General features: G+C 65.4%; 44 protein-coding genes (2 of these 44 cut by a window edge). 26 read left to right on the forward strand and 18 right to left on the reverse strand.

The annotated features are described in order from the left end of the window. On the forward strand, positions 1–402 hold the 3' portion of the coding sequence (gene bfr / locus G7Z99_RS05350) for a bacterioferritin (RefSeq protein WP_181092547.1). The gene continues 72 nt to the left of window position 1, outside the view; only the last 402 of its 474 coding nucleotides appear in the window; its start codon lies off the left edge, out of view; it ends in the stop codon at positions 400–402. Between the two features lie 191 nt (positions 403–593). Here the strand turns inward: bfr and grxD are convergent, their stop codons facing one another. Next, entirely contained in the window at positions 594–929 is a 336-nt protein-coding gene (gene grxD / locus G7Z99_RS05355) for a Grx4 family monothiol glutaredoxin (RefSeq protein WP_181092548.1), read from the reverse strand. 403 nt (positions 930–1332) lie between these two features. Here grxD and argF point away from each other — a divergent pair, with 403 nt between their 5' ends. Both argF and G7Z99_RS05365 read left to right on the forward strand, forming a co-directional pair. Further along, on the forward strand, positions 1333–2253 hold the full coding sequence (gene argF, locus G7Z99_RS05360; protein WP_181092549.1) for an ornithine carbamoyltransferase: 921 nt from the start codon (positions 1333–1335) through the stop codon (positions 2251–2253). Continuing rightward, positions 2250–3359: an ABC transporter ATP-binding protein gene (locus tag G7Z99_RS05365; protein ID WP_181092550.1), complete on the forward strand. Its 1110-nt coding sequence runs from the start codon at positions 2250–2252 to the stop codon at positions 3357–3359. The genes argF and G7Z99_RS05365 overlap by 4 nt, the downstream gene beginning before the upstream one ends. A gap of 33 nt (positions 3360–3392) precedes the next feature. Here the strand turns inward: G7Z99_RS05365 and ybaK are convergent, their stop codons facing one another. Next, positions 3393–3863: a Cys-tRNA(Pro) deacylase gene (ybaK, locus tag G7Z99_RS05370; protein WP_181092551.1), complete on the reverse strand. Its 471-nt coding sequence runs from the start codon at positions 3861–3863 to the stop codon at positions 3393–3395. A gap of 302 nt (positions 3864–4165) precedes the next feature. On the opposite strand from ybaK, the gene G7Z99_RS05375 reads away from it, so the two are divergent. The 14 genes from G7Z99_RS05375 to G7Z99_RS05440 all read left to right on the forward strand — a co-directional run bounded on the left by G7Z99_RS05375 (position 4166) and on the right by G7Z99_RS05440 (position 27932). After that, the gene (locus G7Z99_RS05375) at positions 4166–5008 is read left to right on the forward strand and encodes an MIP/aquaporin family protein (protein ID WP_181092552.1); all 843 of its coding nucleotides are present in this window, start codon (positions 4166–4168) and stop codon (positions 5006–5008) included. 62 nt (positions 5009–5070) lie between these two features. Next, positions 5071–6561 (forward strand): glycerol kinase GlpK, encoded by a 1491-nt coding sequence (gene glpK / locus G7Z99_RS05380; protein WP_181092553.1) that lies wholly within the window; start codon positions 5071–5073, stop codon positions 6559–6561. Positions 6562–6823: 262 nt separating this feature from the next. Then, on the forward strand, positions 6824–7579 hold the full coding sequence (locus G7Z99_RS05385) for a DeoR/GlpR family transcriptional regulator (protein ID WP_181092554.1): 756 nt from the start codon (positions 6824–6826) through the stop codon (positions 7577–7579). 569 nt (positions 7580–8148) lie between these two features. Next, positions 8149–9675, forward strand: coding sequence for a glycerol-3-phosphate dehydrogenase (glpD, locus tag G7Z99_RS05390; RefSeq protein ID WP_181092555.1), 1527 nt, complete (start codon positions 8149–8151; stop codon positions 9673–9675). Positions 9676–10011: 336 nt separating this feature from the next. Then, the gene (locus G7Z99_RS05395) at positions 10012–10932 is read left to right on the forward strand and encodes a glutamate/aspartate ABC transporter substrate-binding protein (RefSeq protein ID WP_181092556.1); all 921 of its coding nucleotides are present in this window, start codon (positions 10012–10014) and stop codon (positions 10930–10932) included. Between the two features lie 141 nt (positions 10933–11073). After that, positions 11074–11820 carry an amino acid ABC transporter permease gene (locus tag G7Z99_RS05400; RefSeq protein WP_181092557.1) on the forward strand — a complete coding sequence of 249 codons (747 nt, stop codon included), beginning with the start codon at positions 11074–11076 and terminating at the stop codon, positions 11818–11820. Then, positions 11821–12492, forward strand: coding sequence for an amino acid ABC transporter permease (locus G7Z99_RS05405; RefSeq protein WP_181092558.1), 672 nt, complete (start codon positions 11821–11823; stop codon positions 12490–12492). Next, entirely contained in the window at positions 12489–13223 is a 735-nt protein-coding gene (locus tag G7Z99_RS05410) for an amino acid ABC transporter ATP-binding protein (protein WP_181092559.1), read from the forward strand. The genes G7Z99_RS05405 and G7Z99_RS05410 overlap by 4 nt, the downstream gene beginning before the upstream one ends. A gap of 64 nt (positions 13224–13287) precedes the next feature. After that, positions 13288–15201, forward strand: coding sequence for a sensor histidine kinase (locus tag G7Z99_RS05415; RefSeq protein WP_181092560.1), 1914 nt, complete (start codon positions 13288–13290; stop codon positions 15199–15201). Then, positions 15198–16523, forward strand: a complete 1326-nt coding sequence (locus G7Z99_RS05420; RefSeq protein ID WP_181092561.1) for a sigma-54-dependent transcriptional regulator — start codon at positions 15198–15200, stop codon at positions 16521–16523. Before G7Z99_RS05415 ends, G7Z99_RS05420 begins: the two co-directional genes overlap by 4 nt. A 35-nt stretch (positions 16524–16558) precedes the next feature. Beyond that, positions 16559–16885, forward strand: a complete 327-nt coding sequence (locus G7Z99_RS05425) for a GlpM family protein (RefSeq protein WP_181092687.1) — start codon at positions 16559–16561, stop codon at positions 16883–16885. Positions 16886–17017: 132 nt separating this feature from the next. After that, entirely contained in the window at positions 17018–22387 is a 5370-nt protein-coding gene (locus G7Z99_RS05430; RefSeq protein ID WP_181092562.1) for a dermonecrotic toxin domain-containing protein, read from the forward strand. 120 nt (positions 22388–22507) lie between these two features. Further along, positions 22508–23425 (forward strand): transcriptional regulator MetR, encoded by a 918-nt coding sequence (gene metR / locus G7Z99_RS05435; RefSeq protein ID WP_181092563.1) that lies wholly within the window; start codon positions 22508–22510, stop codon positions 23423–23425. Between the two features lie 211 nt (positions 23426–23636). After that, positions 23637–27932: a DEAD/DEAH box helicase gene (locus G7Z99_RS05440; RefSeq protein WP_181092564.1), complete on the forward strand. Its 4296-nt coding sequence runs from the start codon at positions 23637–23639 to the stop codon at positions 27930–27932. 59 nt (positions 27933–27991) lie between these two features. Here the strand turns inward: G7Z99_RS05440 and G7Z99_RS05445 are convergent, their stop codons facing one another. After that, a complete protein-coding gene (locus G7Z99_RS05445) occupies positions 27992–28261 on the reverse strand; it encodes a type B 50S ribosomal protein L31 (protein ID WP_181092565.1) in 270 nt (89 codons plus the stop codon). 249 nt (positions 28262–28510) lie between these two features. Here G7Z99_RS05445 and G7Z99_RS05450 point away from each other — a divergent pair, with 249 nt between their 5' ends. Continuing rightward, entirely contained in the window at positions 28511–31660 is a 3150-nt protein-coding gene (locus G7Z99_RS05450) for a transglycosylase domain-containing protein (RefSeq protein ID WP_181092566.1), read from the forward strand. On the opposite strand, the gene G7Z99_RS05455 is transcribed toward G7Z99_RS05450, so the two are convergent. Together G7Z99_RS05455 and G7Z99_RS05460 are read right to left on the reverse strand one after the other, a co-directional pair. Further along, positions 31643–32293 (reverse strand): Pr6Pr family membrane protein, encoded by a 651-nt coding sequence (locus G7Z99_RS05455; protein WP_181092567.1) that lies wholly within the window; start codon positions 32291–32293, stop codon positions 31643–31645. The two genes, G7Z99_RS05450 and G7Z99_RS05455, sit on opposite strands and share 18 nt — an antisense overlap. Continuing rightward, complete coding sequence (locus G7Z99_RS05460) at positions 32293–32514, reverse strand: VF530 family protein (protein WP_181092568.1); 222 nt, start codon at positions 32512–32514, stop codon at positions 32293–32295. The genes G7Z99_RS05455 and G7Z99_RS05460 overlap by 1 nt, the downstream gene beginning before the upstream one ends. Before the next feature lie 184 nt (positions 32515–32698). On the opposite strand from G7Z99_RS05460, the gene G7Z99_RS05465 reads away from it, so the two are divergent. The 5 genes from G7Z99_RS05465 (at position 32699) to cmoB (ending at position 42020) form a co-directional block, all read left to right on the forward strand. After that, complete coding sequence (locus G7Z99_RS05465; RefSeq protein ID WP_181092569.1) at positions 32699–34705, forward strand: TonB-dependent receptor; 2007 nt, start codon at positions 32699–32701, stop codon at positions 34703–34705. Positions 34706–34917: 212 nt separating this feature from the next. Further along, entirely contained in the window at positions 34918–37323 is a 2406-nt protein-coding gene (locus G7Z99_RS05470) for a glucose/quinate/shikimate family membrane-bound PQQ-dependent dehydrogenase (RefSeq protein ID WP_181092570.1), read from the forward strand. Between the two features lie 447 nt (positions 37324–37770). Beyond that, complete coding sequence (lon, locus tag G7Z99_RS05475) at positions 37771–40191, forward strand: endopeptidase La (protein WP_181092571.1); 2421 nt, start codon at positions 37771–37773, stop codon at positions 40189–40191. A 132-nt stretch (positions 40192–40323) separates the two neighbouring features. Further along, a complete protein-coding gene (gene cmoA, locus G7Z99_RS05480) occupies positions 40324–41067 on the forward strand; it encodes a carboxy-S-adenosyl-L-methionine synthase CmoA (RefSeq protein ID WP_181092572.1) in 744 nt (247 codons plus the stop codon). Beyond that, positions 41064–42020: a tRNA 5-methoxyuridine(34)/uridine 5-oxyacetic acid(34) synthase CmoB gene (cmoB, locus tag G7Z99_RS05485; protein ID WP_181092573.1), complete on the forward strand. Its 957-nt coding sequence runs from the start codon at positions 41064–41066 to the stop codon at positions 42018–42020. The genes cmoA and cmoB overlap by 4 nt, the downstream gene beginning before the upstream one ends. A gap of 16 nt (positions 42021–42036) precedes the next feature. Here cmoB and pdxJ read toward each other — a convergent pair whose 3' ends face one another. The 10 genes from pdxJ to rpoE form a co-directional block, all read right to left on the reverse strand. Then, positions 42037–42777, reverse strand: coding sequence for a pyridoxine 5'-phosphate synthase (gene pdxJ, locus G7Z99_RS05490; RefSeq protein ID WP_181092574.1), 741 nt, complete (start codon positions 42775–42777; stop codon positions 42037–42039). Positions 42778–42820: 43 nt separating this feature from the next. Next, entirely contained in the window at positions 42821–43504 is a 684-nt protein-coding gene (recO, locus tag G7Z99_RS05495) for a DNA repair protein RecO (RefSeq protein ID WP_181092575.1), read from the reverse strand. Between the two features lie 51 nt (positions 43505–43555). Continuing rightward, positions 43556–44458, reverse strand: a complete 903-nt coding sequence (gene era / locus G7Z99_RS05500) for a GTPase Era (protein ID WP_181092576.1) — start codon at positions 44456–44458, stop codon at positions 43556–43558. Next, positions 44451–45140, reverse strand: a complete 690-nt coding sequence (gene rnc / locus G7Z99_RS05505; protein ID WP_181092577.1) for a ribonuclease III — start codon at positions 45138–45140, stop codon at positions 44451–44453. The genes era and rnc overlap by 8 nt, the downstream gene beginning before the upstream one ends. A gap of 208 nt (positions 45141–45348) precedes the next feature. Further along, the gene (gene lepB, locus G7Z99_RS05510) at positions 45349–46203 is read right to left on the reverse strand and encodes a signal peptidase I (RefSeq protein ID WP_181092578.1); all 855 of its coding nucleotides are present in this window, start codon (positions 46201–46203) and stop codon (positions 45349–45351) included. Positions 46204–46208: 5 nt separating this feature from the next. After that, positions 46209–48008, reverse strand: coding sequence for a translation elongation factor 4 (gene lepA / locus G7Z99_RS05515; protein WP_181092579.1), 1800 nt, complete (start codon positions 48006–48008; stop codon positions 46209–46211). A 282-nt stretch (positions 48009–48290) separates the two neighbouring features. Next, complete coding sequence (locus G7Z99_RS05520; RefSeq protein WP_258196969.1) at positions 48291–49691, reverse strand: DegQ family serine endoprotease; 1401 nt, start codon at positions 49689–49691, stop codon at positions 48291–48293. A gap of 187 nt (positions 49692–49878) precedes the next feature. After that, positions 49879–50841, reverse strand: a complete 963-nt coding sequence (locus G7Z99_RS05525) for a MucB/RseB C-terminal domain-containing protein (RefSeq protein ID WP_181092581.1) — start codon at positions 50839–50841, stop codon at positions 49879–49881. A gap of 21 nt (positions 50842–50862) precedes the next feature. Next, a complete protein-coding gene (locus tag G7Z99_RS05530) occupies positions 50863–51453 on the reverse strand; it encodes a sigma-E factor negative regulatory protein (RefSeq protein WP_181092582.1) in 591 nt (196 codons plus the stop codon). 31 nt (positions 51454–51484) lie between these two features. Continuing rightward, positions 51485–52066 carry an RNA polymerase sigma factor RpoE gene (gene rpoE / locus G7Z99_RS05535; protein WP_060394795.1) on the reverse strand — a complete coding sequence of 194 codons (582 nt, stop codon included), beginning with the start codon at positions 52064–52066 and terminating at the stop codon, positions 51485–51487. 428 nt (positions 52067–52494) lie between these two features. On the opposite strand from rpoE, the gene nadB reads away from it, so the two are divergent. Further along, positions 52495–54111 carry an L-aspartate oxidase gene (gene nadB / locus G7Z99_RS05540; RefSeq protein ID WP_181092583.1) on the forward strand — a complete coding sequence of 539 codons (1617 nt, stop codon included), beginning with the start codon at positions 52495–52497 and terminating at the stop codon, positions 54109–54111. On the opposite strand, the gene G7Z99_RS05545 is transcribed toward nadB, so the two are convergent. Both G7Z99_RS05545 and G7Z99_RS05550 read right to left on the reverse strand, forming a co-directional pair. Further along, positions 54080–54532: a protein YgfX gene (locus G7Z99_RS05545; protein WP_181092584.1), complete on the reverse strand. Its 453-nt coding sequence runs from the start codon at positions 54530–54532 to the stop codon at positions 54080–54082. The genes nadB and G7Z99_RS05545 overlap by 32 nt on opposite strands. Next, positions 54516–54770: an FAD assembly factor SdhE gene (locus G7Z99_RS05550; RefSeq protein WP_181092585.1), complete on the reverse strand. Its 255-nt coding sequence runs from the start codon at positions 54768–54770 to the stop codon at positions 54516–54518. Before G7Z99_RS05550 ends, G7Z99_RS05545 begins: the two co-directional genes overlap by 17 nt. A 177-nt stretch (positions 54771–54947) precedes the next feature. Between G7Z99_RS05550 and ygfZ the strand changes: the two genes are divergently transcribed. Next, entirely contained in the window at positions 54948–55892 is a 945-nt protein-coding gene (ygfZ, locus tag G7Z99_RS05555; RefSeq protein ID WP_181092586.1) for a CAF17-like 4Fe-4S cluster assembly/insertion protein YgfZ, read from the forward strand. Between the two features lie 52 nt (positions 55893–55944). Continuing rightward, positions 55945–56751: an HDOD domain-containing protein gene (locus G7Z99_RS05560; RefSeq protein ID WP_181092587.1), complete on the forward strand. Its 807-nt coding sequence runs from the start codon at positions 55945–55947 to the stop codon at positions 56749–56751. Positions 56752–56754: 3 nt separating this feature from the next. On the opposite strand, the gene G7Z99_RS05565 is transcribed toward G7Z99_RS05560, so the two are convergent. Then, on the reverse strand, positions 56755–57671 hold the 3' portion of the coding sequence (locus G7Z99_RS05565; protein ID WP_181092588.1) for a sensor histidine kinase. The gene runs 463 nt beyond the window's last position; only the last 917 of its 1380 coding nucleotides appear in the window; its start codon lies beyond the right edge, outside the window; the stop codon is at positions 56755–56757.

Raw genomic sequence — 57671 nt, forward strand, 5'->3', positions numbered from 1 at the left:
TACTTCCTGCATGCGCGCATGTACGAAGACTGGGGCCTGCATGCGATTGGCAAGCACGAGTACAAGGCTTCGATCCATGCGATGAAATACGCGGACACGCTGATCAAGCGCATCCTGTTCCTCGAAGGCATCCCCAACGTGCAGGACCTGGGCAAGCTGCTGATCGGCGAGCATACCCGCGAGATGATCGAATGCGACCTGCGCATCGAACACAAGGGCCTGCTCGACCTCAAGGCCGCCATTGCCCACTGCGAGACGGCGGGCGACTTCGGCAGCCGTGATCACCTCGAAGACATTCTCGAAGGCAAGGAAGAACAGATCGACTGGCTGGAAACCCAACTGGGGCTGATCGACAAGATCAGTATCGAGAACTACATGCAGTCGCAGATGGGCGAAGAGTAAGCGCGCCCGCGGCTTCACGCCTCTGCCTGCGTGAAGCCCGTAGCACCTTCGCGCCGGGCTGGCTTCACAGGGGAACCGTCCCATGTGCACGCCAGCACCCGCGCGATGTGCATGGAGCGGTCATCGACGAAGCCTTGCGCCCGTCGTGACCTTCACCGACGCGCCGCCCCGCAGGGCGACGCTCGGGTGCATCAGGCTTCGGAAGCCTTGGCCTTGGCCGCCGCGTCCTTGATCAAGGTCTGCAGCTCACCTTTCTCGTACATTTCCAGCAGGATGTCGCTACCGCCGACCAGCTCGCCGCCGACCCACAGCTGCGGGAACGTCGGCCAGTTGGCGTACTTGGGCAGGTTGGCGCGGATTTCAGGATTCTGCAGGATATCGACATAGGCGAACTTCTCGCCGCATCCCATCACTGCCTGCGACGCGCGAGCGGAAAAACCACACTGCGGCGCGTTCGGCGAGCCTTTCATGTAAAGCAGAACGGTATTGTTGGCAATCTGCTCTTTGATTGTTTCGATGATATCCATGGAGCACCTCGGCTTAACTTTCCGACACGATCGCCGGCACGGTAGCGCAGTGTAACGGAAAGCCCAGGGACTTGTCCGGTCGGCTGGCGCGCTGGGCGCCTCTGGCGTCGCGCTCGTCGGTCGAAGGACGACGGCCGACGCTCCGTGGGCGACAGGGGTTTGCCAAGCCCGTCAGGGACCGTGTACAAACGGGTCTGGCCTGGACGTCGCAGGAGGCGCACTTGGCTGGACACGCCTTGTGACAGCCTTGCATCATGCCCTCTTGGTTTCAGGCGACATTTAATTATAGTATTGCGCCCTTCCCATTCTCGTCGCTTGGTGCGGCATACGCCGCAGGTCACACCCGTTGTCGTTCGAAAACGCCGGAACTGACCTGCATTCGTTGCAGATAAGGTAGTCACTCATGAACGCTAGGCACTTCCTCTCCCTGATGGACCTCACCGCTGACGAACTGCTCGGCGTGATCCGTCGTGGCATCGAGCTGAAGGCCCTGCGCCAGCGCGGCGTGGTGTTCGAACCGTTGAAGAACCGCGTGCTGGGCATGATCTTCGAGAAATCGTCCACGCGCACGCGGGTGTCGTTCGAAGCCGGCATGATCCAGCTCGGCGGCCAGGCCATCTTCCTCTCGCCGCGTGACACGCAGCTGGGCCGTGGCGAGCCGATCGCCGACAGCGCCATCGTCATGTCGAGCATGCTCGACGCCGTGATGATCCGGACCTTCGCCCATGCCACCCTGACCGAGTTCGCCGCCCACTCCCGCGTACCGGTCATCAACGGCCTGTCCGACGACCTGCACCCTTGCCAGTTGCTGGCCGACATGCAGACGTTCGTCGAACACCGCGGCTCGATCCAGGGCAAGACGGTGGCCTGGATCGGCGATGGCAACAACATGTGCAACAGCTACGTGGAGGCGGCCCGGCAGTTCGACTTCCAGCTGCGCATCGCCTGCCCCGAAGGCTACGAGCCCGACCCGCGCTTCCTGACCGAGGCGGGCGATCGGGTACAGGTCCTGCGCGACCCGCGCGAGGCCGTGGAGGGCGCACACCTGGTCAGCACCGATGTCTGGACTTCCATGGGGCAGGAGGAGGAAACTGCACGGCGCCTGGCGCACTTCGCGCCTTACCAAGTCAACAAGGCGTTACTCGACCTGGCGGCACCCGATGCCCTGTTCATGCATTGCCTGCCTGCCCACCGTGGCGAGGAAATCAGCCTGGACCTGCTCGACGACCCCCGTTCGGTCGCCTGGGCACAGGCCGAAAACCGCTTGCATGCACAGAAGGCGCTCCTCGAATTCCTGGTAGAACCGGCATATCACCACGCATGAGCCCTTCCCTACTGCTGTCGTTGCGCGATCTCGCCTGCGGCTACGGCGACCAGCGCGTCGTCCAGAACCTCAACCTGCACCTCAACGCAGGCGACATCGGTTGCCTGCTCGGGTCCTCGGGCTGCGGCAAGACCACCACCCTGCGCGCGATCGCAGGCTTCGAGCCGGTGCATGCCGGCGAGATTCGCCTGGCGGGCGAGGTCATCTCCCGGGCCGGGTTCACCCTCGCTCCCGAGAAGCGTCGCATCGGCATGGTGTTCCAGGACTATGCGCTGTTTCCGCACCTGACCGTGGCGCAGAACATCGCCTTCGGCATCGGCAAGCACCCGCAACAGCGTCGCGTGATCGACGAGATGCTCGAACTGGTCAAGCTCGACGGCCTGGGCGAGCGCTACCCGCACGAGCTGTCCGGCGGGCAGCAGCAGCGTGTGGCACTGGCGCGCGCGCTGGCGCCGGAGCCTCAGCTGCTCCTGCTCGACGAGCCGTTCTCCAACCTCGACGTCGAGCTGCGCCGACGCCTGAGCCATGAAGTGCGCGACATCCTGAAGAGCCGTGGCACCAGCGCCATCCTGGTGACCCACGATCAGGAGGAAGCCTTCGCGGTCAGCGACCACGTCGGTGTGTTCAAGGCCGGTCGCCTGGAACAGTGGGACACGCCCTACAACCTCTACCACGAGCCGCAGACGCCGTTCGTGGCCAGCTTCATCGGCCAGGGCTATTTCATCCGCGGCCAACTGACCAGCCACGAATCGGTCAGCACCGAACTGGGCGAGCTGCGTGGCAATCGGGCCTACAGCATGGCGCCCGGTAGCGCCGTCGACGTGCTGTTGCGTCCCGACGACATCGTTCATGCACCGGACAGCCCCTTGCGTCCGCGCATCGTCGGCAAGAGTTTTCTCGGCGCCTCGACCCTGTATCGCCTGCAACTGTCGACCGGCAGCCAGCTCGAGGCGATCTTCCCCAGCCACGTGGACCATCAGGTCGGCGAAGACGTGGGCGTGGCCGTCGAGGCGGATCACCTGGTGGTGTTCCCGGCGCAAGGCAGTGTCCCTGCGCAACTGCCCAGCGCGCAAGCCGGCGTTCGGCGCTACAGCGCCCCGCACTGACCGGCCGGAGGGCGGCAGCCTCGCTGTCGCCCTCTAGCCTCGCCCGATGTCGGCGAATTTAGCCTGGGTCAGCGTCGACAAGGCCTCGGCGGTCAGTTCGACTTCCAGACCACGCCGCCCGGCGCTGACATGCACGGTCGCCAGGCCCTGCGCAGACGCGTCGATGAAGGTCCGCAAGCGCTTCTTCTGTCCCAGCGGGCTGATCCCTCCGACCAGATAGCCCGTCGAGCGCTGCGCCAGCGCGGGGTCGGCCATCTCGCATTTCTTCACCTCGGCCGCCTGGGCCAGGCCCTTGAGGTCCAGGGTTCCCGTCACCGGCACCACGGCCACCAGCAATTCGCCCTTTTCGGTACAGGCCAGCAAGGTCTTGAACACCTGCCGCGCGTCCAGACCGAGTTTCTCGGCGGCCTCCAGCCCGTACGAGGCCGCCTTCGGATCGTGGGCATAGCTATGAACACGGTGGTCGACGCGGGCTTTCTTGAGCAAGGCCAAGGCGGGTGTCATGGGCAGTTCCGAGCAGGGGCGATCAATGCCCACTGTAGGCCAAAACCCTGGTCCGGGCCAGGTCATGCCCTCTTGGCTTGTGCTCGTCGACAAGACGACGCGCAGAAGACCGGTCACGAAATGGCCGACCGTTCGGTTTCGACCTTTGACATTAGTATTTCTTGTCTATATTTTTTCGTTTCTGAAGAAACCCTGCTTCATCAGGGTGCATCCCGATTCAAACGCCCAGCTTCAGTGCGGATCGAAGCGGGCCTTGCTGTCGAGCGCAGCCGCGCCTAACAACAACAAGAACGAGGTCATACATGACGAACACCGCTCCTACCCTTCGGGCTCAGTGCCTGGCCGAATTTCTCGGTACAGCCCTGCTCATCTTCTTCGGCACCGGTTGCGTGGCCGCCATGAAAGTCGCCGGTGCCGGCTTCGGGCTCTGGGAAATCAGCATCGTCTGGGGCATCGGCGTGAGCATGGGCATCTACCTGACCGCCGGCATTTCCGGCGCCCACCTGAACCCGGCCGTCAGCATCGCACTGTGGCTGTTCGCCGGTTTCGAGCGACGCAAGGTGCCGTTCTACATCCTCGCCCAGGTGCTTGGCGCCTTCTGCTCGGCCGCCCTGGTGTACACCTTGTACAGCAACCTGTTTTTCGATTTCGAACAAAGCCATGGTCTGGTGCGCGGCAGCGTCGAGAGCCTCGAGCTGGCGTCGATCTTCTCCACCTATCCCAACGCTGCCCTGGGCATCGGTCAGGCCTTCCTGGTCGAGGTGGTCATCACGGCCATTCTGATGGGGGTGATCATGGCCTTGACCGATGACAACAACGGGTTGCGCCGGGGGCCGATGGCGCCGCTGCTGATCGGCCTGCTGATCGCGGTGATCGGCAGCGCCATGGGCCCGCTGACGGGCTTCGCCATGAACCCGGCACGGGACTTCGGCCCCAAGCTGATGACGTTCCTGGCCGGCTGGGGTGAAGTGAGCCTGACCGGCGGCCGCGACATTCCCTACTTCCTGGTACCGATCGTCGCGCCGATCCTGGGTGCCTGCCTGGGGGCAGCGGCCTACCGTGGCATGATTGCGCGCCACTTGCCGAGCGTGGCCCACGACCCGGTGCAGGCCGATGCGGCCCGTGTGAACACCCCCGTTTCCTGAGCGCCGGCTGCGAACCTCCCGCGAGCCCAGCCGCCTCTCCCTTTTTTTGCAAGGTCACCGACATGACAGACAGCCTCGACAAACAGTACATCATCGCCCTGGACCAGGGCACGACCAGTTCGCGAGCCATCATTTTCGACCGTGACGCCAACGTGGTCTGCACCTCCCAGCGCGAGTTCGCCCAGCACTACCCCCAGGCGGGCTGGGTCGAGCACGACCCGATGGAAATCTTCGCCACCCAGAGCGCCACCATGGTCGAAGCGTTGGCCCAGGCCAACATCAGCCATGCCCAGGTGGCGGCGCTGGGGATCACCAACCAGCGTGAAACCACCGTGGTCTGGGATCGGGAAACCGGCCGGCCGGTGTACAATGCCATCGTCTGGCAATGCCGACGCAGCACCGGCATCTGCGAGCAACTCAAGCTCGACGGACACGAGGACTACATCCGCCAGACCACGGGTCTGGTCATCGACCCCTACTTCTCCGGCACCAAGCTCAAGTGGATCCTGGACAACGTGGAGGGCGTGCGCGAGCGCGCCGAGCGCGGCGAGCTGATGTTCGGTACCGTCGATACCTGGCTGATCTGGAAATTCTCCGGTGGCAAGATCCACGTCACCGACTACACCAATGCCTCGCGCACCTTGATGTTCAACATCCATACCCTGACCTGGGACGCGAAGATGCTGGACCTGCTCGGCATTCCGGCGAGCCTGCTGCCAGAGGTCCGCAGCTCCTCGGAAGTCTATGGCCACACCAAGAGCGGCATCGCCATCGCCGGTATCGCCGGTGACCAGCAGTCGGCCCTGTTCGGGCAGATGTGCGTGGAGCCTGGCCAGGCCAAGAACACCTACGGCACCGGCTGCTTCCTGCTGATGAACACCGGCAGCGAGCCGGTGAGCTCGTCCCATGGCCTGCTGACCACCATCGCCTGCGGTCCGCGTGGCGAAGTGGCCTACGCCCTGGAAGGCGCGGTCTTCAACGGCGGGTCGACCGTGCAATGGCTGCGTGACGAACTGAAGATCGTCAACGATGCGCTCGACACCGAATACTTCGCCAGCAAGGTCAAGGACAGCAATGGCGTGTACCTGGTCCCTGCCTTCACCGGCCTGGGCGCCCCCTACTGGGACCCCTACGCACGTGGCGCGCTGTTCGGCCTGACCCGTGGCGTGAAGGTCGATCACATCATTCGCGCAGCGCTGGAGTCGATCGCCTATCAGACCCGTGACGTGCTCGACGCCATGCAGCAGGACTGCGGTCAACGCCTCAGCGAACTGCGCGTGGATGGCGGTGCAGTGGCCAACAACTTCCTCATGCAGTTCCAGGCCGACATCCTCGGCACCTGCGTCGAGCGCCCGCAAATGCGCGAGACCACCGCACTGGGTGCCGCCTACTTGGCAGGCCTGGCCTGCGGCTTCTGGAGCGGGCTGGACGAACTGCGCGGCAAGGCCGTGATCGAACGCGAGTTCACGCCACGCCTGGAAGAAGCCGAGAAAGAAAAGCTCTATGCGGGCTGGAAGAAAGCCATCGAGCGTACCCGCGACTGGGAGGCCTGACAGCGGCGAGCGGCCTGGGATGAGCCCTGTCAGCGGCTCATCCTGTCGAGGACGCGGCAGGCTGGGGTCGCCCCTGTGGCCCCGCCCAGCCATGCGCTTGCTCGACGCTGCTCGACAGCCCCTTCCACCTTCCAGCTCGTCGCCTGCAGCTCACCGCTTCGCTCCCTGCCGCTAACCGCTCGCTCCCTGCCGCTTTCAGCTTGCAGCTCACGCCCGCCAGCTTGTACCGTCTGGGGCTTTGCCGGCCGCTTGAAGGAAGCCCATGAACCTGCCCCCCCGACAACAACAGATCCTCGAGCTGGTACGCGAGCGCGGCTACGTCAGCATCGAGGAAATGGCGCAGCTGTTCGTCATGACCCCGCAAACCATTCGCCGTGACATCAATCAACTGGCCGAGGCCAACCTGCTGCGTCGCTACCACGGGGGCGCCGCCTACGACTCGAGCATCGAGAACACCGCCTACGCCATGCGCGCCGACCAGATGCGCGACGAAAAACAACGCATCGCCGAAGCCGTCGCCCGGCAGATCCCCGATCATGCCTCGCTGTTCATCAACATCGGCACCACCACGGAATTCATCGCCCGCGCCCTGCTCAACCACGAACACCTGAAGATCATCACCAACAACCTGCACGTGGCTTCCATCCTCAGTGCCAAGGACGATTTCGACGTGCTGGTCGCCGGTGGCAAGGTCCGTCGCGATGGCGGGGTGGTGGGACAGGCGAGCGTCGACTTCATCGATCAGTTCAAGGTCGACTTCGCCGTGGTCGGGATCAGCGGCATCGACGAAGACGGCAGCCTGCTCGATTTCGACTACCAGGAAGTGCGTGTATCGCAATCGATCATCACCAATGCCCGCCAGGTGATCCTGGCCGCCGACTCGAGCAAGTTCGGGCGCAACGCCATGGTCAGGCTGGGGTCGATCAGCCTGGTCGATTGCCTGGTGACCGATCGCACGCCCTCGCCTGCCCTGGCCGAGCTGCTCGGCCAGCACAAGGTACGTCTCGAAGTGGTGTGAGGACAGGCGAGCAGGGTGCGCAAGCGAGTGGCGCGCTGAACATGTGGCTCTGCAGCCCCACATCCACGTTCATTCTGTAGGAGTCCGCCCGCCGCCTTGGCGCCGCGCTGTCGCGCAGAGAACATGTCGATAGCTGGCATGGCTCAGAGGCTTTATCTCTGATCGATTTCTAGGGCCGCTTTGCGGCCCATCGCGGCACAGGGGCCGCTCCTACACCCGTAGCCCCACCGCGGGGTTGCAGGCTATCGCGGTGACCTGTGGGAGCGGCCCCTGTGCCGCGATTGGGCCCGCAGGGCCCACAAAAATCTGAAATTATTTACTGTTAAATCGAAAATTTATTTTATGTTCTGAGAGTGGGCTTGCCACGCCACTCGAGGCCGCTCAACCCTGGAAAGGGTCTGACACGCTGCCTTCACGCCTCTCCAATGTTCGCAAATGTTCGAACCGTCACCTCCATCTATTTTTTCTATGGCAATCACCCTGGTGAAGCCGCCGTTATTGCGCTAGTATTTTCGCAAACGAACATTGATGTTCGCATTCGCTGCGAACGATCATCAGGAGGCCTCGCCGTGTCCCATCCCGCTTCTTCCCAGACAACGCTCGACGACTGCTACGATCTGGCCGTGATCGGAGGCGGGATCAATGGTGTGGGCATCGCTGCCGACGCCGCGGGCCGTGGGCTCAAGGTGTTCCTGTGCGAAAAGGACGACCTGGCCAGCCACACCTCGTCGGCCAGCAGCAAGCTGATCCACGGTGGCCTGCGCTACCTGGAGCACTACGAGTTTCGCCTGGTACGCGAAGCCCTGGCCGAGCGTGAAGTCCTGCTCGCCAAGGCGCCGCACATCGTCAAGCCGATGCGGTTCGTGCTGCCTCACCGCCCTCACCTGCGTCCGACATGGATGATCCGTGCCGGCCTGTTCCTCTATGACCACCTGGGCAAGCGCAAGCGCCTGGGTGCCTCGCGCAGCCTGCGCTTCGGTCCGGACAGTGCGCTCAAGCCAGCCATCACGCACGGTTTCGAATACGCCGACTGCTGGGTGGACGATGCCCGCCTGGTCGCCCTCAATGCCATGAGCGCGCGTGAGCACGGTGCCGACATCCGCACCCGTACACGCTGTCTGGGCGCCAAGCGTGTGGGCAACCTGTGGCACGTGGAGATCCAGAACGCCGACGGCACCTCGCAGACACTGCGCGCGCGCGCGTTGGTCAATGCCGGTGGCCCGTGGGTGTCGAGCTTCATCAAGGATGATCTGCACCTGGATGCGCCTTACGGCATTCGTCTGATCCAGGGCAGCCACCTGATCGTGCCTCGCCTGTACGAAGGCGAGCATGCGCACATCCTGCAGAACGAAGACCAGCGCATCGTCTTCGCCATACCGTACCTGGATCGCTTCACCCTGATCGGCACCACCGACCGTGAATACACCGGCGACCCGGCCAAGGTGCGCATCACCGACGAGGAAACCGACTACATCCTCAAGGTGGTCAACGCCCACTTCAAGCGCCAGGTCAGCCGCGACGACATCCTGCACACGTACTCGGGCGTACGCCCGCTGTGCAACGACGAGTCCGACAACCCCTCCGCCGTGACACGCGACTACACCCTGGCCCTGTCCGCATCGGCCGGCCAGGCACCGCTGCTCTCGGTCTTCGGTGGCAAGCTCACCACCTACCGCAAGCTGGCCGAGTCGGCGATGGCCGAACTCAAGCCGTTCTTCAGCCAGATGCGGGGCAGCTGGACCGCTACCGCACCCCTGCCTGGTGGCGAAGACATGCAGACCCCTGCGCAGCTGGCCCAGGCGTTGGTGGCCCGCCATACCTGGTTGCCGAACGAGATCGCCCAGCGCTGGGCCGTCACTTATGGCAGCCGCGCCTGGCGTCTGCTGGAAGGTGCCCAGGGGCTCAAGGACCTAGGGCAGCCGCTTGGGGCTGGCCTCTACACTCGGGAAGTGGACTACCTGCGTCACGACGAGTGGGCCGTGGAGGCCGAGGACATCCTGTGGCGCCGCACCAAATTGGGTCTGTTCCTCTCGGCCACCGAGCAGCAGGCCTTGCGGGACTACCTGGCACGGACCCGCACGCCAGAGGCCGCCTGACAGGTGACAGGTGTGGGGCACGGCGCACCTTTGCGGTGCAGCGCTGTAGCGTTTCGACCCACTGTCCCTGAGCGACGATGAGCGCCACCACGATGCCCGTTCGGTTTTCCGAACGGGCATTTTGCGTATAGTCGGAGACCCGGACGAGGAGTGGCCTTTTGCCCCCTATCCATTGGATTAATCCCTCTTGTTTCCAAGCCTTTATGCCAGGCACAGTGGTTTGGCACGACTCATGCTCTACACTGCTTACCCGAACGCGACGCCACTGGCTGGCGTTCGTTGAACGAAAGAATCCGCCAACGGCTTCATAAGAAAAACAACGTCGAGGAATTATTGATGCGTATCGTTCGTCATTTGCTGGGTGCCGCCATTGCCGCTTCCCTGATCGCCTCCCCGGTCATGGCCGATGAGCTCACCGGCACCCTGAAGAAGATCAAGGATTCGGGCACCATCACCCTGGGGCACCGCGACTCCTCCATCCCGTTCTCCTACCTGGCCGGCAAGCCAGAGCCCGTCGGCTACTCCCATGACATCCAGCTGGCCGTTGTCGAGGCCCTCAAGAAGCAGCTCGATGCACCTGACTTGAAAGTGCGCTACAACCTCGTCACTTCGCAGACCCGTATCCCGCTGGTGCAGAACGGCACCGTCGACCTGGAATGCGGCTCCACCACCAACAACGTCGAGCGCCAGCAACAGGTCGGCTTCTCGGTCGGCATCTTCGAAGTCGGTACCCGCCTGCTGGTCAAGGCCAAGGACGGGCAGCCCTCCTACAAGGACTTCGAGGACCTGAAGGGCAAGAACGTGGTGACCACCGCTGGCACCACCTCCGAGCGGCTGCTCAAGGCGATGAATGCCGACAAGCAGATGGGCATGAACGTGATCTCCGCCAAGGACCATGGCGAGTCGTTCAACATGCTCGAAAGCGGTCGCGCCGTCGCCTTCATGATGGACGACGCCCTGCTGGCCGGCGAGATGGCCAAGGCGCGCAAGCCGTCGGACTGGGTCATCACCGGTACGCCGCAGTCCTATGAAATCTACGGCTGCATGGTGCGCAAGGGCGACGAACCGTTCAAGAAAGCGGTCGACGATGCCATCGTCGGTTACTTCAAGTCGGGTGAAGTCAACAAGAGCTACGACAAGTGGTTCCAGCAGCCAATCCCGCCGAAGGGTCTGAACCTGAACTTCCCGATGAGCGACGAGCTCAAGAAACTGATCGCCGAGCCGACCGACAAGGCCGCGGACGAGAAGCAGTCCTGACCTGACCCGCGGCCTGTCGCCCACCCTGGGCAACGCGTATCCGACAGGCCGCCCATAAGTGTCTAACCTTTCATCCAGGGGCGCCTGCGCCTCTGGATGCTGGAAGTTGTCCGTGAAACGACCGTTCGAGGGGAAATCCCGATGAATTACAACTGGGACTGGGGCGTGTTCTTCAAGTCCACCGGCGTGGGCAGCGAGATCTATCTGGACTGGTACGTCACCGGTCTGGGCTGGACCATCGCCATCGCCGTCTGCGCATGGATCATCGCACTGCTGCTCGGCTCGATCCTGGGCGTCATGCGCACCGTGCAAAACCGGCTGGTATCGGGGATCGCCACCGTCTACGTGGAACTGTTCCGCAACGTGCCGCTGCTGGTGCAGCTGTTCCTCTGGTACTTCCTGGTGCCGGACCTGCTGCCCGAAGGCCTGCAGGAATGGTTCAAGCAGGACCTGAACCCGACGACCTCGGCCCTGATCAGCGTGATCGTCTGCCTGGGCCTGTTCACCGCCGCACGCGTCTGCGAACAGGTGCGTACCGGTATCCAGGCGTTGCCACGCGGCCAGGAATCCGCCGCACGGGCCATGGGCTTCCGGACCTCGCAGATCTACACCACCGTGCTGTTGCCCCAGGCCTACCGGATCATCATTCCGCCGCTCACCTCGGAATTTTTGAACGTGTTCAAGAACTCGTCGGTAGCCTCGTTGATCGGCTTGATGGAGCTGCTGGCGCAGACCAAGCAGACCGCCGAATTCTCCGCCAACCTGTTCGAAGCCTTCACCCTCGCCACGCTGATCTACTTCACCCTGAACATGGGCCTGATGCTGCTCATGCGCCTGATCGAGAAGAAGGTCGCGGTGCCTGGCCTGATCTCCGTGGGAGGCAAGTAAATGGAACTGGATTTCAGTGAAATCGTGCCGGCCCTGCCGGCGCTCTGGAACGGCATGCTGCTGACCCTGGAACTGATGGTCATGGGCGTGATCGGCGGTATCGTGCTGGGCACGATTCTGGCCCTGATGCGGTTGTCGTCGAACAAGCTGATGTCGAGGGTGGCTGGCGCCTACGTCAACTACTTCCGCTCGATCCCCCTGCTGCTGGTCATCACCTGGTTCTACCTGGCGGTGCCGTTCGTACTGCGCTGGATCACCGGCGAAGACACCCCGATCGGGGCCTTCACCTCGTGCGTGGTGGCGTTCATGATGTTCGAGGCCGCCTACTTCTGCGAGATCGTCCGTGCCGGTGTGCAGTCCATCGCCAAGGGCCAGATGGGGGCTGCCCAGGCGCTGGGCATGACCTACGGCCAGACCATGCGTCTGATCATCCTGCCCCAGGCCTTCCGCAAGATGACCCCGCTGCTGCTGCAGCAGAGCATCATCCTGTTCCAGGACACCTCGCTGGTCTACACCGTGGGCCTGGTCGACTTCCTCAACTCGGCACGCGCCAACGGGGACATCATCGGGCGCTCCCACGAGTTCCTGATCTTCGCCGGTCTCGTGTACTTCATCATCAGTTTCTCCGCTTCCTGGCTGGTCAAGCGCCTGCAAAAAAGGATCACCGTATGATTTCCATCAAGAACGTCAACAAGTGGTACGGCGACTTCCAGGTGCTGACCGATTGCAGCACCGAGGTGAAGAAAGGCGAGGTCGTGGTGGTCTGCGGGCCGTCCGGTTCGGGCAAGTCGACCCTGATCAAGTGCGTCAATGCCCTGGAACCCTTCCAGAAGGGTGACATCGTCGTCGACGGCACTTCCATCGCCGACCCGAAGACCAACCTGCCCAAGCTGCGCTCTCGAGTCGGCATGGTGTTCCAGCACTTCGAGCTGTTCCCGCACCTGTCGATCACCGAGAACCTCACCATCGCCCAGCGCAAGGTACTCGGGCGCAGCGAAGCGGAGGCCAACAAGAAGGGCCTGGCCCTGCTCGACCGCGTGGGCCTGAGCGCGCACGCCAAGAAGCACCCGGGGCAGTTGTCCGGTGGCCAGCAGCAGCGCGTGGCGATCGCCCGCGCCTTGTCGATGGACCCGATCGTGATGCTGTTCGACGAACCCACGTCGGCCCTCGATCCGGAAATGGTCAACGAGGTGCTCGACGTCATGGTCGAACTGGCCCACGAAGGCATGACCATGATGTGCGTGACCCACGAAATGGGCTTCGCGCGCAAGGTCGCCAACCGGGTGATCTTCATGGACAAGGGCAGCATCATCGAGGACTGCCAGAAGGAAGACTTCTTTGGCAACCCGAGCGCGCGACACGAGCGTACCCAGCAATTCCTCAGCAAGATCCTGCAACACTGAGGCTGAAGGTGCCCATTGTTCGCCCTGACGGGCAATGGGCGCTGGTGACGGCGAGGGCACTGTGATGAAATGCGACCCCGCCCTGTCCTTGCCTGACCCGCCTGCCTTCGCCGTGAAATCCCGTCTGATCCGCCAACTGCTGCTGCCGCCCCTGATCGTCCTGCTGATGGTCGGCCTGGGCTGCGTGGCGTTCATGCTGAGCGAGCGCAGCGGCATCCGCAGCCTGAGCGAAAACGGCGAACGCCAGCTCGAGCTGCATGCGCGCACCGTCGAGAGCGAGATCAGCAAGTACACCTACCTGCCCAGCCTGCTGGAGCTGGAAGACAGCGTGTCGACCCTGCTCGAAAGCCCGGAAGGCGAAGGGCGTCAGGCCGTCAACGAATACCTCGAAGGCCTGAACCGTCGCAGCCGCAGCAAGGTCATCTTCATCCTCGACACCAGCGGGCGTGTCCAGGCCACCAGCAACTGGCGCGACGCCAGCTCGTTCCTGGGCGAAGACCTGTCGTTTCGTGCCTACTTCCAGGACGCGGTGCGCGGTCGGCCGGGACGTTTCTACGGCATCGGCAGCACCACCGGCGACCCTGGCTACTACCTGGCCCACGGCCTGGAGGAGCACGGCCGGATCAAGGGCGTGGCGGTGATCAAGGTCGGGTTGGACACCCTGGAAGAGCGCTGGCAACGGGCCCGCCTGGAAGCCTTCGTCAGCGACGAGAACGGGGTGATCATCCTCTCCAGCGACCCGGCGCGGCGGCTCAAGTCGGTCTGGCCGTTGACACCGGAAGACAAGGAGCGCCTGGCGCGCAGCCTGCAGTACTACTGGTGGCCGATCAACGAACTGCAGCCGCTGGACCGCGAGGTGCTGGGCGACGGGACCGAGCTGCTGACCTTCCCGGCCCTCGACCAGACCGAAGAGAACGACAAGGAACGGCGTGCCGTGACCTACCTGGCCCAGACGCGGCGCCTGGCCGACACGCCTTGGCGCCTGACGCTGCTCACGCCGCTGCACGAACTCAAGCGCGAAGCGATGATCCAGGGTGTGCTGGCCGGGTTCTTCTTCGCCCTGCTGACCATCGTGCTGATCGCCTGGAACGAGCGACGCAAGGTGCTGGCGACGCGACTGGCGGCCCGCGAGGCGCTGGAGCAGGCCAACAGCCACCTGGAGCGACGCATCGCCGAACGCACGGCCGACCTGCGCGCCAGCAACGAGCGGCTCAAGGGCCAGATCCGTGAGCGCCGCCAGGCCGAGCAGACGCTGCGCCAGGCCCAGGATGAGCTGGTGCAGGCCGGCAAGCTGGCGGCCATCGGGCAGATGTCCACCAGCATCGCCCATGAACTGAACCAGCCGCTGGCCGCCCTGCGCACGCTGTCAGGCAACACGGTGCGCTTCCTGGAGCGCGGCGCCATGGACACCGCCAGCGCCAACCTGCTGACCATGAACGACCTGATCGACCGCATGGGGCGCATCACGGCCAGCCTGCGCTCGTTCGCCCGACGCAGCGACGACAGCGGCCAGGCTTCGCTGGACAAGGCGATCGAGGCAGTGCTGCAAGTGCTGGCGCGACGGATCGCGGCTTGTGGGCTGCGCGTGCACCGGGCGCTCGACGATCCGCGCCTGGCCATCGACCAGACCCGACTCGAGCAGATCCTGACCAACCTCATCGGCAACGCGCTGGACGCCATGGCCCATCAGCCTGCGCCCGAACTGTGGCTGGAGGGCGCGCTCGACGAAGGCCGCTATCGCCTGCACGTACGCGATAATGGCCACGGCATCGACGACGAGACCCGCAAGCACCTGTTCGAACCCTTCTTCACCACCAAGCCGGGCGAGCACGGCCTGGGCCTGGGCCTGACCTTGTCAGCCAGCCTGGCCGCAGCCGCGAAAGGCACGCTCAGCGTCGAGCATCCCGCCCATGGCGGTACGGCCTTCGTGCTCGTGCTGCCCCTGGCTACACCTCAAGCAACCGGTAGCGCACCATGACCCCCGAGCCTCTTACCGTCCTGATCGTCGAAGACGACCCCCACGTGCTGCTGGGCTGCCAGCAGGCCCTGGCCTTGGAGGACATCGCCAGCGAAGGCGTCGGCAGCGCCGAACAGGCGCTCGAACGCATCGACGAGCACTTCGCCGGCATCGTGGTCAGCGACATCCGCCTGCCTGGCATGGATGGCCTCGAACTGCTCAGGCAGCTCAAGGCCCGCGATCGCAGCCTGCCAGTCGTACTGATCACGGGCCATGGCGACATCAGCATGGCGGTCGGGGCGATGCGCAGCGGCGCCTACGACTTCATGGAAAAGCCCTTCTCTCCCGAGCGGTTGGTGGATGTGGTGCGCCGCGCACTGGAACAGCGCAGCCTGTCCCGCGAGGTCACCACCCTCAGGCGTCAGCTGGCCAGCCAGGGCTCGCTGGAAGCGCGCATCATCGGACGCTCGCCGGCGATGCAGCAACTGCGCGAGCTGATCGCCAACGTCGGCGACACCTCGGCCAACGTGCTCATCGAAGGCGAGACCGGCACCGGCAAGGAACTGGTCGCCCGCTGCCTGCACGATTTCAGCCGTCGTCATGACCGGCCGTTCGTGGCGCTCAATTGCGGCGGGTTGCCGGAAAACCTGTTCGAGAGCGAGATCTTCGGCCATGAGGCCAACGCGTTCACCGGGGCGGGCAAACGGCGCATCGGCAAGATCGAGCACGCCAATGGCGGCACGCTGTTCCTCGACGAGGTGGAAAGCATGCCGATCAACCTGCAGATCAAGCTGCTGCGCGTGCTGCAGGAGCGCACCCTGGAACGGTTGGGTTCGAACCAGAGCATCGCCGTGGACTGCCGGGTGATCGCGGCGACCAAGGCCGACCTGGCGGAGCTGGGCCAGCGCGGCGAGTTTCGCAGCGACCTGTACTACCGCCTGAACGTGGTCTCGCTGGAGCTGCCAGCACTGCGCGAGCGCCGCGAAGACATCCTGCAGTTGTTCGAGCATTTCCTCGAGCAGGCGGCCTTGCGGTTCGACCGTCCGACCCCGGCGATCGACAGCCAGACCCTGTCGCGGCTCATGGGCCATGACTGGCCCGGGAACGTGCGCGAGCTGCGCAACGTCGCCGAACGCCATGCCCTGGGCCTGCCGGCCTTCAAGAAACACGATGCCAGCACGGGCCAGACCCTGGGCTTCGCCGAAGCGGTCGAGGCCTTCGAGCGTCACCTGCTGAGCGATGCCCTGCAGCGCAGCGGTGGCAACCTGAGCCAGGCCAGCCAGGAGCTGGGCATGGCCAAGACCACCTTGTTCGACAAGGTCAAGAAATACGGCCTCGGCTGACCGATCACTCGCACGGACCCCAAGACATGGACCTGATCTTCAAAGCCGCCATCGGCGCAGGCGTGGTGGTGTTGCTGGCCATCTTGTCGAAGACCCGCAACTACTACATCGCCGGGCTGGTGCCGCTGTTCCCGACGTTCGCGCTGATCGCGCACTACATCGTCGGCAAGGGACGGTCGCTGGACGACCTGAAGACCACCATCGTGTTCGGCATGTGGTCGATCCTGCCGTACTTCGTCTACCTGGCCGCCCTCTACGTGCTGGTCGATCGGCTGCGCCTGGAAGCCGCACTGGTCGGCGCCGCGTTCGCCTGGCTGATCGCCGCCGCCGTGCTGGTGACCGTCTGGGTCCGCCTGCACTGACCCTGTCAAAGCGCGGCTGAGGGTCGGCCCGCGCACGGCGTCTCGATTGGTCAGATCTATCTACCGCGTGCGCTCGGTCATGCCTCGCTTCAATCCTCAGGCCACTTTCGGCCAAACGAGCGGATTGATGACATGAACGAACTGCCCACGCCCGACATCGCGCCACCCCTGTTTACCACGCACCTGAAGCTGGCTGCACCGACGTCGAACGCAGCATCCGAGGCCCAGACACGGCTCATCGAGCTGGAGACCGAATTCCATGGCCTGATCGTGCAGACCCCGACGCTGCATGAGGTGATCAACCACTGGATCGCGCGTCACGTGTCTCTCGACGCCGACACCGTCGGCCTGGTTTCCAGACAGAACGCCACGGTCCGCTTCGTCAGCCTGGCGCAGCTCGGCCTGCTCGCCTGGCATCATCCAGCGCTGCTCGAGTCAGTGCCCGGTAGTGTCGGCCTCGGCCTGGCCAATGGCGATACGCTGACGACCGAGCTGACAGCTGACGATGTCATCCAGGTGGTGCGCAGGCTCAACGTACGCGATGCGCTCCGGCAGGCTTGGGACCGCTACTGGCACGCCTGCCATCCCGCTTCGCCGTACACCCGCCTGCAGCGGGGTCAGTGGCTGTACCAGCAGCACCTGCTGGCGTCGTTGCAGGTCGCGCTGCATCGCCCGGACATCGACGTGTCGGCCGCGCGCCTCATCGAGGCGGTCCTGCTAGAGCCTCACGCGCCGCACCTGGACGAACAGCCGCTGACGTTCGAAAGCACCCCGGCCTGCCCGGGCGCGTTGGTGATCAGCGTGCAAGGGCTGGCCACCAGATGCGTGTATCGCCCGGATCGACTTCCCGGCATTACCGTCCACAGCGTTGACGACAACCTCTGGCACACGCTGACGGGCAACGCCGAAACACGAGCACCCCTGCAACGCTTCGCGCATCCAGAGGCGAGTTTCATGGTCTGGCACGAGGTGCTCTACAAAGAGCTGGAAGCGACAGTGACGCAGGCCACGGGCCGTCCGGGATGGCGCGCTGCCGCTGAAGCGCTGCAGGCTACCGAGCAACGGCAGCGTGAATGGCAGGCCACGGCGCGGCTGGCAGCGCCAGCGCCTGACGTGGCGAGCGCACCGGACGAGGCACCGGTTTCGCTGTTCGACTTCGGGGGCTTGCAGCTCGACGTGCCTCGTGCCGAGCGCGAGCTGCAGCTTCGCCGATACCTGGAACGCCTCGCCACACTCACCGAGCAGCAGGTCGAGCACCTGACGCGCTACCGAGCCGACTGGGTAGCTGCACGCGACAGCGTTCGCTCGAACGTCGATCTGCTGCTGCATACCTTCCAGTGGCATTCCGAGGTTTCGTCCATCGTGCTCGACGCCTCGCTGCTCCAGGCGCACCGTGACGGCCTGCTGGCCCATGCGCGACAGCAATGGCTGCTGGAGGAGATCGACAGCCAGGAACTGGCCCGTATCGAAGCCGTAGTCGCCTACGGTGACGCCGCAGCGGACGATTCGAGCGACCTGTACCTTCGCCAGCCGCTGATCCTGAAGGCGGCGCGCCCCGAAGACGACATGCCCGCGCAGAGCCATCGCCTGGCCGGAGCGGTCGTCATCGCGGGGTCGATCACGCCAAGCGGCGCGCCCACCGGCAGGCTGTTGCTGTACTGGCTGGGCGAGCATGGCGGCCTGCTGCGCTGCGTCGACCCTGCCGAACTCGAACGTTGCCTGGGCGTCGACCCCATGCACGGGGAATCGGTGGGGTATGCGGCGGTGTCCGGTAACCTGTTCGAGGTCCTGCTTCAGGACGTTCTCACCGAGGGACGCGCGTTACATCAACGCCTGAACGATCAGCACGCTCCGGCAACGCCTGCGCAGAGATTGCTCGAAGTGCGGGAAACGGTCGCCCAGCGGCTGCAGGTACCGCACCCGGCGGCACGCGAGGGAGCCTGGCTCATGCACCAGGAACAGCAGCGCATCGTACAGATGGCAGGCGGTGTCCCTGAGTGGCTCAAGCAACTGTCGGCGACGACCCGGGCGACCTTGAAGGCCACGGTCGAGGATTATGTCGTGGCCGCCGAAAAGGCCCATGCGCTCATGACCCGCGATCTACCTCCACGCGCGGTGCACAGCCGCTTGTTGGTCGCACAACGGCTCAAGCAAGATTTCCCGGACTACGACGACAGCCCGGTGACGATCGATCTGCCCGTCACCACCGAATGGCAGCACGATATCATTGCCGGCAGTGGCGCACCGGGCGTGCCGACCAGACAGCGACTGGTCCCCAGTGCGCAACGCGTTTCCATCGAGCTTGAAGCATTGCTTCTGGACAATGTCGATACGGCCGTCGCGCAGCGGCTGCACTTCGCCACCGTCAGCGTCGATACCCAGCACGCTACCCTGGCGCGTACGCTGAGTGCTGGGCTTACCCCCGCCTACCTGGAAACGCTGGCTCGGGAACTGGATCTGGCGCAGGCCTACGAACAGAAAATACTCGACGCCTACCGCGGCCTTCAGGAAGACACCTGTGCCGTACGCTGGCGCCGCGAGTGCCTGACCCGCCCTCTGGGCCTGATGCTCAAGCTGCAAGCCGTGCTGCTGGAGGCGCAGGGTACGCTGGATGCCCGGGGACAGGCGATTCTGGAACGCGTGCTGAATGCTCGAACCCAGGTGGAAGATCCTGTCGGGGCGCCTACTCCTCATCTGCTGCCAGCGATCCTGACGGCGGGCGGCCGGGATACCGACGACAAGCCTACAACCTTGAGCGGCGTGACGTTCATCCAAGATCGAACCAGTGGCATCACGCTAGTGTGCCAACCCGAACACCCTACGCGCCCTTTGCGTCAGTACGCCTCGCTGGAAGACGCCCGCCTGGCCCTCTACTCGGCAAGCGTGGAGGAACGCGAAATCCTCTATCTCGCTTCGCGGGCGCTGACGGGCGACCCTCGCGCGCACCAGTCGCGCTTGCGTCAGGCACAGCTCGAACGCTTCGACGGCATCATCGGCGTCGGCACTCGCTGGCCAGTCCACCTGTCGCTACCCCAGGTACTGCTCGAGTCGCAACTGGGCAGACTCATCACGGCGCACAGGAACAGCTCACGCTCCAACCAGGACCTCTGGCTGGAACAGTTCACCCAGCAAAGTGGCATGGTCTACAGCTATATCAAGATGGTCTTGGGCGTCTTGCCCTTCATAGGGTCGGTGGTTGCCCTCTACGACCTGGCCGACGCTGCCACAAGCGCGACGGCGGCCTTCCTCGACGGCGATGCTAGGCGCGGTATCGCCGAGCTCAACACCATGCTGCTGGCGTTGATCGACGTGGCCCTGGACCTGGGCACCGGAGTGGCCATCAACCTGAGCGTCGTCCGCCAGGCCACCCGTCAGCGACAACTGCGCATGCTGCGCGAAGGTCTTGCGCGGCCATGGACCGCGCACTCTTCCACGCCGCAAAAGACCTTCGCCTCGTTGCGCGAATATGCATACACCCGCCCATTGTCCCTGCAAGGCCTGCCCCCCGACACCCAAGGACGCTACGCGGGTGTCTACCGACACGCCGAAGGCGATTTCATCCTGATCCAAGGGCACCCCTTCGAGGTTCGCTGGGATGCGACGGCTCATACCTGGCGCCTCAAAGGCACGTCTGGTACTGGCTGGCAGCGCGCCGTGGCACTGGGTGAAGACGGTCAATGGGACACGCATCTCTCGCTGTATGGCGTGCACCTGTACGGCGGGGGGTCAGGCGGCGGGCAGACGCTCGGGCGTCTGGCAGACCAGGTGGAACCGTACTGGCCGGCTGCGCTGCGTGATCGTTTGCCACGTTTCCTGGTGGATCGACACTACCGGCGCCAACGTCTTCTGCAGCATCAGTGCTACCACGAAGAGGCCGCCCTGCAGCGGTCGCTGGCCTCCAGCAATGATGCATTCACGGCCTTCGAGGCATTGCCTGCTGCACAACGCCCTGCGCAGATCGCAGCACTGCTTGAAATGACCAACAACGATATCCGCCTGGCCAAGCGACTCCATCAGTCATGGGACAACTACCTGAGCGTCAGTGCTGGACGTAACCGACGCGTGCCACTGCAACAGAAAGGCAGGGTCGCCAAGGTCATCTGCGAACGCCTGCTCAACCAACTGGGGCTGCATGCCCAGCTCAGTCGGCAGACGCTTGGAGAAATGATGCACTTGCGAAGCGTGCAAGAGGGCCTGGATCTGGTCGAGCGTGCGCCTTACTTGCGTCAGATGCGCCAGCACGCCATTACCCAGCTGAATCGTCGCCAAGCCCTGTTCAAGACCATGGACGACCTCGAGCACTGGTACCCGTTGGCCGAACGCTCTTCGACATTGACTGCCAACGTCGAGCGCAACCGTGCGGCCTTGAATGAAACGTTCCGAGCGTTCTACCAGACCCAGCATCTGATGATCGCCTCCCAGCGTTACGACAATGTGTCGGTGGTCGCCGAGTTTCTGCTCGGACGCCTGGACGAGGTGGAGACCGAAGCACTGGCGGCGCGGAGCACCTTGCTCGACCTTCATCAGGTGTCTGCCAACGTCCAGCAACGGCGGCAGATCCACCAGCAAGCGCGCACTGCCTTCGAGCATTACAGACGGCAAGTGCAGACGACGCACGCCAGCCTGCCTGGTCTGTTCGACGAGGTGTATCTCGACCGGCTGATGGACAACCTGGACACCCTGATAGGCTTGATCGATCGGCAGGTCCGTCGATTGCCGGCCCTTTCATTGCAGCAGCCTGGGCCTGCGCGCAGCCCCAGGCTGTTCCTCGACACCGAAGGCCAGGTGCGAATCGGCGATTTCAGGTCTGCTGCCGGCCAGATGGTCGTGCTCGACGACGAAGGCCAGGTGCTCAGGCGCTACACCCACGCCCAGAACGATCGCTGGCAGCTTCAGGTACAGGCTCGTCAGCGCACACGCGCACTGAGCGAGCTGAAAAAGCTCGGCAACGACCTGCTGGGCGGCCTCGACGATTATCGCCATCGGGTCCGGCAGTACCAGCGCCAGGGCATGCTGGCCGTCGATCTCGAGCACCTGATGCAGATCAGGGCCGAGGACCTGGAGCGTTGCGCGGCGGACCTGCGCAGGCTGGACCCTGCCGCGAGCGAATTACCGCGCCTGGCACAGCAGGCCCAGGCCCTGCGCGCAGAAGGCAGGGTGATGCGCATCACGCAAGCCAAACGCACCGGCACGCCCGACACGGGCCATCTGGACTACCTGCTGGCGCAAGACGAAATTGCAGTGCGACGGATCGGAGGGCGCCAGACCCTGGGCGCCCAGGACTACCTCCAGGAGTATGCGATCGTCGACGTCACCGCCCCGGACCAGCCGACCCTCTGGTACGCGCACTTTCACTACCGCAAGGCTGACGCACCGTTCTCGGCCTTCAGCGCGGCGCACCTGAAGCGCGTGGCTGATCGCCATGTCGGTCGCGAGCAGCCGAACGTATGGCGTGGCACCATCAGCCCGCAGGCTGCCGAGCGGTTCTTCGCGCACGTGTAATCCCTCAGGCGGAGCCATCAGGCTCCGCCCTTCCAGGTGTCCTTCCATCGACAGATGCTCCAACATGAGACACACTCATGCGCCTTGCGCTTTTAGCCAGGCCTTGCTGAGAGAGTCATCGTGCTGGAAATCCGCCACCTGAAAACCCTTCATGCCCTGCGCGAGGCCGATAGTCTCGTGGAGGCGGCCGAACGCCTGCACCTGACCCAATCGGCCCTGTCGCACCAGTTCAAGGAACTCGAAGAACGTCTGGGTATGCCATTGTTCGTGCGCAAGACCAAGCCCATTCGCTTCACCAGCGCCGGCCTGCGCCTGCTGCAACTGGCCGACGCCATGCTGCCCCTGCTGCGCGGCGCCGAGCGCGACATCGCGCGGCTGGCCGGTGGCACCGCCGGGCGCCTGCACATGGCGATCGAGTGCCACAGCTGCTTCCAGTGGCTGATGCCGACCATCGACCAGTTCCGCGATGCCTGGCCGGAAGTCGAACTCGACCTGGCATCGGGCTTCGCCTTCGCGCCGCTGCCGGCGCTGGCGCGAGGCGACCTGGACTTGGTCGTGACGTCCGATCCGCTGGACCTGTCGGGGATCACCTACGTGCCGCTGTTCACCTACGAGGCCATGCTGGCGGTGGCCAACCAGCACGCCCTCGCCAGCAAGCCCTACATCGTGCCTGCGGACCTGCTCGACCAGACCTTGATCACCTACCCGGTCGAACGCGATCGGCTGGACATCTTCACGCGCTTTCTCGAGCCGGCGGACATCGAGCCGGCGACGATCCGTACCTCGGAACTGACGGTGATGATGATGCAACTGGTGGCCAGCGGCCGGGGCGTCTGCGGCATGCCGCACTGGGCCCTGCACGAGTACAGCGCCCGGGGCTACGTCAAGGCCAAGCGCCTGGGCGAAAAAGGCTTGTTCGCCACCCTGTACGCCGCCGTGCGCACCGACATGCTCGATGCGCCCTACATGCGCGATTTTCTGCTGACGGCCAAGGACACCTCGTTCGCCACCCTCGACGGGGTCAGTGCGGTGCGTTGAGCAAGCCGCGGTACAGCGGCAGGATCACATCGCGCGTGAGCGGCGCCGGACGGGGCAGCGATCACCTGTGAACGCCTTCGGACCAGGGCCGCTCAGTGTAAAGCGCGACGCGTGCCTCTGCCCGGCTTTACCCGCTTCGGCAGGACCGCCCGCGAAAGCCCTGTCGAAATAACCGCTTGCCAGCGCGACCGTGGTCGCGCATAACCGCTCGATGACTCTTTCCAAACAGCCTCTCTCGGCGCTCTGCGGCTTTCATCCGGCAGTCGCAGCCTGGTTCACCCGGCAGTTCGATCACGTCACGCCCGCGCAGGCGCGCACCTGGCCACTGATCCAGGCGGGCCAGTCCGTTCTGCTGGCGGCACCGACTGGATCCGGCAAGACCCTGAGCGCGTTCTTCGCAGTGCTCGACGAGCTGGTGCACCAGGGGCTGGCGGCCGAAGACGGGCTGCCTGACCATACCCAGGTGGTCTATGTGTCACCGCTCAAGGCGTTGTCCAACGACATCCAGCTGAACCTGCAACGTCCGCTGGAGGGCATCGCCCAGACGCTGGGGGCACAGGGCCTGGCAGCGCCACGCATCACCACCGCCGTGCGCACGGGCGATACGCCCCAGGCCGCACGAGCGGCCATGCGCCGCAAGGCGCCGCACATCCTGGTGACCACACCGGAATCCTTGTACGTGCTGCTGGGCTCGGCCTCTGGCCGCGCCGGCCTGGCCACCGTGCACACGGTGATCGTCGATGAGATTCATGCCGTGGCCGGCAACAAGCGCGGCTGCCACCTGGCACTGACCCTGGAACGGCTCGAGGCAGTGTGCGACCGCCCTCTGCGGCGAATCGGCCTGTCGGCGACCCAGCGCCCGGTCGAGCAGGTGGCGCGCCTGCTGGTCGGTCACGCGCGCCCCTGCGCCATCGTCGACATCGGCCATGCACGACCACGCGACCTGGCGCTGGAACTGCCACCGGTACCGCTGGGGGCGGTGCTGTCCAGCGAAGACTGGCGCCTGGTCTACGACCGCCTGGCCGAGCTGGCGCGCCAGCACACCACGACCCTGGTGTTCGTCAATACACGGCGCCTTGCCGAGCGCCTGGCACGGCACCTGGGCGAGCGCCTGGGGGTAGCCCAGGTCGCGGCGCACCATGGCAGCCTGGCCAGGACGCACCGGCTGGAGGTCGAGCAACGGCTCAAGCGCGGCGACCTGCAGGTGCTGGTGGCCACCGCGTCGCTGGAACTGGGCATCGACATCGGCGACGTCGACCTGGTCTGCCAGATCGCCTCGCCGGGCTCGATCGCGGCCTTCCTGCAACGGGTCGGGCGTGCCGGGCACCAGGTCGACGGTACGTCCAAGGGGCGGCTGTTCGCCACCTCACGGGACGACCTGATCGAATGCGTGGCCCTGCTCGACTGCGTGCGCCGCGGCGAGCTGGACGTCCTGCACATCCCACGGGCGCCGCTGGACGTTTTGGCCCAGCAGATCGTCGCCGAAGTCAGCAACCAGGCCTGGACCGAATCGGCGCTGCTCGACTGCCTGCGCCGTGCCGAACCCTATGCCGAACTCGAAGAGCGCGATTACCAGGCCGTGCTGCGCATGCTCGCCGACGGGCACCTCTCGCCCCAGGGTGTGCGAGGTGCCTACGTGCAGCGCGACGCCGTCAGTGGCGAGCTGCGCGGCCGTCGCGGCAGCCAGCTGGCGGCCCTCACCAGTGGCGGCACCCTGCCGGACAGCGCCGACTACGCCGTGATCCTCGACCCCCAGGCCCTGAACATCGGCAGCGTCAACGAAGACTTCGCGGTGGAGAGCACCGCAGGCGACATCGTCCAGCTGGGCAATGCGTCGTACCGCATCCTGCGGGTCGAGCCGGGTCGCGTGCGGGTCGAGGAGGCCCACGGCCTGTCGCCGACCATTCCGTTCTGGATCGGCGAGACGCCAGGGCGCAGTACCGAGCTGTCGGCGGCCGTGGCACGGTTCCAGGCGGCGTTCGACCGACAGTTGACCGAAAGCGGGGGCGATCGGGCCCTGGCCTTGGCCTGGCTGCGCGAACACTCTCGGCTCGAAGCGGACGCCGCCGTGCAGGTGTTCGATTACCTGGGACGGGCCTGGGCCGCCCTGGGCGCGCTGCCGTCCCAGGACACCTTGGTGCTGGAACGCGTCCTCGACGTAGCGGGCGACCCCTACCTGATCCTGCATGCGCCCTTCGGCAGCCGCGTCAACCGGGCGTGGGGCCTGGCTCTGCGGGCACGGCTCGGCCGCCTGTTCGACATCGACCTGCACGTGGCCGCTGGCGAGGATGCGCTGGTCTTCGCGTTGCCTGCCGCTGCGCACGCCGCGCTGACCGACCTCTGGCAGTGCCTGCCCAGCGCCACGGCCGAGTCGATCCTGGTCCAGGCGGTGCTCGATGCGCCGTTGTTCGACGTGCGTTGGCGCTGGAACGCGGCGGTGGCCATGGCACTGCCGCGGATGATCGCCGGGCGCAAGGTCGCGCCCCAGGTCCAGCGTCTTAAAAGCCAGGCACTGGTCGAGGCGGTGTTCCCTGAATTGGCCGAGACCGCGACGCCTTTCGCCGAGCGCCCGCTACCGGACCACCCGCTGGTCCGACAGACGCTGGACGACTGCCTGCACGAGGCCATGGACAGCACGGGCTGGCTGGCCCTGCTGCGGCGCATCGAGCAGGCCGAGCTGCGCCTGATCGGCCTCGAGCTGGCGACGCCCTCGCCGCTTGCCCTGGCCAGGCTCGACGCCAAGCCTTACGCGCTGGCGGACGACGCGCCGACGGCGGAACGGCGAGCCCAGGCGCTCTTGAACCGGCGTTGGCAAGCGCCGGCCTCGGCCGAGGCCTTGGGCCTGCTGGACCCCGAGGCCATCGAGACCACACGCGGCCGAGCCTGGCCCAGCCCGCGCACGCCCGATGAACTGCACGATGCCTTGATGACGTTGGGTGCGATCACCGAACAGGAAGCGTTGGGAGCGCCTGACTGGCGCCCGCTGCTCGACACGTTGGTTCAGGCCGGACGCGCCGTCTGCCTGCACGCCGACGGTCTGCGTCTGTGGTTCGCCCGTGAGCGCCTGCCCGTGGGCCAGGCCGTGTACCCCCACGCCGACATCCAACCGCCCTTCTCGCCGCTGCCTGGTTTCGATCGCCCGCTGACCCACGCCAGCGCGGTGCTCGACCTGCTGCGCGCGCGACTTGGCGGCCTCGGCCCTGTGACACTGGAGCAACTGCGTGCGCCGCTTGGGCTGTCAGCCGCGGCCACCGGACACGCCCTGGCGCAGCTGGAGGCCGAAGGGCAGGTGCTGCAGGGCCTGTTCACGCCGGGCACGCCAGCGCCCCAGTGGTGCGAGCGGCACCTGCTGGGGCGCATCCATCGCGACACGATCAAGCGCCTGCGGCGCGAAATCGAGCCGGTCGGTGTGCAGGACTACCTGCGCTTTCTGCTCGACTGGCAACACGTGAGCGACGACACACGACTGCGCGGGCCGCAGGCCGTCGATGAGGCGCTCGACCGGCTCGAGGGGTTTCCCTGTGCCGCAGCGGCCTGGGAAGCGGAGCTGCTGCCCATGCGGGTCGGCGCCTATGCCGCGCACCAGCTCGACCAGGCCTGCCAGGCGGGTCGCTGGGCCTGGTGCCGGCTGGCGACCCAGACCGCCGCCAGCCTGGTGCCCGGTACGCCGCTGCTGCTGATTCCGCGGTCGGCCCTGACGCTCTGGCAGGCGCTTGGGCAGGCGCCGGCCTGGGATCAGCTGGGCACGCGTGCGCAGAAGGTGCAGGGCGTGCTGCAGGCCCAGGGGCCGTTGCGTTTCGACGAGCTGCTTCGGCACGCTCGCCTGTTGCCAAGCGAACTGGAGACCGCGTTGCAAGCCTTGGTCGGCAGTGGCCTGGTGACTGCAGAGCGTTTCATCGGCCTGCGTGGCTTGATCACACCGTCGTCCAAGCGCACGTCCCGTCAGCGGGGGCGTGGGCTGGTGCCCCTGTCGAGCAGCCTGGACCTGGCAGGCCGCTGGACGCTGCTGGACAGGGCAGACGATGACCGCCACCCCTCACCCACCCAGGTCGAGCACATCGCCTGGGCGTTGCTGCGGCGCTATGGCGTGGTGTGCTGGCGGCTGCTGGCGCGAGAAAGCGACGCCTTGCCGCCCTGGCGCGAGCTGCTGCGCTGCTATCACCGCCTGGAGGCGCGTGGCGAGATCAGGGGCGGGCGTTTCATCGCTGACCTGGCCGGCGAGCAATTCGCCCTGCCCGAGGCACTGACAGCCCTGCGCCAGGTCCGTCAGCGTGCGCCGGACGGACGCCTGGCCGTGGTGAGCGCCTGTGATCCGCTCAACCTGCTGGGCAGCGTGCTGCCCGGTGCCAAGGTGCCGGCCATGGGCAGCAACCGGTTGCTGTACCGCGACGGGTTGCCGGTGGCGGTCCGGGTGAACAACCGCTACCGAGCGCTGGTGGACGCCGACCCGGATACGCAGCGACGCTGGCAGGAACGCTTGCTCAAGCCGGTGTCCTGGTTCGACTGACGCCGGCTGCGGACATTGCCAGGTCTTCGGCGCACGCCTGCTGCGGTCGACCGAGGCTGTCAGCGGGTCGTCGACGTGGTGCTGGAGAACCCCGCAAAGCGCTTGTTAAACCCGGCCACACGGCCTTCGGCCTGGGTCTGGCGTTGCTTGCCGGTGTAGACCGGGTGCGAGGCGCTGGAGACGTCGAGTGCGACATAGGGGTAGGTGACACCGTCGGTGTGCTGCTGGGTGCGGTCGGTGTCCACGGTCGAGCCGATGACGAAGTACGCATCGGCTGCGGTGTCGTGAAACAGGACTTGACGGTACTTGGGGTGGATGTCGGGTTTCATGGTTTCACCTCGCTTGTGATTGATACTATATAACATACATTTCCAGCATCCTTCACATCAATCTGCGTCGCTGCCCTGGCGCCGTTTTCCCCTTCGTTTCGATCGTCCGGCCAGCAAACAGGGCTGAGCGATGCCTCTAGAACGGGTTTTCGGGAAGGCTTTTGGCTTTTCACAAAATTTTCATCGAACTCCCCCACCGTCTACGCTTCAGACAGGCAGGCGAAAACAAGACGGGTTGAGCGAACGACTATGGGTGTGTTGTGGCAATCGGAACCAACCAGGACGGACACCGGCGATGAGCGTCCTGATGCGGAGTCCCCGCCCCCTGCGCCGCGTCGACGACGCCGTGTGTGGCTGTGGTCGTTCGTACTGGTGGTAGGCGTCGGGCTGGTGGTCGTGGGCCTGGCCGTACAGGACGAGGTGCAGACCTCGCACCTGCAATCGCGCGAGTTCAGCCGCCTGGCCTCGACCCTGACCTACACGCTGCAACCCGGCCCCAGCGAGGCCATCGTCTACCCAGGCGAAGGCCCGTTCGACAAGCGGCTGGGCTACAGTGCCCTGGGCGAGTTCCTGCCGCGCCTGCTCAAGCGCGATTACCTGGTCAGCCAGCAGGTGCGCTTCTCGCCGGCCCTGATGCGTTACGTCGATCATGGCCTGTTCGTGCCCTACCGGGAAAAGAGCCAGGCCGGCCTTTCCATCACCGACTGTCGCGGCGACACGCTGTACCAGTACACCTATCCCCAGCACGTGTATCCCGACTACGCGGCCATTCCGCCGGTGATGGTCAAGAGCCTGCTGTTCATCGAGAACCGCGACCTGCTGGACCCGAACGACCCACGCAGCAACCCGGCCGTGGACTGGCCGCGCTTTGCCAAGGCGGCCTATTCGCAGGTGGCCAAGTACCTGGCCCTGCCTGGGCAGTCGGCGGGGGGCAGCACCCTGGCCACGCAGCTCGAGAAGTACCGTCACTCCCCCGATGGCCTGACCGCCTCGGGCATGGAAAAGCTGCGCCAGATGTTCTCGGCCAGCGTCCGTGCCTATCAGGACGGCCCGGACACCACCGAAGCCCGCCAGCGTATCGTGCGCGACTACCTCAACAGCGTGCCGTTGTCCGCCGTGCCGGGGCATGGCGAAGTGCATGGCATGGCCGAAGGGCTGCGGGTCTGGTACGGCGCCGATTTCGAGCAGGTCAATGCGACGCTGTCGTCTACCGCCCAGGATGCCGACAGCCTGGCGGCCCGTGGTCTGGCCTTGCGCCAGGTGCTGTCGCTGATGATCGCGCAGCGCCGGCCTTCGTATTACCTGTCCAAAGGGCGCGTGGAGCTTGCCGAACTGGCCGATGCCCACATCCGCCTGCTGGCCGGCAGCGCCATCATCGACCCGCCCCTGGCCGAAGCCGCGTTGGCCAGCAAGGCGGTGTACCGCGACTGGGTCGCGCAACCGACGATCCAGCCGATCGTCACCAACAAAGGCATCAGCCTGGCGCGCAATCGCCTGGCAGGCATGCTGGACCGTCCGCTCTACGACCTCGATCGCCTCGACCTGTCGGCCACCAGCACCTTGAAAGCCGATCTGCAGTGGCAGGTCAGCCAGTACCTGCGCGACCTGGCCGACCCCGCCTTCGCCGAGCAGGTCGGGCTGATCGGCCATCGCCTGCTCACCTCGCGCACCACCGACCAGGTGCGCTACAGCTTCACGCTGTTCGAGCGCACTGCCGACGGCTCGCGCGTACGGGTGCAGACCGACAGCACCGACCAGCCGTTCGACATCAACGAAGGCAGCAAGCTGGAACTTGGCTCGACCGCCAAGCTGCGGGTCATGACCACCTATCTTGAGATCATCGCCGAGCTGCATGATGCCCACGCCGGCAAGCCGATCGCCGAGCTGCGCAAGGTGCCGGTGGCCGACCTGGACGCGCTCAGCCGCTGGTCGCTCGACTGGCTGATCCGCAATCATCAGGACCAGAACCTGGCCGCCATGCTCGACGCCGCTCTGGAGCGCAAGTACTCCGCCAGTCCTGGGGAAGCGTTCTTCACCGGCGGCGGCCTGCACCGGTTCAATAACTTCCGTTCCCAGGACAACGGCCGCAACCCGACGCTCAAGGAGGCGCTGCGCGAATCGATCAACCTGCCGTTCATTCGCCTGATGCGCGACGTGGTGCGCTATGTGACCTATCAGCAGCCTTACAACCGCGAACCGCTGCTCAAGGACGACACCGATCCGCGCCGCCAGGAATACCTGGCACGCTTCGCCGACCGCGAAGGCACGCACTACCTGATGCGCTTCTGGAAGAAATACCAGCGCAAGACCTCGCAGCAACGTCTGGACACGTTCCTGGACGGCATGCGCGTGACCCCGCAACGGCTGGCGGCCGTGCACCGCTACCTGTTCCCCGAGGCGCGCCAGGCGACGTTCGATGCCTTCGTCCGCACCCACAGCCAGGGCAGTGGTGCCGCCCTGGCCAAGCTGACCGACGATCGCCTGGTGAACCTCTATGACAGCTATGGCCCTGGCAAATACGACCTGCCCGATCAGGGCTACATCGCCAAGGTGCACCCGCTGGACCTGTGGTTGCTCGGTTACCTGCTGAAGAACCCGGGCGCGTCGCAGCGCGAGGCGATCAACGCCAGTCGCTTCGAGCGTCAGGAAGTCTACGGCTGGCTGTTCAAGAGCCGTCACCAGGGCGCACGGGACAGTCGCATCCGCACCATGGTCGAGATCGAGGCCTTCCTCGACATTCACCAGCGCTGGAAGCGCGTGGGCTACCCGTTCGATCACCTGGTGCCGTCGCTGGCCACCGCCATCGGCAGCTCGGGCGATCGGCCTGCCGCGTTGTCGGAGCTGATCGGGATCATCCAGAACGAGGGTGTGCGCTTGCCGACCCTGCGCATCGACACCTTGCACTTCGCTGCCGGCACGCCTTACGAGACGCAGCTAGTCAGCGACCCGGACCGTGGGCGGCGCATCCTGCCCGTGGAAGTGGCGCATGCCTTGCGCGATGCGCTGTCGCAAGTGGTGGATGCCGGGACCGCACGCCGGGTTGCGGGCAGCTTCAAGCTGAAGGATGGCTCGGCACTGGTGATGGGTGGCAAGACCGGCACCGGCGACAACCGTATCGAGAGTTTCGGCGCTGGCGGTCGGCTGATCGGTTCACGCTCGCTGAACCGGACGGCCACGTTCGTGTTCTTCCTGGGCGATCATCACTTCGGCACCCTGACCGCCTTCGTGCCGGGCCGTGCGGCGGAGACCTTCACCTTCACCTCGGCCCTGCCGGTGCAGGTGCTCAAGGGCATGGCACCGATCCTGATGCCGTACCTGGAGCCGGGCGAGGCGACCCAGTGCGCCACACCCCCCGTGGCGATGCGTCCGTCGCGTGCGGACCTAGTCGGGGCCCGTTGACGCAGGGTGGCGCCGACCCAGCCGACGGTCGAGCCACAGCAGGGACACGCCGATGGCCAGGAAGCTGGCGAGTACCGCGCCGGCGTTGAGCATGACCCTGGGGTAGCCCAGGGTCGCGACGTCGACGAACGGATAGGGATAGACACCGATCTCGTGCCCCCGCCACAGCACGAACAGAAAATAGACCGCCGGATAGAGGCACCCCGCTGCCAGGTGCCAGGGTCGTATCGTGCCCTTGGGCACGACGCGCCACCAGTACAGGACGAACAGCACCGGCAGGATGTCGTGCAGCAACTCGTCAGCCACCCGTTGCCACCCCGTGGGCGTCCAGAGCTGGCGCAGCAGCAGGTTGTAGGTCAGTGCGACCAGCACGATGCTCGCCGCGATGCACGTACTGACGCCAGGTGACAGGAAAAAGCGGCGCGCCGGGCCGGGGCGGCCGAACGCGGCATGGCTCAACACCGTGGCGACCAGGGTGTTGGTAAGCACGGTGAAATAGCTGAACACACTGATCAGCCCGCCCATCAGGCTGGCTTGCTGCTCCCAGCGCGCCAGCAGCACCAGGTACACCTGCACCACCAGGCCGAACCAGCCCAGCCAGGCGGCGAGCGTCAGCCAGGGGTGGCGGGGCATCACTGTGCCGTGCACAAATCGACGTACAACTGCTCGACCTTTTCCCGCGCCCAGGGCGTCTTGCGCAGGAAGGTCAGGCTCGACTTGAGACTGGGGTCGCTCTTGAAGCAGCGGATGTCGATGCGCTGGGCCAGCCCCTCCCAATGGTAGTGCTCGACCAGGGCGGTCAGGATCTGTGCCAGGGTCTTGCCGTGCAATGCGGCGTGCTGAGCGGTGCCCATGCGTGTCTCCAGTGAGTCAAAGCAGGCCACGATACACCAGTCTGTGCAGGCGCGAGACGCTGCTGCACGGATGGATCGATACCGGTACGTCCCTTCACGCGCACTGTAATAATGTAACCATTTACTACATTCATGATGTTATATTGTAACTATCCTTTTATCCCATCCTGGAATGTTCCCTCCCATGCCTGCCTTATCCCTGCGCCTTTCGCCCCTTGCCGCTGCGTTGTACCTCGCCTCGTTGTCGGTGCAGGCGATCGAACTCGACCCTCAGGTCATCACGGCCAACCCCCTGGGCAATCGTCAGCTGGCGAGCCCCAGCACCGTGCTCGACGGTGACGACTTGACCCAGCAACAGCACGGCAGTCTTGGCGAAACGCTCAATCGACAGCCCGGCATCGCTTCCACCTGGTTCGGACCAGGCGCCAGCCGCCCGGTCATTCGCGGCCTGGACGGCGACCGCATTCGCCTGTTGCGCAATGGCGTGGGGGCACTGGATGCGTCATCGCTGTCCTATGACCACGCCGTGCCACTGGACCCGAACACGGTCGAGCGCATCGAGGTGGTGCGCGGGCCGGCGGCGTTGCTGTACGGCGGCAGCGCCATCGGCGGCGTGGTCAACACCTTCGACAACCGCATCCCCAAATCGCCCATCGACGGCATCCAGGGCTCGGGCGAGCTGCGTTACGGCGGTGCCGACACGACACGCAGCCGTGCTGGCACCCTGGAAGCAGGGGATGGCGCCTTCGCACTGCACATCGACGCCAACAGCCGTCAGTTCGATGAGCTGCGCATTCCCGGCCATGCCTACAGTGGCCACGTACGCAGCGACGAGGCGCCGGGCGGACGGCACCGGCTGGACAACAGCGACGGACGCCAGGACGGCGGCGCAATCGGCGGCGCCTACCACTGGGACCATGGCTACGCCGGGCTGTCCTACAGCCGCTACGACGGCAACTATGGCTCGGTGGCCGAATCCGGCGTGCGCCTGGACATGGAACAGGATCACTATGGCTTCGCTTCGGAGATCCGCGACCTCGAAGGCCTCTTCAGTTCGGTCAAGCTCGATGCCAGCTACACCGACTACCAGCACCGCGAGATCGAAGATGGCGAGGTCAACACCACCTTCAAGAACAAGGGCTATGAGGCCCGGATCGAGGCGCGGCACCGACCGTTCGGGCCGGTGGAAGGCGTGATCGGCGTGCAGGTCGCCCGCAGCGAGTTCTCCGCGCTGGGCGAGGAAGCCTTCGTGCCGCACACCGACACCGACACGGCCGCGCTCTTTCTGCTCGAGCAATGGCACGCGACCGATCGCCTGGACCTGAGCCTCGGTGCCCGTCTGGAGCACACCCGGGTCGACCCGGACGGCCAGGGCAACGACACCTTCGCCGCACTCGACACGGCCAGCCGCTTCACCACCGGCAGCCTGTCCTCGGGTGCGGTGTACCAGCTCGACCCGGTTTGGTCGCTGGCCGCCAACCTGGCCTATACAGAACGGGCACCGACCTTCTACGAGCTGTACGCCAACGGTGCGCACGTGGCCACCGGCGCCTATGAAATCGGCGACGCCGACCTGGGCAAGGAGCGCGCCGTGTCGGCCGACCTGGCGCTGCGCTTCGACAACGGCACCCATGTGGGTAGCGTGGGCGCCTTCTATAGCCACTTTCGCAACTACATCGGGCTGATCGGTACGGGCAACCTGCGCGAGGGAGAAGACGATGAAGGCCTGCCTGAATATGCGTATGAAGGCGTACGTGCGCGCTTCTATGGGCTCGAAGCGCAGGATCGTTGGCAATTGCTGGAAAATCGTTACGGCCACTTCGCCCTGGAGCTTTCTGGCGACTACACCCGTGCGCAGAACCTCGACACCGACGAGCCGCTGCCGCGCATCGCACCGCTGCGCCTGAACAGCGGCCTGCTCTGGTCGCTGGACCGCTGGCAGGCCCGCGTCGATGTGCAGCATGCCGCCGCCCAGCACCGCAAGCCGGCCAACGAGACCCGGACCGATGGCTACACCACGCTTGGCGCCAGCCTCGGGTACCGCTTCGAGGTCGGCCAGAGCCAATGGCTGGCCTTCGTGCGTGGCGAAAACCTCACCGACCAGACCGTACGCTACGCCAGCTCGATCCTGCGCGACATCGCGCCAGCGCCAGGTCGAAGCGTCCAGGTCGGCCTGCGCACGTCGTTCTGACCCTTCCCCTTGCGCCGGAATGCCACGCATTCTGGCGCTCTCTTCCCCTGTCGATTGGCCCTGCCTTACATCCGCTGCTAGCGTCATGACAAGGAACAATTTGTTTAAATTGGTTGCCAGAAACGAAACAGGCTGTAGGCTTGCCCACCTTTCGCTTCACCCATTCCTTTCAACGTCATGCCCACCCCACGGGCCGATGGAGACAATCGACGATGAGCACTGCGAGTGCCAAACACGAAACACTGTGGCTGCCGCGCCTGCTGGGCGTGCTGCTACTGCTGATGGGCCTGGCCCTGGTGGCGGGCGGCCTGACGCTCGTCCAGCTGGACGGGTCGCTGTATTACCTGCTGGGGGGCGCCGCGCTGGCGCTTTCGGGCATCCTGCTGTTGGCCCGCCGCCGCCTCGGCCTGGGCCTGTATGGCGTGTTCCTGCTGGCCAGTACCGTCTGGGCGCTGTGGGAAGTGGGCCTGGACTGGTGGCAGCTGGTGCCACGCCTGTCGCTCTGGTTCGTGTTCGGCGTGCTGCTGTTGCTGCCGTGGGCACGCCGTCCGCTGATCGGTTCGTCGGCCAAGGCCAACGTGGCCGTGCTGAGCATCGCAGTCATCGCCTCTGGCGCTTCGGCAGTCGGCAGCCAGTTCACTCACCCTGGCGAGATCCAGGGCGAGCTGGGCCGCGATACCAGCGAGATGGCCAGCGCTGCGCCGTCGATGCCCGAGGGCGACTGGCAGGCCTATGGCCGTACCGAGCATGGCGATCGCTATTCGCCGCTGCGCCAGATCACGCCGCAGAACGTGTCGCGCCTGGAAGAAGCCTGGCGCATCCGCACCGGCGACATGCCGCGTGACGATGACCCTGTCGAGATCACCAACGAAAACACCCCGCTGAAGGTCAACGGCAAGCTGTACGCCTGCACCGCGCACAGCCAGGTGCTGGCGCTGGACCCGGACACCGGCGAAGAACTCTGGCGCTACGATCCGCACCTCAAGAGCCCGGTCGGCTTCAAGGGCTTCGCCCACATGACCTGTCGCGGCGTCTCTTACTACGACGAGAACAACTACGTCAGCCGTGATGGCAGCCCGGCGCCACAGATATCCGCCGTGGGCCAGGACGTCGCACGTGCCTGCCCTCGCCGTCTGTACCTGCCGACCGCCGATGCGCGCCTGATCGCCCTCAACGCCGACACCGGCAAGGTCTGCGAAGGCTTCGCCAACCAGGGCGTGGTCGACCTCAAGCAAGGCATCGGCCCGTTCACGCCGGGCGGCTACTACTCCACCTCGCCTGTCGCCATCACCCGCGACCTGGTGATCATCGGCGGCCACGTCACCGACAACGAGTCGACCGACGAGCCATCCGGCGTGATTCGCGCGTATGACGTGCACGACGGTCACCTGGTCTGGAACTGGGACAGCAACAACCCGGACGACACCCGTCCGCTGCCGGCCGGTCAGACCTACAGCCGCAACTCGGCGAACATGTGGTCCCTGGCCAGCGTCGATGAAACCCTGGGCATGGTCTACCTGCCGCTGGGCAACCAGATGCCGGACCAGTGGGGCGGCGACCGCACCCCGGGCGCCGAGCGCTTCAGCGCCGGCATCGTCGCGCTGAACCTGGCCGATGGCAAGGTTCGCTGGAACTACCAGTTCACGCACCATGACCTGTGGGACATGGACGTGGGCAGCCAGCCGACGCTGGTGCACCTGAAGACCGACGACGGCATCAAGCCGGCGATCATCGCACCGACCAAGCAGGGCAGCCTGTACGTGCTCGACCGCCGCGACGGTACGCCGATCGTGCCGATCCGCGAGATCCCCGTGCCGCAAGGCGCCGTCGAGGGCGACCACACCGCACCGACCCAGGCCCGTTCGGACCTGAACCTGCTGGGCCCGGAGCTGAACGAGCGTTCGATGTGGGGCGCCACCCCGTTCGACCAGATGCTGTGCCGGATCCAGTTCCGCCAGCTGCGTTACGAAGGCCAGTACACACCGCCTTCGGAGCAGGGTTCGTTGATCTACCCAGGCAACGTCGGGGTGTTCAACTGGGGCGGCGTATCGGTCGACCCGGTGCGCCAGCTGCTGTTCACCTCGCCGAACTACATGGCCTTCGTCTCCAAGATGGTGCCACGCGACAAGGTCGAAGCCGGCAGCCATCGCGAGAGCGAGACCAGCGGCGTGCAGCCCAACACCGGCGCACCGTACGCGGTGATCATGCACCCGTTCCTGTCGCCGCTCGGCCTGCCTTGCCAGGCACCGGCCTGGGGCTATGTGGCCGCTGTCGACCTGTTCACCCACAAGGTGGTCTGGAAGCACAAGAACGGCACTACCCGTGACAGCACCCCGGTGCCGATCGGCCTGCCCGTGGGCGTGCCGAGCATGGGCGGCTCGATCGTCACTGCCGGCGGCGTGGCCTTCCTCAGCGGGACGCTGGACCAGTACCTGCGTGCCTATGACGTGAACAACGGCAAGGAGCTGTGGAAAGGTCGCCTGCCAGCAGGTGGTCAGGCCACCCCGATGACCTACACCGGTAAGGACGGCGCGCAGTACGTGCTGATCACCGCCGGTGGCCACGGGTCGCTGGGCACGCGCATGGGCGACTACATCATCGCCTACAAGTTGCGCTGAGGCATTCGAGGGCGAGCTGCAAGGCTCGCGCTCGGCGCATGAACGCGTACGCAGTCCTTGGGTCCGGTGCAGTGTCTGTACCGGACTCATTGACTGATGCCCCATCGCTGGCAAGCCAGCTCCCACTGGCCCCTATTCCAAGCAACTACCTGGCATCAGCCCAGTCACCGGCCACCTGTGGGAGCGGGCTTGCCCGCGATGCAGGCGGCGCCTGACCAGGCCTTATCGCTGGCAGGCCCTACAGGAACCCAGTCAGTGGGCTGATGGCAGGCAGTTGTCTGGAATGAGGTCCAGTGGGAGCTGGCTTGCCAGCGATAGGGCCCGCATCGACGCTGAGGCGGCGTCCTGCATGCGCCCTGATGGTCATTCACCGCCCAACCCCGCGAAACTTGAAACCCACCCCCGATCCCCCCATCTAAGCACCATAGCCATTCACGCAGGTGCCCCATGAGCGACCAGCAGGATTACCCGGATCATCCCGAAGAACACGAAGTCGAACACATCGATGCCCAGGCCGTTTCGGGACAGCACCTGGCCTTGCCCGGCCAGCAGTTGCCAGACAAGGTCTATGTGATTCCGATCCACAATCGCCCGTTCTTCCCCGCACAAGTGCTGCCGGTCATCGTCAATGAAGAGCCCTGGGCCGAAACGCTCGACCTGGTCGCCAAGACGCCGCACCACTCGCTGGCGTTGTTCTTCATGGACACCCCACCAGAAGACCACCGCCATTTCGATACCTCGGCACTCCCCGAGTACGGCACCCTGGTCAAGGTGCACCATGCCAGCCGCGAGAATGGCAAGCTGCAGTTCGTCGCCCAGGGCCTGACCCGTGTGCGCATCCGCACCTGGCTCAAGCACCATCGCCCGCCTTACCTGGTGGAAGTCGAGTACCCGCGCCAGCTGTCCGAACCGACCGACGAGATCAAGGCCTACGGCATGGCCCTGATCAACGCGATCAAGGAGCTGCTGCCGCTCAATCCGCTCTACAGCGAGGAGCTGAAGAACTACCTCAACCGCTTCAGCCCCAACGACCCCTCCCCGCTGACCGACTTCGCCGCTGCCCTGACCTCGGCCACCGGCCTGCAACTGCAGGAAGTGCTCGACTGCGTGCCGATGCTCAAGCGCATGGAAAAAGTCCTGCCGATGCTGCGCAAGGAAGTCGAGGTCGCGCACCTGCAGAACGAGATCTCTGCCGAGGTCAACAGGCAGATCGGCGAGCACCAGCGCCAGTTCTTCCTCAAGGAGCAGCTCAAGGTCATCCAGCAGGAGCTGGGCCTGACCAAGGACGACCGCAGCGCCGACCTCGAGCAGTTCGAACAGCGGCTCAAGGACAAGACCCTGCCGCCGGCCGCGCAGAAGCGCATCGATGAAGAGATGGGCAAGCTGGCCATTCTGGAGACCGGCTCGCCGGAGTACGCCGTCACCCGCAACTACCTGGACTGGGCCACTGCGCTGCCCTGGGGCGTGTATGGCAAGGACAAGCTCGACCTCAAGCACGCCCGCAAGGTGCTCGACCAGCACCATGCCGGGCTGAACGACATCAAGGACCGCATCCTCGAGTTCCTGGCCGTCGGTGCCTGGAAAGGCGAGATCAGCGGTTCCATCGTCCTGCTGGTCGGCCCGCCCGGTGTCGGCAAGACCAGCATCGGCAAGTCCATCGCCGAATCCTTGGGCCGGCCGTTCTACCGGTTCAGCGTCGGCGGCATGCGTGACGAGGCCGAGATCAAGGGCCACCGACGCACCTACATCGGCGCCCAGCCAGGCAAGCTGGTGCAGGCACTGAAGGACGTCGAAGTGATGAACCCGGTCATCATGCTCGACGAGATCGACAAGATGGGCCAGAGCTACCAGGGCGACCCGGCCTCGGCCTTGCTCGAAACCCTCGACCCGGAACAGAACGTCGACTTCCTCGACCATTACCTGGACCTGCGCCTGGACCTGTCCAAGGTGCTGTTCGTCTGCACCGCCAACACCCTCGATTCGATTCCAGGCCCGCTGCTCGACCGCATGGAAGTGATTCGCCTGTCCGGCTACATCACCGAAGAAAAACTGGCCATCGCCAAGCGCCACCTGTGGCCCAAGCAACTGGCCAAGGCCGGTGTGGCCAAGTCCAGCCTGAGCATCAGCGACAGCGCCTTGCGCCTGGTGATCGACGGCTACGCCCGTGAGGCCGGGGTTCGCCAGCTCGAGAAGCAGCTGGGCAAGCTGGTGCGCAAGGCCGTGCTGAAATTGCTGGAAGACCCCAAGGCCAAGCTGAAGATCGGCCCGAAGGACCTGGAAGCCGCCCTCGGCATCCCGGTGTTCCGTAGCGAGCAGGTCCTGGAAGGCAAAGGGGTGATCACCGGCCTGGCCTGGACCAGCATGGGCGGGGCCACCCTGCCGATCGAAGCCAACCGTGTGCACACCCTCAATCGCGGTTTCAAGCTGACCGGGAAACTCGGTGATGTGATGAAGGAATCGGCCGAGATCGCCTACAGCTACGTCAGCTCGAACCTGACGCAGTTCGGCGGCGACCCGGCGTTCTTCGACGAGGCGTTCATTCACCTGCACGTGCCGGAAGGCGCAACGCCCAAGGATGGCCCGAGCGCCGGCATCACCATGGCCAGCGCGCTGCTGTCGCTGGCCCGTGACCAGGCGCCCAAGCGGGGCGTGGCCATGACCGGCGAGCTGACCCTGACCGGGCAGGTGCTGCCGATCGGTGGCGTGCGCGAGAAAGTCATCGCCGCCCGTCGGCAGAAGCTCTTCGAGCTGATCCTGCCGGACGCCAACCGTGGGGACTTCGAGGAGTTGCCCGATTACCTGCGCGAAGGGCTGACCGTGCACTTTGCCAAGCGCTATGGCGACGTGGCCAAGGTGCTGTTCGCCTGAGTGAGCGGTTGAGCTACGCGCTACAGGCTCCGAGCAGGACGGTGGCGGCGTGTAGCGTGTAGCTCAACCGATGCACGGCAAGGGCGCTTCGGCTAGAATGCCGCCCTTTTCCCGATTCACTCTGGAACTGCCGTGAGCCAAGACCCCGACCGCCTCTTTGCCCAACCCTTGGAGCAAGTGCCCGACTTCGTGTTCAACGAGGACGTGGTGCGGGTGTTCCCGGACATGATCAAGCGCTCCGTGCCGGGTTACCCGACCATCGTGGAAAACCTCGGCGTGGTCGCTGCGCGTTTCGCCCAACCCGGTACGGCGCTGTACGACCTGGGCGCGTCGCTCGGCGCGGTCACCCAGGCGTTGCGTCGGCACGTCCGTACCGAAGGCTGTCGCGTGGTCGCGGTGGACAACTCGGCGGCCATGGTCGAACGCTGCCGCCAGTACCTGACGGCACAGGACTCGATGTTCCAGGAGCTGCTGCCGGTCCAGGTGGTGGAGGCCGACATCCTGGCCTTGCCGCTGGAACCTGCCTCGGTGGTGGCGATGAACTTCACCCTGCAGTTCATCGCGCCTGACGAACGCCTGGCCCTGCTGAGCCGGATCCGCCAGGCACTGCTGCCCGGCGGTGCGCTGATCCTGTCCGAGAAGCTGCGCTTCGAAGAGCCCCAGGCCCAGGCGCTGCTCGGCGACCTGCACCTGGACTTCAAGCGCGCCAACGGCTACAGCGACCTGGAAATCGCCCAGAAACGCAGCGCCATCGAACACGTGATGAAACCGGACAGCCTCGAGATCCACCGCGAACGCCTGTTGGCGGCGGGCTTCTCTCACGTGGTGCCCTGGTTCCAATGCCTCAACTTCGCCTCCCTGATTGCCCTGCCATGATCGATCTCTCGCCGCTGCTTCAACGCCTTGCCCCTACGCCACTGGCCCAGTGGGCTGCTACCCTGCCCGCCCAACTGGAGGCCAAACTGCGCAAGGGTCACGGGGACCTGGCACGCTGGCAGGCCGCCGTCGATGCCCTGCCCGACCTGCACCCTGGCGATATCGACCTGAGCGACGGTGTGCGCCTGGACGCTGCCTGCGACGAGGCGACGCGCCAGCAGGTGCGCACTGCGCTGATGGGGCTCTCGCCCTGGCGCAAGGGGCCGTTCGACCTGTTCGGGGTGCACGTCGACACCGAATGGCGTTCGGACTGGAAATGGTCGCGCGTGGCACCGCACCTGGACCTGGTCGGCAAGCGGGTCCTGGACGTTGGCTGCGGCAACGGCTACTACCAGTGGCGCATGCTCGGGGCGGGCGCCGACCTGGTCGTGGGCATCGACCCGAACTGGCTGTTCTTCTGCCAGTTCCAGGCCGTGCAGCGCTACCTGCCGCACCACCCTGCCTGGCACCTGCCCTTCGCGCTGGAAGAGCTGCCCGCGCAACTGGAAGGTTTCGACACCGTGTTCTCCATGGGCGTGTTCTATCACCGCCGCTCGCCCATCGAGCACCTGCTGGCGCTCAAGGACTGCCTGGTCAAGGGAGGCGAACTGGTGCTGGAGACCCTGGTCATCGAAGGCGACGAGCAGCAGATGCTGGTGCCCGAAGACCGCTACGCGCAGATGCGCAACGTCTGGTTCCTGCCGTCGGTGCCGGCGCTGGCACGCTTGATGCGCCGCGCCGGGTTCAGCGACGTGCGGTGCGTGGACGTCAGCGTCACCCAGGTCGACGAGCAGCGCAGCACGCCCTGGATGCGCTATCAGTCACTCAGCGACTTCCTCGATCCGAACGATCCGACCCGTACGGTCGAAGGCCTGCCCGCGCCACGCCGTGCGGTGATGGTGGCGCGCAAGTGATGCGCGCCCCAGGGCTTTAACGCGCCGCCGCGACGATCAAGGCCTTCATCTCGGCCACGGCGGCCTTGAACCCGACGAACAAGGCATGGGCCACCAGGGCGTGACCGATGTTCAGCTCGTTGAGGCCACGAATCGCCGCTACCGCCTCGACGTTGTGGTAGTGCAGGCCGTGCCCGGCATTGACGATCAGGCCCTGCTCCACGCCCTTGGCCACGCCCTGCGCGATACGCTCGAGCTCGAGCGCCACCTCGGTCGGGGTCTGCGCGTCGGCATAGCGCCCGGTGTGCAGCTCGATGGCCGGCGCACCCACGCGGCGGGCCGCTTCGATCTGCCTGGGATCGGCGTCGATGAACAACGAGACTTCGGCACCGGTCCGCGCCAGGCGCTCGACCGCCGCGTGGATGCGCGCTTCCTGACCCGCCACGTCCAGCCCGCCCTCGGTGGTCAGCTCCTGGCGGGTTTCGGGCACCAGGCAGACATGCGCCGGACGAATGCGCTCGGCGAACGCGATCATCTCCTCGGTGACGCCCATCTCGAAGTTCATGCGGGTCTGCAGGACGTCCTTGAGCAGCAGCACGTCGCGGTCCTGGATGTGCCGGCGGTCTTCGCGCAGGTGCACGGTGATGCCGTCGGCGCCCGCCTCCTCGGCGTCCAGCGCGGCCTTGACCGGGTCCGGGTAACGCGTGCCCCGGGCCTGGCGCAGGGTCGCGACGTGGTCGATGTTGACGCCAAGAAGGATGCGGTTGCTGTGGGTCACGAAGGGCGCTCCTGAAAGTTGAGCCCCACAGCATACGACGTGCTCAGCGCTTGCGAAACAGTTCGCGACTGACCAGCGGCTTGGACCCCAGGTGCACGGCCAGCGCCTGACGCATCAGGCGCTTGGCGGCCAGCAAGCTGCCAGGCGCGTCCCAGTCGGCATCGGCCAGGGCCAGCAGATCGGCCCCGGTGAATAGCCCTGGCTGCGCCAGCTCCACCCGTTCGAGACCGGCATCGACGTGTAGACGGTACAGGGCACCCGGCTCGATCGCCTCGCCCTGGACGTCCTGGTTCAACGAGAAGGCGTAGCCCAGCTCGTCCAGCAAACGCCACTCGAAGGCCCGCAGCAAGGGTTCCAGCGCACGCCCTTCGGCCAGCGCCTGCAACGTCAGGCCATAGTGTTCGAACAGCACCGGGTGCGGCACTTCAGGGGCCAGCAGGCGCACCAGCAGCTCGTTGAGGTAGAGCCCGCTGAACAGGGCATCGCCGTGCAGCCAGGGCGCATTGCCGACGCCCTCCAAGCGGCCCACGGTCTTGAGCTCGCCACGCCCGCGCAGCTCGACCTCGAGCAGGGCGAACGGCCGCATGACGCTGCCGCTCTTGCCCCGTGCGCGGCGCAGGACGCCGCGTACGCAGCCTTGCGGCGTGAAGAAGTCCACCAGGGCACTGGCTTCGCGATAGGCCCGGCTGTGCAGCACGTAGGCCGGTTGTCCGACAGCTTGCTGCATCAGGCATCGTTCCTGGCGGGGGCGGCCTGCCGGGCGGCAGGCCAGGCCGTGTTACAGATCGCCGTAACCGAGCGAACGCAGGGCGCGCTCGTCGTCGGACCAGCCACCCTTGACCTTGACCCACAGGTTGAGCATGACCTTGGCGTCGAACAGGGTTTCCATGTCCTTGCGGGCGTCCGAGCCGATGCGCTTGATGCGCTCGCCCTTGTCGCCAATGATGATCTTCTTCTGGCCATCACGCTCGACCAGGATCAGTGCATGGATGTGCAGCACATGGCCCTGCTGCTTGAATTCCTCGATCTCGACGGTGATCTGGTACGGCAGTTCGGCACCGAGCTGGCGCATGATCTTCTCGCGCACCAGTTCGGCGGCCAGGAAGCGGCTGCTGCGGTCGGTGATCTGGTCTTCCGGGAAGAAATGCTCGTTCTCCGGCAGGTGCTTGGCGATCAGGCCCTCGAGGGCCTCGAGGTTGTGGCCCTGCTGCGCCGAGATCGGCACGATCTCGGCCGCTGGCAATTGGGTCTGCAACCACTGCAGGTGCGGGATCAGCTCGGCCTTCTCGTCCAGGCGATCGGTCTTGTTGACCGCCAGGATCACCGGCCCTTCGACGTACTGGATACGCTCGAGCACCAGTTGGTCCTCGTCGGTCCAGCGCGCCCGGTCGACCACGAAGATCACCACGTCGACGTCCTTGAGGGCGGCCGAGGCGTTGCGGTTCATGTAGCGGTTCAGGGCCTTGTCGTTGGCCTTGTGCATGCCCGGCGTGTCGACGTAGATGGCCTGCACCTCGCCTTCGGTCTTGATCCCGAGCATGTTGTGCCGAGTGGTCTGCGGCTTGCGCGAGGTGATCGCCAGCTTTTGCCCGAGGATGTGGTTGAGCAAGGTCGACTTGCCCACGTTCGGGCGGCCCACGATGGCCACGTAGCCGCAGCGGGTCGAAGTGTTCTCAGTCATTGCCATTCTCCACGCCCAAGGCGATCAGTGCGGACGCCGCGGCGACCTGTTCAGCGATGCGCCGGCTCACGCCCTGGCCACGGCTCTTGTTGTTGAGCAGAACCACCTCGCACTCGACGAGGAAGGTGCGGCAGTGGGGTTCGCCCTGGATGTCCACCACTTCGTAGCGCGGCAGTTCACAGCCACGCGACTGCAGGAACTCCTGCAACCGGGTCTTGGGGTCCTTGTTGGTGTCGACCAGGGTCAGCCCTTCGAACTCGTCGACCAGCCAGGCCAGGATGCGCTCGCGCGCGGCCTGCATGCCGGCATCCAGGTAGATCGCGCCGATCAAGGCTTCCAGTGCGTCGGCCAGAATCGACTCACGACGAAAGCCGCCGCTCTTGAGCTCGCCCGAGCCCAGGCGCAGGTATTCGCCCAGGTCGAAGCCGCGGGCCAGTCGGGCCAGGGTCTCGCCCTTGACCAGCCGAGCGCGCAGCCGCGACAGCTGGCCTTCGCGCGCCTGCGGGAAGCGCTCGAACAGCGCCTCGCCTGCGACGAAGTTGAGGATCGCATCGCCCAGGAACTCCAGGCGCTCGTTGTTGCGGCCAGCGAAGCTGCGGTGGGTCAAGGCCAGCACCATCTGGTCCTGGTCCTTGAAGGTGTAGCCCAGCTTGCGCTCGAGACGACTCAGCGGTGCGCTCATGCCACCACCCGACGGGCAGAGCCGGTCTTCTTGTTCGGCGTCTCGCGAAGGAGCGCCGTCATGTTCAACACAGTGTTCAAATCAACATCCTGGAAAGACTGTTTGGCTGTGCGCCCCGTTCGGGCGTGGCCGGTGCATTCGACCGTCTTGGACACAGCCTATGCCATAAATGCATTCGGCGCCGTCTTGCGACAGCGCCGATTGGGTATTACCGGATCAGGCCGACCCGTGACAGCGTGGGCAAGTGGCTGAGCTTGGGCTCAGGCCAGCTCATCCACACGGCGAAGGCTTTGCCGACGATGTTGCGGTCGGGCACCATGCCGTGCAGCGCCTGCGGGATGTTGGGATCGTCCCAGAAGCGGCTGTCGTTGGAGTTGTCGCGGTTGTCGCCCATCATGAAGTAGTGGCCGGCCGGCACGGTCCACTGCTGGTCCGGCATGACACGGCTACGCCGCATCTCCTTGCGGATCAGGTGCTCGGCGGCGCCCAGCTGCTCCTTGTACCGCTGGGCGCTGCCCAGGGTGCCAGGCTCGGGGCCGACCAGTTGCTCGGCGATCGGTTGGTCGTTGACGTACAGGTGCTTGTCGGCGGTGTAACGCACCGTGTCACCCGGCACGCCCACGACCCGCTTGATGTAGTTGACGTTCGGATCGCTCGGGTAGCGGAACACCATCACGTCGCCGCGCTGGGGGTTGCCCACTTCGATGATCTTCTTGTCCAGCACCGGCAGGCGAATGCCGTAGGAGAACTTGTTCACCAGGATGAAATCGCCCACTTCCAGGGTCGGTTTCATCGACCCCGACGGAATCTGGAACGGCTCGACCAGGAACGAACGCAGCACCAGCACGATGAACAGCACCGGGAAGAACGACTTGCCGTACTCGACCAGCAACGGCTCCTTGTCCAGTCGCTCGACCACGGCCATGTCTGGCTGGCTGACACTGTTCTGGTAGTTGGCGATGGCTGCCCGCCGACGCGGTGCGAGCAGCACCAGGTCGATCAGGGCCAACGCACCACAGACGGCAACGGCGATGACGAGCAACAGCGGGAAATTTAGCGACATAGGACCTAGCTATCCAACTTGAGCACGGCGAGGAAGGCTTCTTGTGGAATCTCCACGTTGCCGACCTGCTTCATGCGTTTCTTACCGGCCTTCTGCTTCTCGAGCAGCTTGCGCTTACGGCTCACGTCGCCACCGTAGCACTTGGCCAGAACGTTTTTCCTGAGGGCCTTGACGGTCGTCCGGGCGACGATCTGGCCGCCGATGGCAGCCTGGATCGCGACGTCGAACATCTGCCGAGGAATCAGCTCCTTCATCTTCTCGGTCAAGGCGCGCCCTTTGTAGTGCGCGTTGTCCCGATGCACGATCAGCGCCAGTGCATCGACCTTGTCGCCGTTGATCAACACGTCCAGCTTGACCAGGTTGGCCGACTGGTAGCGGTCGAAATGGTAGTCCAGCGACGCATAGCCACGGCTGGTGGACTTCAGGCGATCGAAGAAGTCCAGCACCACCTCGTTCATCGGCAGGTCGTACCGCACCTGCACCTGCGCGCCCAGGAACTGCATGTCGCGCTGGACGCCACGCTTCTCGATGCACAGGGTAATGACGTTGCCCAGGTGCTCCTGAGGCACAAGGATGTTGGCCGAGACGATCGGCTCGCGGAAATCTTCGACCGAGGAGACGTCCGGAAGCTTGGATGGGTTGTCGACGTAGATGGTTTCACCGGTCTTGAGCTTGACCTCGAAGATCACGCTCGGCGCCGTGGTGATCAGGTCCAGGTCGTACTCGCGCTCCAGGCGCTCCTGGATGATCTCCATGTGCAGCATGCCGAGGAAGCCGCAACGGAAACCGAAGCCCAGGGCGTCGGAGCTTTCCGGCAGGTACTGCAGCGACGAGTCGTTCAGGGTCAGCTTCTGCAGGGCGTCGCGGAAGTCCTCGAAGTCGTCGGAGCTGACCGGGAACAGGCCGGCGTAGACCTGGGGCTGGATCTTCTTGAAGCCCGAGAGCACTTCGACTTCCGGCGTCGAGGACAGGGTCAGGGTGTCGCCCACCGGCGCGCCGTGGATGTCCTTGATGCTGGCGATGATGAAACCGACTTCACCGGCCTTCAGGTCGGGCATCTGGGTGTGCTTGGGGTTGAAGACACCGACGCTGTCGACCAGGTGCACCTTGCCGGTGGACTTGACCAGGATCTTGTCGCCCTTCTTGACCCGGCCCTGGCGCACACGCACCAGCGAGACCACGCCCAGGTAGTTGTCGAACCAGGAGTCGATGATCAGCGCCTGCAGCGGTGCGTCGATCTCGCCCTCGGGCGCGGGGATGGTCTGTACCAGGCGCTCGAGCACCTCGTCCACGCCCATGCCGCTCTTGGCGCTGCACGCGACCGCGTCGGTGGCGTCGATGCCGATGATCTTCTCGATCTCGTCCTTGACGCGATCGGGATCGGCCTGCGGCAGATCCATCTTGTTCAGCACGGGCATGACTTCCAGGCCCTGCTCGATGGCCGTGTAGCAGTTGGCGACGGACTGAGCCTCGACGCCCTGCCCCGCATCGACCACCAGCAAGGCGCCTTCACAGGCCGCCAGCGAACGGCTGACCTCGTAGGTGAAGTCGACGTGACCAGGGGTGTCGATGAAGTTGAGCTGGTAGGTCTTGCCGTCACGCGCCTTGTAATGCAGCGTCACGCTGTGGGCCTTGATGGTGATCCCGCGCTCGCGCTCCAGGTCCATCGAATCAAGTACCTGGGCTTCCATCTCGCGCGCCGTCAGGCCGCCGCACAGTTGGATGAACCGGTCGGCCAGCGTCGACTTGCCATGGTCGATGTGGGCGATGATGGAGAAATTGCGGATATGACTCAAATCACTCACGGGTCAACACTCGATAAGGCTGCGAGCCGGACGCCCGCGGAAAATAGCCAGGAATTGTACTGGAAAGAGGGGGGGTCGGCTACCTGAGTGAGTGGCAAGCCATGAGCGGCACGCTGCAAGCCGTGCGGTCGGGCCTGGAGGATCCCGTCAGGGTGCAGGCATTCCGATGGCTGCCCCCTTGGAAAGCGTCAGCCCTAATGAGCGCAGGGCCGGTGCACGGAACGAGTCCCCACACCGGCCCTGTTTTCACTTGCCGCTTGCAGCGAGTGACCTACCGCTGCGTCATTCCGCCAGCTTGAAGGTGATGAAGCTGGCACGGCCCTGGCGCAGCACCCGCATCGACACGGAGCGGTTCTTCGGCAGGTCCTTGGCGATCTCGGTGAACTGCTTGGCCGAGGTGATCGCCTGGTTGTTCAGGTGGCTGATGACGTCGCCCGGACGCAGGCCGATCAGGGCAGCCGGGCCATCCTGCACGTCCTTGATGACCACACCGCCCTTGAGCTCCAGCGATTTCTTCTGCTCGGCGCTCAGCTCGGCCACGGACACGCCCAGGCGGTTGCTGCTGCGCTCGGCGCCAGACTGGCCACCGGTGCCGATGTCGGCGTCGTCTTCCGGCAGCGCACCGACGGTCACGTCGAGGTTCTGGCGCTTGCCGTTGCGGATGATCTCCAGCTTGGCGGTGGCGCCATCCTTCAGGCTGCCGACCAGGTGCGGCAGGTCGGCGGACATGACGATCGGCTGACCATTCATGCTGAGGATCACGTCGCCGACCTGCAGGCCGCTCTTGGCCGCCGGGCCGTCTTCGAGCACCTGGGCCACCAGGGCGCCTGCAGGACGCTCGAGCCCGAAGGACTCGGCCAGGTCCTTGTTGACCTCCTGGATGACCACGCCCAGCCAGCCACGGCTGACCTTGCCGTCTTTCTTCAGCTGGTTGGACACGTCCAGCGCCACGTCGATCGGGATGGCGAAGGACAGCCCCATGAAGCCGCCCGAACGGGTGAAGATCTGCGAGTTGATGCCGACCACCTCCCCGTTCATGTTGAACAGCGGGCCACCGGAGTTGCCGGGGTTGATGGCCACGTCGGTCTGGATGAACGGAACGTAGGTGTCGTTCGGCAGCGTGCGCCCCTTGGCGCTGACGATGCCCTTGGTCACCGAGTGATCGAAGCCGAACGGCGACCCGATGGCCAGCACCCATTCACCAACCTTGAGCTTTTCCGAATCGCCCAGCTTGACGGTCGGCAGGTTCTTGCCGTCCACCTTCAGCAGCGCCACGTCGGTGCGTGGGTCGGTACCGACCAGCTTGGCCTGCAATTCGCTGCGGTCGGACAGACGTACGATGATCTCGTCGGCATCGGCGATCACGTGGTTGTTGGTCAGCACGTAGCCGTCGCTGGAGATGATGAAGCCCGAGCCCAGCGACTGGGCCTCGCGCTGGCGGTCACCGCGCGGCGAGCGCGGCTGCTGCGGCAGGCCACGTTCGAAGAATTCGCGGAACATCGGCGGCAGGCCTTCCAGGTCGGGCATCTGGCCTTGTGCGACGCGCCGCGCAGGCAGCTTCTGCTTGGTACTGATGTTCACCACGGCAGGCGAGGCCTGCTCGACCAGTGTGGTGAAGTCAGGCAGGGCTTCCTGTGCCTGGGCGACGGCCAGCTGGCCGAGCATGAACACGGCAGCGAACATCGAGAGGTAGGATTTGAAACGAGGTAGTGACATACGGCTCCCGTCAAAACGAGCGTAGTTGGCAATGAGGCCTCTGCAACGCAGGAGAGGTCAGGCGTCGAGGAGCCTGACCTATAAAAAATCCGCGCGCTTTTTGCAAATGACAAAACGTTAATTTCGTTTCAAGCCATGACCCGAAGGCCCGTCTTCACGGGCGCTCGGGACGGGCCTGGGGCCGCATGGACAGCGCCACGCGTTCGGCCGTGCCCAGCGGCACCTCGCCCACCACCGTGATCATGAACGCGCCCTCGGCGGTGTTCAGCTGCCTGGACACGGCCACGGTCGGCCCCACGGCCAGACGCATGTCCTTGACCTGCGTGTCGTCGACCGGCTCGAGGAACACCGAGAAGCGTGCCAGGCCGTCGTCGTACAGCAGGCTTTCGACCCGGCTGTTGCGCTGTGGATCACGCCGTACGCTGCTGTCGGTCAACTCGAAACCAGGCGGCAGCCACTCGGCACGCCAGGCCGGCGCATCGTCGGTCGTGGCCACCGGCACGGGTTTGACGGGACGACAGGCGGCACCGGGGCGCAACTGCGCATCGGTCGGAGGCGTCGTGTCCAGGCGCGTCATCTGGAAACGCTCCAGCAGCTGTCCCTTGTCGTTGGTCATCAGCGAACGCAGGAGTAGCCCGGTCTGGCGGTCGAGGTGATACTCGAAGCCATAGCGGTGCGCATCACGCGGGACCAGGCTGATGACCACGGCTTCACGACCGGCCACGCGCGAGCGTCCGGTGACCGTGAGGTCGTACCAGCTCATCAGCTTGAGGGGGTCGAGTACGGGAGCGGCCTGGCTGGCCGGTGTCAGGGCATCGTTACCCAAGGCGCCACTGACGCACTGGACCTTGCCATTGACGCGAACGATTTCCTGGGGGGCGTCGTCGAGTTGCGACAGGCGTTCACTGACCTTCCCTGCCTGGACGCGGCGCCAGATGTCGTGGGAAGAGAAGCTGCCGTTGCGCTCGTAAATGAAAGAACCTTGGTAGCTCTGTCCTTGCTCGGCGTGGGCCAGCCTGTTCAGCCAGTCATTCGCCTCGGGCGAAGAACTGGCTGCCAGTGCAGGCGCCGCCATCAAGCCGCTGAAGACCAGCGGCCACAGTGGTAGCGCACGCATGAACGTCCTTGATCAGTGGTATCAGTGGTTTTCCATGCTGGCGGCACGCGCGTAAGGCAGTGCACCGTCATTGCCCTTCAGGGCCGAGTCCTGTGCATGCTGACGCAGGTAGCCTGGCAGGCGCTTGTCCCAGTTGCCTGGATTCTGCATGACGCCGTTGGTGACAGGCGCAGCAGTCTGCTCGGCACCTTCGGTGTAGCCTGCCAGTACGGCCGGACCTTGTGCCTGCGGGGCAACGACGCCCTGCTGGACGGGTTGTTGCGCGGCCAGCTGATTGCCTGCAATGTCATCCTGGTTGTACAGGCGGACACCGGCCAGCACGGCGAAGGTGACGGAGGCTGCAACAGCCAGACGACCCAGGCCACGCCATGCACCGCGCTTGGCAGGGGCAGGCGCTTCTTCTTCTGCCAGGGCTGCAGAGACCGCCGAGGCGATGTCCAGCTTTGGCAGCAGCAGTTCTTTGTGCATCGCTGCACGTGCGACCTGGTAGCGCGCCCAGGTGGCACGCGCTTCGGCATCGTTCGTGGCGTTGAGCACACGACGCAGTTCCAGTTCGTCCGCTTCGTTGTCCATCACCGCGGACAGCGATTCCTGCAAAGCTTCACGACTCATGGCGGTTCCTCTCTTGGCTGTAGCCGCTGTCTCAGGTTTCATGCAACAGGGGTTGCAAGGCTTTATCGATGGCCTCCCGAGCGCGGAAAATCCTGGAACGCACGGTACCCACCGGACACTGCATGACGCTGGCAATGTCCTCGTAACTCAGACCGTCGAATTCGCGCAATGTTAGGGCAGTGCGCAAATCTTCGGGCAATTGCTGGATGGTCCGATGGACGGTGCCTTCGATCTCATCCCGCAACAACGAACGCTCAGGGGACTCAAGATCCTTGAGACCATGATCGCCGTCGTAGAACTCCGCATCCTCGGAGTTGACGTCGCTGTCTGGCGGCCGCCGACCGCGGGACACCAGGTAGTTCTTCGCCGTGTTGATGGCGATGCGGTACAGCCACGTGTAGAACGCGCTGTCGCCGCGGAAGTTGCCAAGCGCTCGGTAAGCCTTGATGAAGGCTTCCTGAGCCACGTCTTGGGCTTCGTGGGTATCGTGCACGAACCGCACGATCAACCCGAGAATCTTGTGCTGATACTTGAGCACCAACAGATCAAACGCTCGCCTGTCGCCCCGCTGTACGCGTTCGACAAGCTGCTGATCCTCTTCCTGGGTTAGCATGAACACTCCTCAGTGATCTTGAAGGAGCGTTGCAACGGCCATCGCTCAGGCTTGCAACCATAGACTCGGGCTTCGCGCAAAAGTTCTCCCCCTTCAAGCAAGTTTCCTGCGACCTCTGACGGCTCGCATGGAAGACGCAGCGCGCTCACGGCCTGCCACGTCGATAGTCTGGTCTTCGATACACAAGCTGCCCGGCTGGGCGCTTCGCTTGTGTCGCCGCGGCAATCATGACGTGTGGGCAGCCTTCTATTGAGAGACTTCCCATGCAGAAAGTTCCCACAAAGATCGGCCTTCCTGACGACGCCCATGGAAATCGGGCGGGCGTGACTGCTATAAAGACAGCCGGTCTGGATTCACGATGGTTTCACAATGCCACCTGCGCGTGACTATTGTGCCGCGCCCCTCCCAAAGAATACTAGTGCCCTGACATGAGCCAACACCTTCAACACGATGTCCTGGTTATCGGCAGCGGTGCTGCCGGCCTTAGCGTGGCCTTGAACCTCCCCGCGCACCTGCGCATCGCGGTGCTGAGCAAGGGCGACCTGGCCAACGGCTCCACGTTCTGGGCCCAGGGCGGCGTCGCGGCCGTGCTGGACGACGCCGACACCGTCCAGTCGCACGTCGAGGACACCCTCGACGCTGGCGGCGGCCTGTGCAACGAGACGGCCGTGCGGTTCACGGTGGAGCACAGCCGCGAGGCCATCGAGTGGCTGATCGAACAAGGCGTGCCCTTCACCCGGGACGCCGAGACCGACGGAGGCGATCGCAGCTTCCAGTTCCACCTGACCCGCGAGGGCGGGCACAGTCACCGCCGCATCATCCATGCCGCCGATGCCACCGGCGCGGCGATCTTCGCCACGCTGCTCGAACAGGCGCGGCGGCGACCGAACATCGAACTGCTCGAGCAGCGGGTCGCCGTCGACCTGATCACCGAGCGGCGTCTGGGCCTGGACGGCGAGCGCTGCCTGGGCGCCTACGTGCTCGACCGCACCACCGGCGAGGTCGACACCTTCGGCGCGCGCTTCACCGTGCTCGCCACCGGCGGTGCGGCCAAGGTCTACCTCTACACCAGCAACCCTGATGGCGCCTGCGGCGATGGCATCGCCATGGCCTGGCGGGCCGGCTGCCGGGTGGCGAACCTGGAGTTCAACCAGTTTCACCCCACCTGCCTGTATCACCCCCAGGCCAAGAGCTTCCTGATCACCGAAGCGCTGCGCGGCGAAGGTGCGCTGCTGCGCCTGCCCGACGGCGAGCGGTTCATGCCGCGTTTCGATGCCCGTGAAGAACTCGCGCCCCGCGACATCGTCGCCCGCGCCATCGACCACGAGATGAAACGCCTGGGCATCGACTGCGTGTACCTGGACATCACCCACAAGCCTGCCGCGTTCATCAAGCACCACTTCCCCACGGTCTACGAGCGCTGCCTGACCTTCGGCATCGACATCACTCGCCAGCCCATCCCCGTGGTGCCGGCCGCCCACTACACCTGTGGCGGCGTGCTGGTGGACGAACGTGGCCTGACCGACGTGCCTAACCTGTATGCGGTCGGCGAGACCAGTTGCACCGGCCTGCACGGCGCCAACCGCATGGCCAGCAACTCGCTGCTGGAATGCTTCGTCTACGGCCGCTCGGCAGCGCAGGACATCCAGGCGCGCCTCGACCAGGTCGCGCCTCCTTGCGCCCTGCCCTGCTGGGACGCCAGCCAGGTGACCGACTCGGACGAAGACGTGATCATCGCGCACAACTGGGACGAGCTGCGGCGGTTCATGTGGGACTACGTGGGGATCGTGCGCACCAGCAAACGCCTGCAGCGCGCCGAGCATCGGGTGCGGCTGCTGCTCGACGAGATCGACGAGTTCTACAGCAACTACAAGGTCAGCCGCGACCTGATCGAGCTGCGCAACCTGGCGCAAGTGGCCGAACTAATGATCCGTTCGGCGATGGCGCGGCGCGAGTCCCGGGGGTTGCACTACACACTCGACTACCCTGCCCTGTTGCCCCAGGCGTTCGACACTATCCTGCAGCCGCCCAACGCTGCCGACTGAACTTCAGGCGCACCCGCAGGCGGCGGTGTGCGTCCGGCGGCATCGCATCGAACGGGATGCACTGGCTGCGCCCCAGGCGCGCGCCCTGGGGCACGTAGCGCACCACCACCAGGCGCGGCAGCGCCACGCTGTCACGGCACAGACGCACCGGCTGCCAACCGGTCGCTCGGGTGTACAACTGCCAGCCGCCAGGCTCGCAGCGCAGCCCGGTGACCGCGTCTGGATGGCTGAGCAGGATCCGCCGTGGCAGTGCCCAGCAGGCATGCCCCAGGCAGGCGAGCACCATCCCCGCGACCAGCCAGCCCGGCAGCGCCGCCAGGAGGAGCGTGCCCAGGGCCAGGGCCTGGACGATCAGGTACGTCACCAGCAGCAGGCGCGAGCCTTGCCAATGGCACGTGAAGCGGTCACTTGGGCTGGACACGGTCCAGAATGATGCGGACCATGCGCTGCAGCTCAGGGTCTTCGGACTCGTTGCGCTCCATGAACCAGCCGAACATGTCCTGGTCCTCGCAGCTCAGTAGGCGACGGTACAGGGCGCGGTCCTCTTCGCTCAGGGTGGCGTAGACCTCCTGGGTAAACGGCACCAGCAGCACGTCCAGCTCGAGCATGCCGCGTCGGCTGTGCCAGAACAGCCGGTTGAGTTCAGTTTGTTCGACCATGGGACCCTCCTCGAATGGCCGGCCAGTATACAGGCCCGCCCCGTCAGCGACACGCGGCATTGGTCGCACGTGCCTGTCAGCCCCTTCGCGCCCTCGCCGCCCGGCCAGACCACGCACCTACCTATTTTGCCCGTGGCCCTCTATCATGACTGCAGACTTTACCAACTGCGATGACCCATGGCCGACTCCGCGTTCTACTGCCCACTCAGCCACGAAGGCATTCTTGCCGTCCACGGCTCCGATGCCGGCAAGTTCCTGCAGGGACAACTGACCTGCAACCTCAATTACCTCGACCCCGCGCATTCCAGTCTCGGTGCCCGCTGCACACCCAAGGGCCGCATGCAGTCGAGCTTTCGCATCGTGCCGCACGATGCAGGCTTCCTGCTGGCCATGACCCAGGAGCTGCTGGCACCGCAGCTGGCGGACCTGAAGAAATACGCGGTGTTCTCCAAGGCCACCTTGAGCGATGCCAGCGCACACTGGTCGCGCTATGGCCTGCAGCAAGGCGAGCCGCTGCTCGCGGCGCTGGGCCTCGTGCTACCGGACGAAGCGGGCGGGCTCTGCACGCACGAGGGCCTGATCGCCGTCAACGTCTCGCCGCAGCGCGCCGAGCTGTGGGTGCCTGCCGAGCAGCACGAGGCCGTGCTGGCACGCCTGCGTGACGCGCTGCCCGAAGCGCCTTTGGACCACTGGCTGCTCGGCCAGGTGCGAGCCGGCCTGGGCCAGGTCATGGCGCAGACCCGCGAGCTGTTCATCCCGCAGATGATCAACCTGCAGGCCGTCGGCGGCGTGAGCTTCAAGAAGGGCTGCTACACCGGCCAGGAAATCGTCGCGCGCATGCAGTACCTGGGCAAGCTCAAGCGTCGCCAGTACCGTCTGCTGCTGGACGACGGCCAGGCGCCGGCGCCTGGCACCGGCCTGTTCTCCCCGGTGCATGGCTCTTCGGTCGGCGAAGTGGTGCTGGCCGCGCCCACGGGCGAAGGCGGCTGCGAGCTGCTGGCGGTGGTGGCAGCCGATGCCGTCGAGTCCGGGCAGTTGCACCTGGGCAGCCCGGAGGGGCCGCGCCTGACTCTGGCGAGCTTGCCGTACGAACTGGATCGCGACCGGGAAATCCAGCGTTGACCTGCTCGCCCTGCGTGTCGCGCCGGGCGGCCTTCTTTTGCGGTAGCTTTTCATGAATACATTGGCTGAGACGGTCAAGGCACAACTGATGGTCGCCATCGAGAATGACGACCTGGTGCTGCCGACCTTGCCCGAAGTGGCGCTGAGCATCCGTGAAGCCGCCGAGGACAGCGAGATCAGCGTCGCGGCGCTGAGCAAGGTCATCGGCCGCGACGCTGCCTTGGCGGCCCGCCTGATCAAGGTGGTCAACAGCCCGTTGCTGCGGGCGACCGTGGAGGTCACCGACCTGCATACGGCCATCACGCGCCTGGGCGTCAACTACAGCTGCAACTTGGCGATCGGCCTGGTCATCGAACAGATCTTCCACGCCCGCGAGCCGGCCGTGGAACAAAAGCTGCGGGCGATCTGGACCAGCAGCCTGGAAGTGGCAGGCATCAGCTACGAGCTGTGCCGTCGCTACACCCGGCTCACGCCGGACCAGGCGGCACTGGGCGGCCTGGTGCACCAGATCGGCGCCTTGCCGATCCTGATCCATGCCCAGGAGCACAACGAACTGCTCTCCGACCCGGTCTGCCTGGACTACGTGATCGAGCAGATCCAGCCGGCGCTGGGCGACAAGATCCTCAGCGCCTGGGAGTTTCCCGAGCAGCTGGTGCGGCTGCCTGGGCAACTTCAGGACCTGGATCGCCACACCGCGCGCATCGACTACATCGACATCGTGCAGCTGGCCCGGCACGTGAGCCTGGGCGAGCCGGGGCGTGCGCTCGACACCCTCCCCGCCTACCGGCACCTGAGCCTGCCCACCGGCACCCGGCTGGAGGCGGCCGAACTGCTGCACGCACGCGGCCTGCTGCGCTGAAGGTCAGTCGGCGATGAAGCTGACGCGCACCTTCAGCCCCCCGTTCTCGCCGTCGTGCAAGGTGATCTGCGCCAGGTGCGCACGGCAGATCTCGCCCACGATCGCCAGGCCCAGCCCCGTGCCGTGCGGCCCGCGCCGGTAGAAGCGCTCGAACACGCGCTCGCGTTCGCTTTCCGGGATGCCCGGCCCGTCGTCCTCGACCTCGAGCACCGCAGGCGCCAGCACTCGAAGCACCACGTCGCCACCGGACGGGGTGTGGGCCAGGGCATTGTCCACCAGGTTGCTGAGCAGTTCGTTGAGCAAGGTCGGCTCGCCCTTGAGCCAGACCGGCGCCTGCGCCTCCAGGGCCAGAGAGACCCCACGGGCGTGGGCCAGCGGCGCCATGGCCATGCCCAGTTCACGGGTCAGCTGGCTGAGGTCCAGGCGCTGCGCGCCGCCCTCGGCGATCGCCCGGGCACCGTTCTCCACGCGCGCCAGCGAGAGCAGCTGGTTGGCCAGGTGCGTCAGGCGATCGGTGCCCTGCACCGCCGATTCCAGCGTCTGCCGCCAGGTCTGCGGGTCATGGGCCCGCAGGCCCAGTTCGACCCGCGCCTTGAGCACCGCCAACGGCGTGCGCAACTCATGGGCCGCCTCGGCAATGAACTGCGCCTGACGCTGGAACTGGCCACGCAGGCGCTCGGTGAAGTGATCGAGGGCCCGCACCAAGGGCTCCAGCTCACGCTGCACCTGCACCACCGGCAAGGCGCGCAGATCGTCCGGCTGGCGCTCCTCGACCGCCGTGCGCAGGCGCTCCAGCGGGCGCAGGGCGGCGCTCACCGCGAACCAGACCATCAGCAATGCGCCGAGCGCCAGCATCCCCAGCCGCAGCAGCGTATCGGCCATCAGGCTGCGGGCCATGCTGACGCGCGCTTCCTCGGTCT

Source organism: Pseudomonas entomophila (assembly GCF_013523165.1).
Lineage (GTDB): Bacteria > Pseudomonadota > Gammaproteobacteria > Pseudomonadales > Pseudomonadaceae > Aquipseudomonas > Aquipseudomonas entomophila_A.

Coding starts and splice junctions, on each gene's coding strand:
- G7Z99_RS05395 (WP_181092556.1), top strand. CDS start 10,012: ATGCGTATCGTTCGTCATTTGCTGGGTGCCGCCATTGCCGCTTCCCTG.
- G7Z99_RS05445 (WP_181092565.1), bottom strand. CDS start 28,261: ATGAAACCCGACATCCACCCCAAGTACCGTCAAGTCCTGTTTCACGAC.
- rpoE (WP_060394795.1), bottom strand. CDS start 52,066: ATGCTAACCCAGGAAGAGGATCAGCAGCTTGTCGAACGCGTACAGCGG.
- era (WP_181092576.1), bottom strand. CDS start 44,458: ATGACTGAGAACACTTCGACCCGCTGCGGCTACGTGGCCATCGTGGGC.
- G7Z99_RS05465 (WP_181092569.1), top strand. CDS start 32,699: ATGCCTGCCTTATCCCTGCGCCTTTCGCCCCTTGCCGCTGCGTTGTAC.
- G7Z99_RS05410 (WP_181092559.1), top strand. CDS start 12,489: ATGATTTCCATCAAGAACGTCAACAAGTGGTACGGCGACTTCCAGGTG.
- G7Z99_RS05385 (WP_181092554.1), top strand. CDS start 6,824: ATGAACCTGCCCCCCCGACAACAACAGATCCTCGAGCTGGTACGCGAG.
- grxD (WP_181092548.1), bottom strand. CDS start 929: ATGGATATCATCGAAACAATCAAAGAGCAGATTGCCAACAATACCGTT.
- ybaK (WP_181092551.1), bottom strand. CDS start 3,863: ATGACACCCGCCTTGGCCTTGCTCAAGAAAGCCCGCGTCGACCACCGT.
- G7Z99_RS05560 (WP_181092587.1), top strand. CDS start 55,945: ATGAATACATTGGCTGAGACGGTCAAGGCACAACTGATGGTCGCCATC.
- cmoB (WP_181092573.1), top strand. CDS start 41,064: ATGATCGATCTCTCGCCGCTGCTTCAACGCCTTGCCCCTACGCCACTG.
- ygfZ (WP_181092586.1), top strand. CDS start 54,948: ATGGCCGACTCCGCGTTCTACTGCCCACTCAGCCACGAAGGCATTCTT.
- recO (WP_181092575.1), bottom strand. CDS start 43,504: ATGCAGCAAGCTGTCGGACAACCGGCCTACGTGCTGCACAGCCGGGCC.
- G7Z99_RS05405 (WP_181092558.1), top strand. CDS start 11,821: ATGGAACTGGATTTCAGTGAAATCGTGCCGGCCCTGCCGGCGCTCTGG.
- G7Z99_RS05365 (WP_181092550.1), top strand. CDS start 2,250: ATGAGCCCTTCCCTACTGCTGTCGTTGCGCGATCTCGCCTGCGGCTAC.
- G7Z99_RS05415 (WP_181092560.1), top strand. CDS start 13,288: ATGAAATGCGACCCCGCCCTGTCCTTGCCTGACCCGCCTGCCTTCGCC.
- G7Z99_RS05470 (WP_181092570.1), top strand. CDS start 34,918: ATGAGCACTGCGAGTGCCAAACACGAAACACTGTGGCTGCCGCGCCTG.
- rnc (WP_181092577.1), bottom strand. CDS start 45,140: ATGAGCGCACCGCTGAGTCGTCTCGAGCGCAAGCTGGGCTACACCTTC.
- G7Z99_RS05420 (WP_181092561.1), top strand. CDS start 15,198: ATGACCCCCGAGCCTCTTACCGTCCTGATCGTCGAAGACGACCCCCAC.
- G7Z99_RS05460 (WP_181092568.1), bottom strand. CDS start 32,514: ATGGGCACCGCTCAGCACGCCGCATTGCACGGCAAGACCCTGGCACAG.
- G7Z99_RS05430 (WP_181092562.1), top strand. CDS start 17,018: ATGAACGAACTGCCCACGCCCGACATCGCGCCACCCCTGTTTACCACG.
- G7Z99_RS05550 (WP_181092585.1), bottom strand. CDS start 54,770: ATGGTCGAACAAACTGAACTCAACCGGCTGTTCTGGCACAGCCGACGC.
- nadB (WP_181092583.1), top strand. CDS start 52,495: ATGAGCCAACACCTTCAACACGATGTCCTGGTTATCGGCAGCGGTGCT.
- glpK (WP_181092553.1), top strand. CDS start 5,071: ATGACAGACAGCCTCGACAAACAGTACATCATCGCCCTGGACCAGGGC.
- lepB (WP_181092578.1), bottom strand. CDS start 46,203: ATGTCGCTAAATTTCCCGCTGTTGCTCGTCATCGCCGTTGCCGTCTGT.
- G7Z99_RS05440 (WP_181092564.1), top strand. CDS start 23,637: ATGACTCTTTCCAAACAGCCTCTCTCGGCGCTCTGCGGCTTTCATCCG.
- G7Z99_RS05400 (WP_181092557.1), top strand. CDS start 11,074: ATGAATTACAACTGGGACTGGGGCGTGTTCTTCAAGTCCACCGGCGTG.
- G7Z99_RS05520 (WP_258196969.1), bottom strand. CDS start 49,691: ATGTTCGCTGCCGTGTTCATGCTCGGCCAGCTGGCCGTCGCCCAGGCA.
- G7Z99_RS05455 (WP_181092567.1), bottom strand. CDS start 32,293: ATGCCCCGCCACCCCTGGCTGACGCTCGCCGCCTGGCTGGGCTGGTTC.
- lon (WP_181092571.1), top strand. CDS start 37,771: ATGAGCGACCAGCAGGATTACCCGGATCATCCCGAAGAACACGAAGTC.
- argF (WP_181092549.1), top strand. CDS start 1,333: ATGAACGCTAGGCACTTCCTCTCCCTGATGGACCTCACCGCTGACGAA.
- G7Z99_RS05450 (WP_181092566.1), top strand. CDS start 28,511: ATGGGTGTGTTGTGGCAATCGGAACCAACCAGGACGGACACCGGCGAT.
- G7Z99_RS05375 (WP_181092552.1), top strand. CDS start 4,166: ATGACGAACACCGCTCCTACCCTTCGGGCTCAGTGCCTGGCCGAATTT.
- G7Z99_RS05525 (WP_181092581.1), bottom strand. CDS start 50,841: ATGCGTGCGCTACCACTGTGGCCGCTGGTCTTCAGCGGCTTGATGGCG.
- G7Z99_RS05530 (WP_181092582.1), bottom strand. CDS start 51,453: ATGAGTCGTGAAGCTTTGCAGGAATCGCTGTCCGCGGTGATGGACAAC.